Source organism: Stenotrophomonas sp. P2112, assembly GCF_041897515.1.
GTDB lineage: Bacteria > Pseudomonadota > Gammaproteobacteria > Xanthomonadales > Xanthomonadaceae > Stenotrophomonas > Stenotrophomonas sepilia.
This window is the reverse complement of sequence record NZ_CP169216.1, coordinates 1,776,979-1,834,649: the sequence shown is the minus strand read 5'-3', so window position 1 is coordinate 1,834,649 and position 57,671 is coordinate 1,776,979. Positions and strand designations below refer to the sequence as shown.

Sequence of the window (57,671 nt, the reverse complement as noted above, 5' to 3'; positions counted from 1 at the left end):
ACATGCTCGCGCGTAAACGCAGGGACCAATTCTTCAGCGCGCCCAATCAATTCTGTAATCGGGGCGGTTCGAGGAACGAATTTAGCCTTCTTTGGAGCATGCCCAAGTGCATAAAGAATATTATTCCAGTCGGAGCCGTCTGCCACAAGCGCAGGCGACACATGCGAAATTGACGCTCTTATCAACATTTCCATGAGAAAAGTTGACCAAAGCCCATACTGCCAATCGGTAGAATTAGCCTGCATAGCCTCCGAATACAAGTCAGACTTGGCTAAGTAGGAGCTCTTTGACCACTCGTGATCGACCCTAACTGCCATCTGTCCTCCCTCACTCCAAGTAGACCCTCTTCAGAACTCTTCCACGAGAACTCGACGACACTTCCGACCTGCCGTGCAGGGTTCGCCAATTGTCCACCACCAGTACTTGGCCAGGCTCATCTAGGGCAACGCTACTAATCCTCACATCCCGAATCCGATCGTTAATCATTCGCACAGCACGGACTGCTATCGAATTTACGGGCTGAAGGAATAGTGTATCCCAACGGAATATATCACCATCCACCATTCTTAGCGGAATCTGACGACCATCAAGCGGCCTCCGAGATCGCAAAATTGCCTTCCTAAAGAAGTCCCGTTCCTGGGGGCTAATCAGACTATCTCTGTGCACTATATTTGTCTTCACGTCGTGGGATCCCACGATACAAATAAGCGCAAAGTAGCGCGGAGGGATGCTCCAGTGAGCCATATCGGTATGAAATGGAAATACCCCTAATCCGAAATTATGGCTATAGCTGGGACCCATACCCACACCAACCCTTGGCACGAGCTCTTGAATTGGCTCAACGCCATAAATTTTGTCAATATTTCCTAAAGTCTGCTCGACTTCAGTAAATTCGAAGTTCCTAGAAATTTGGGTCTTCGCAAATCCGACATCTTGAAGCTGTCGTTGCCATGAACTCATTCCAAGACTCCAGAATTTTGAGAGCTCAACGGCTCATCCATAGAATATGAATTGGCCCAATGCGAACAGCTACAGTGGCTGCTTCACCTGAATCTCGGATGTCAACGAGCGCTCACCCTTTTTCTTCTGCCCTAATATTCCAATCACGCCGCTCTTTGGATTCTCCACAGGTTGTGCATACGAACTCACCCGTATTTGACCCCAAGTGATACTCCTGCTCTACTCGAGGGTGATTGCAGGGCTTATTCCCCCAACTTTTCCGAAGTTTTTCCGCCTCTCGCATTTGCATAGCAATCCCTTGTGTATGCCTGAGAAATTAGGTGTTGACCGTTTTGATCTTACGACCACAGAAGATCTTGGACAAGCTACCTCGAATTGACCCCAAAGTGCCGGAAAGCCGCTTTGGATGTAAATCGCCATGAATGGCGCAAAGCACCTCATCAGCGCTCGCGGCGAACAAAAAAGGGCGCCTCTCGGCGCCCTTGTTCTTTCAACTCATTCCCACTCAATGGTCGCCGGCGGCTTCCCCGAGATGTCATAAACCACCCTCGACACCCCCCGCAACTCATTGATAATCCGGTTGCTCACCGTCCCCAGGAACTCATACGGCAGATGCGCCCAATGCGCGGTCATGAAATCAATCGTCTCCACCGCACGCAGCGCAATCACCCACTCATATGCCCGCGCGTCGCCCACCACGCCCACCGACTTCACCGGCAGGAACACGGCAAACGCCTGGCTGGTCTTGTCGTACAGATCCGCCTTGCGCAATTCATCAATGAAGATGGCATCGGCCTTGGCCAGCAGCTCGGCGTATTCGCGCTTCACTTCACCCAGAATGCGCACGCCCAGGCCCGGGCCCGGGAACGGATGGCGGTAGACCATGGTGCGCGGCAGGCCCAGCTCGACGCCCAGGCGGCGCACTTCGTCCTTGAACAGCTCGCGCAGCGGCTCCACCAGGCCCAGCTTCATGTGCTCCGGCAGGCCACCCACGTTGTGGTGGCTCTTGATCACATGCGCCTTGCCGGTCTTGCTGCCGGCCGACTCGATCACGTCCGGGTAGATGGTGCCCTGCGCCAGCCACTTGGCGTTCTTCAGCTTGTTGGACTCTTCGTCGAAGATCTCAACGAACAGGTTGCCGATGATCTTGCGCTTGGCCTCCGGGTCGCTCACGCCTTCCAGCGCGGCGAAGTAACGGTCGGCGGCATTCACGCGCACCACCTTCACGCCCATGTGCTCGGCGAACATCGCCATCACCTGGTCGCCTTCCTGCCAGCGCAGCAGGCCGGTATCCACGAACACACAGGTCAGCTTCTCGCCGATCGCCTTGTGCAGCAGTGCGGCCACCACGGACGAATCGACGCCGCCGGACAGGCCCAGGATCACTTCGTCATCGCCCACCTGTTCGCGCACGCGGGCGATCTGGTCTTCGATGATGTTGGCGGCGGTCCACAGGGTCTGGCAGCCGCACACATCCACCACGAAGCGGCGCAGCAGCGCCTGGCCCTGCAGGGTGTGGGTCACTTCCGGGTGGAACTGCACGCCGTACCAGCGCTTTTCTTCGTTGGCCATGGCAGCCACCGGAATGCGGTCGGTGGTGGCGGTGATGGTGAAGCCCGGCGGTGCGACGGAGACGTGGTCGCCGTGGCTCATCCAGACATTCAGCTTCGGCTCGCCGCCGTGGTCGCTCAGGCCCTTGAACAGCGCATCGGGGTTGATCACGTTCACTTCGGCGTGGCCGAACTCGCGCTGGTCCGCCGCTTCGGTGGCACCGCCCAGCTGCGCGGCCAGGGTCTGCATGCCGTAGCAGATGCCGAAGATCGGCAGGCCGCTGTCGAACACTTCCTGCGGCGCGGCCGGGGCGCCCGGCAGCGTGGTCGACTCCGGCCCACCGGACAGGATGATGCCCTTGGCGCCGAACGCGGCGATCTCGGCCGGGTTGTGGTCCCACGCCCAGATTTCGCAGTAGACGCCCAGCTCGCGGATGCGGCGGGCGATCAGCTGCGTGTACTGCGCGCCGAAATCGAGGATGAGGATCTTGTCGTTATGGATGTTGGTCATGGTGCCGTTCCAGTGGTGTTTTTCGCAGCGCCCGGCGCTTCAAGGCTCTGCGTCAGCGTGGCGATGAACGCCTCGCGTTGTTGAATATGTGAGGAGTCTTCCTCGTCCCAGCGCAGCATCAGCAGGCCCTGTGGCGCCTGCCGGTTGTTGGGGTCAGCGCGCGGCAGATCCGCGACTTCCTGCACTTCGGTGCCGGGCACGAAACGCCGTTGCAGGGCGCGCATGGGGTAGCCGGATTGTTCGGGGCCGCCCCATGCGACGAAGCGCACGTTCATCCGGCTCGGCTCCAGCGGCCCCAGCTCTGCGATCACCCTGGGATCTTCAAAGAGGTGGCCCAGTCCGGTAACGCACTGCAGGATCACCTGCAGCGGGCGCACACCCGTGCCCTTCAGCAGCCAGCGCTGCTCGCCGGCAGCCTCCATGTGCCAGCCTTCCGGCAGGGAGAATGAATTCTGGCACTTCTGCACGTCCTGCAATTGCGAAACCGCCGCGCCCGGAGACCCGGAGCGCGGCGGCGGTTCGGACACCGAACAGCCTGCCATCAGCAGGCTGCCCGTAATCGCAAGAGCAGTTCGCAAGCGCATCAGGCGCGGTAGTTCGGCGGCTCTTTGGTGATGGTCACGTCGTGGACGTGGCTCTCACGCTGGCCGGCGCCGCTGATCTTCACGAACTTGGGCTTGCTGCGCATGTCTTCGATGGTGGCGCAGCCCACGTAGCCCATGGTGGCGCGCAGGCCGCCCATCAGCTGGTGGATGATGCCGCCCACCGGGCCGCGGTACGGCACGCGGCCTTCGATGCCTTCCGGCACCAGCTTGTCGGCGGTGGCGGCGTCCTGGAAGTAGCGGTCCTTCGACCCCTTCTCCATGGCGGCCAGCGAACCCATGCCGCGGTAGCTCTTGTACGAACGGCCCTGGTACAGCTCGGTCTCGCCCGGCGATTCCTCGGTACCGGCCAGCAGGCCGCCGACCATGATGGTCGAGGCACCGGCGGCCAGCGCCTTGCCGATGTCGCCCGAGTAGCGGATGCCACCGTCGGCGATCAGTGGGATACGGTCCTGCAGGGCTTCGGCCACCAGATCGATCGCGGTGACCTGCGGCACGCCAACGCCGGCGACGACGCGGGTGGTGCAGATCGAGCCCGGGCCGATGCCGACCTTCACTGCGTCCGCACCGCTGTCCAGCAGCGCCAGTGCGGCTTCGCCGGTGCAGATGTTGCCACCGATGACCTGCACGTTCGGGAAGTTCTTCTTGACCCAGCTGACGCGGTCCAGCACGCCCTGCGAGTGGCCGTGCGCGGTATCGACCACGATCACGTCCACGCCGGCTGCGACCAGCGCTTCCACGCGGCGATCGGTATCGCCACCCACGCCGACGGCAGCGCCGACCAGCAGGCGGGTCGACAGATCCTTGGCAGCGTTCGGGAAGTCGGTGTTCTTCTGGATGTCCTTGACGGTGATCAGGCCGCGCAGTTCGAACGAATCATTGACCACCAGCACCTTTTCGATGCGGTTGCGGTGCAGCAGCTGCAGCACTTCGTCAGAGGCGGCGCCTTCCTTGACCGTGATCAGGCGATCCTTCTTGGTCATGATGTGGCGGACCGGGTCGTCCAGCTCGGTCTCGAAGCGCATGTCGCGGTGGGTCACGATGCCGGCCAGCTGGCCGTCGCTGCCCACCACCGGCACGCCGGAGATGTTGTGCGCCTGGGTCAGGGCCAGCACGTCGCGGATGGTGGTTTCCGGGCCGACGGTGATCGGGTCGCGGATGACACCGGCCTCGAACTTCTTGACCTTGGCCACTTCCGCGGCCTGCTGTTCCAGGCTGAGATTCTTGTGGATGATGCCCATGCCGCCGAGCTGGGCCATGGCGATGGCCAGGCGGGCTTCGGTGACGGTATCCATGGCGGCGGACAGGATCGGAAGCTTCAGCTTCAGGTCTCGGGTCAACCGCGTTTCGAGGTTGACGTCCTTGGGCAGGATGGTCGAGTGGGCGGGGACGAGCGAGACGTCGTCGTAAGTGAGTGCTTCAGCCTGGATGCGCAGCATCGGCATACCCGAGATGTGGGGAAGCGCGACATTTTACCCTGTTTTCGCGCCGCGCGGCAGGGGGTAGATGCGACGCAGTGTCGCGCGGGCGGTGATCGGTTCAGGAGGGTTTAGAACCTGCCTCAGTGGGTGCGGACCGTTGGTCCGCACTGCCTTCATACACCTGTGCACCGGCATTGTGCCGACCAACGGTCGGCACCCACCTTGAGAGGATCACCCGAGCCAGCCCTGAAGCGCCTTTGGTGGGTGCGGACCGTTGGTCCGCACTGCCTTCATACACCTGTGCACCGGCATTGTGCCGACCAACGGTCGGCACCCACCTTAAGAGGATCACCCGGGCCAGCCCTGAAGCGCCTTTGGTGGGTGCGGACCGTTGGTCCGCACTGCCTTCATATACCTGTGCACCGGCATTGTGCCGACCAACGGTCGGCACCCACCTTGAGAGGATCACCCGAGCCAGCCCTGAAGCGCCTTTGGTGGGTGCGGACCGTTGGTCCGCACTGCCTTCATATACCTGTGCACCGGCATTGTGCCGACCAACGGTCGGCACCCACCTTGAGAGGATCACCCGAGCCAGCCCTGAAGCGCCTTTGGTGGGTGCGGACCGTTGGTCCGCACTATCCCTCAGGCACCTGAGAACAGCCCCAGGTGAGGTCAGCTCAGCGCTTCCGCCGCTTCCAGAGTGTTCTGCATCAGCGTAGCCACGGTCATCGGTCCCACGCCACCCGGCACCGGGGTGATCCAGCTGGCTCGCTGGGCCGCCGCCTCAAACCCGACATCGCCCACCAGGCGGCCGTCATCCAACCGGTTGATACCGACGTCGATCACCACCGCGCCCGGCTTCACCCACTCGCCCGGCACGATGCCCGGGCGACCGACCGCCACCACCAGGATGTCGGCGTTGCGCACGGCCTGTTCCAGCACGTCCTTGGGGGTGAACTTGTGGCAGCTGGTCACGGTGCAGCCGGCGATCAGCAGCTCCAGGCCCATCGGGCGGCCGACGTGGTTGCTGACGCCCACGATGGTGGCGTTGCGGCCGCGCACCGGCTGGTCGGTGTGGCCCAGCAGCGTGGTGATGCCACGCGGGGTGCACGGGCGCAGGCCGAACTCGCGCAGGGCCAGGTGGCCGACGTTTTCCGGGTGGAAGCCGTCCACGTCCTTGCGCGGGTCGATGCGCTGGATCAGCCGGCGCGCGTCGGGGATCCCCGGCAGCGGCAGCTGGATCAGGATGCCGTTGATCTTCGGATCGGCGTTGAGCTGGTCGATCAGGTCGAGCAGCTCGGCCTCGGTGGTACCGGCCGGCAGATCGTAGTCATGTGCTTCGATGCCGACCTTCTCGGCGGCACGGCGCTTGTTGCGCACGTACACCGTCGAGGCCGGGTCGCCACCCACCAGCACCACGGCCAGGCCCGGGCGGCTGCCACCGGCGGCCACGCGGGCGTCGACGCGCACCTTCAGGCTGTCGAGCAGGTCCTCGGCGATACGGCGGCCATCAAGGATGCGGGCAGGATGCTGGGGGGCGGAATCGTTCATTGGGGGCAGGCGTGGGGCGGCGGGGACGCTATTGTCCCCGATTCAGGCCCCCTCGCCCACCGCCGTGCGCCGACTCCGCGCACCGGTAGTGCCGGCCGCTGGCCGGCAACCTCATGACGTCGGAACGTTCGCGCATCTGTCGGCCAGCGGCCGGCATTACCAACCGCCGGCTTCGGCAATTCCCCACACGGTGGTGCCGGCCGCTGGCCGGCACCCTCATGTCGTCGGAACGTTTGCACATTTGCCGGCCAGCGGCCGGCACTACCGGGCTTTATTCTTCCTCCTCCGGCACGTCCTGCGGGTTCAACGTCTTGCTTGCCCGCTTCGGCGCGGTGAACGGCGTCGGCGTCGGCACGCCCTGGCCGGCGTTGCCGAACACCATCTTGGCGCCGGCATTCAGACCACCACCGGCAATCTCCAGCTCGAAGCGCTCGGCGTCGCGGCGACGGATCTGCTCGGCAATTTCGATCGCATCGTCCTCGTCCGCACCCAGTTCCACCAGCGCGGCCTGGCCGAACAGCACCGCCGACTCGAACGTCTCGCGGATCTGGAAATCAACACCAGCATGGATCAACCGCAGCGAATGCTCGCGGTCGAACGAGCGCACCATCAGCTTGGCCTGCGGGAACTCGTGCGACACCAGCTCAACAATGCGGTCAGCCGCCTCGGCCTTGTCCACGCACACCGCAATCGCACGTGCGGTGGCCGCGCCCGAAGCATGCAGCACGTCCAGTCGCGTACCGTCGCCGTAGTAGATCTTGAAACCGAAGCGCGCCGCGCTCTGGATCATCTCCACATCGTTGTCGATGATGGTCACGTCCACGTCGCGCGCCAGCAGCGACTGGCTGGCGACCTGGCCGAAGCGGCCGAAGCCGATCAGCAGCACACTGCCGGACAGGCCATCGGCCTCGTCCACGCCGTCCATGTTCACCGTCGGCTTCGGCGCGATGCGCTTGTAGAGCAGCACCACCAGCGGGGTCAGCGCCATCGACAGCACCACCACGGCGGTGAAGTTGGCATTGATCTCCAGGTTGATCACCCCGGCCGATGCGGCAGCGGAGAACAGCACGAAGGCGAACTCGCCGCCCTGCGCCATCAGCACGCCCCGGTCCAGCGCCTGCGCGTGGTCGCTGCCCATGATGCGCGCGACCACGTAGATGCACAGCGCCTTGGCCGCCATCAGCGCCAGCACCAGGCCGAGGATCAGCTGCCAGTTGCCGGCCACCACACCCAGGTCCAGCGCCATGCCGACGCTGAGGAAGAACAGGCCCAGCAGGATGCCGCGGAACGGCTCGATGTCCGCTTCGATCTGGTGACGGAACGTCGATTCGCTCAGCAGCACGCCGGCCAGGAACGCGCCCATCGCCATCGACAGGCCCGACAGCTGCATCAGCAGCGCCGCGCCCAGCACCACCAGCAGCGCGGCGGCGGTCATCACCTCGCGCGCCTTCGATTCGGCCAGCACGCGGAACAGCGGGTTGAGCAGGAAGCGGCCGACCAGCACCAGCCCGACGATGGCACCCACACCGATCGCCACCGACAGCCAGCGCGAGCCCTCGCCATCGGCACTGCCCGCGCCCGGCGCCATCCACGCCACCAGCGCCAGCAACGGCACGATCAGCAGGTCTTCGAACAGCAGGATGGAGACGATCTTCTGCCCCGACGGCAGCGCGATGTCACCGCGCTCGGCCAGCAGCTGCATCACCACCGCGGTGGAGGTGAGCACGAAGCCGGTGGCGCCGATGAAGGCCACTTGCCACGGCAGGCCGAACAGCTTGGCGATGCTGGTCAGCACCAGCGCACAGGTGACGATCTGCAGCGTGCCCAGCCCGAAGATCTCCTTGCGCAGGCTCCACAGGTGCGAGGGCCGCATTTCCAGGCCGATCACGAACAGGAACATCACCACGCCGAGTTCGGCGGTATGCAGGATCGCCTGCGGGTCGGAGAACCAGCCCAGCCCGAACGGTCCGATCGCCAGGCCAGCGGCGAAGTAGCCCAGCACCGAGCCCAGGCCGGCCCGGCGGAACAAAGGCACCATCACCACCGCCGCGCCCAACAGGGCCACGACCTTGACCAGCTCGCTGGTCGCTGCTTCTACCGCCATGCGGTCTGTTCCCCAAGATCCAGAATCGGGTTCAACAATAGAGCAATGCCGATGACGGCAATAGCACGCATGTTGCGCCGGATTGTCTTGGCGATGGAACGATGCAGGGAGTGACCCCCAACATCATCCCGAAACCATGCACGTGACTGTACAGCCGAGCACGGGCTCGGCTCTACAGTAGATCCACGCCATGCGTGGATGACGCTCCGATTCACCCACCCCGGCAGAACGCGGCGTAATCGATATATCCCGGGAACGGCACACCCGGCGCGCAGACCGGACACTGCGGGTCCGGCCGGATGCCGGTCTCGCGGAAGCGCATGCCCAGCGCATCGAAGCGCAGCAGCCGACCCACCAGCGGCTCGCCAATGCCCAGCAGCAGCTTCAGCACCTCGGTGGCCTGCAGCACGCCGGCCAGGCCAGGCAGCACGCCCAGTACACCAGCCTCGGAACAATTCGGCGCAAACTCTGGAGGCGGCGGCTCGGGGAACAGGCAGCGATAGCAAGGTGCCACGCCGCGCTGGCGGCCGGCGTCAAACACGCTTACCTGGCCGTCAAAGCGCTCGATGGCGGCATACACCAGCGGTTTGGCGTGCTTGATGCAGGCGTCGTTGAGCAGGTAGCGCAGCGGGAAGTTGTCCGAGCCATCCAGCACCACGTCCACGCCCTCGAGCAGCGCATCCACGTTCTCAGAGGTCACCCGCTCCGGCACCGCCTCGACCTCGATCGACGGATTCAACGCCAGCAGCCGCTCGCGCGCGGAATCGACCTTGAGCTGGCCGACGCTGGCTTCGGTATGCACGATCTGCCGATGCAAGTTGCTGCGCTCCACGCGGTCGTGGTCGGCGAAGCGCAGGTGCCCTACCCCGGCGGCGGCCAGATAGAAGCCGGCCGGCGCACCCAGGCCGCCCGCGCCCAGCACCAGCACGCGTGATTGCTGCAGCCGACGCTGGCCGGCCTCGCCCACCTGTGGCAGCAGCAGGTGGCGCGAATAACGATCAAAGAAATCGCGGTCGGCGGCACTGGCCAGCGGCTGCACCAGTGGCAGCGACTGCTCGCGCCAGGCCACGGTGCCGCCCGTCACGGAAGCGACCTGGGCGTACCCGGCCTCCAGCAGGAACTGCGCGGCATCGGCCGAGCGCTTGCCGCTCTGGCAGATCAGCAGGATCTCCTGGTCGCGCTGCGGCAGATGCGCCGCCGGGTCGGCCTGCAGCTCGCCCTTGGCCACGCCGCGCGCGCCCTCGGCCATGCCGCCGGCCCGCTCGTGCGCCTCGCGCACATCGATCAGCACGGCGCCATGGGCCAGGCGCTCGCGTGCCTGCGCGGGGGAAAGCTCTTGGATGCTCATGGCCGCATTATCGCGCACGTGGCGGCAGGCCGCCTTGACCGATACCTGCAAACATGGGGTAGTGCCAGCCGCTGGCCGGCATGGCCATGAACGCACCGGACGACGCGAGGTTGCCGGCCAGCGGCCGGCACTACCGGTGGGAGCGCGAACGAAGAAGGCGGCCCTGCGGCCGCCTTCCCGTGAATCACTTGCCCTTGACGTGCTTCATCAAGCGCCGCTTTGCCTTGACCTGCCGCTCGGTGAGGACGTTCTTCTTGCCCTCGTACGGGTTGGTCCCCTCGCGGAAGATGAAGCTCACCGGCGTACCGATCAGCTTGAAGCGCTTGCGGAAGAAGTTCTCCAGGTAGCGCTTGTACGACTCCTGCAGTTCCTTCAGGCGGGTGCCGTGCACGATGAAGGTCGGCGGGTTGGAACCGGCCGGATGCACGTAACGCAGCTTGGAGACATGGCCGCGGATGGTCGGCGGCGGATTGGTCTCGTAAGCCACTTCCAGCGCCTTGTTCACTTCGCTGGTGGTGAAGGTCTTGTTCGCCGATTCGTGCGCACGATGCACCGCACGGAACAGCTCACGCAGGCCCGAGCCGTGCTTGGCCGAGATGCGCACCGATTCGGCCCACGGCACGAAGCCCAGCTTCAGCGACAGCATGGTTTCCGCCTGCTCGCGCTGGTACTCGGTCAGGCCATCCCACTTGTTGATGGCGATCACCAGCGCGCGGCCGGCATCGAGCACGGCACCGAGCACGGTGGCGTCCTGGTCGGTCACGCCTTCGGTGGCGTCGAGCATCAGCACGGCCACCTGGCACTGCTCGATCGACTGCATGGTCTTGACCACCGAGAACTTCTCGACAACCTCATCCACGCGCGAACGACGGCGCAGGCCGGCGGTGTCGATCAGGCGGTACTCACGGCCGTCGCGCTCCAGGTCCACCGCGATCGAGTCGCGGGTGGTACCCGGCACGTCGGAGGCGATCATGCGCTCCTCGCCCAGGATGCGATTGACCAGGGTCGACTTGCCCACGTTCGGGCGGCCGACGAAGGCGATGCGGATGCGGTTCGGGTCGTTGTCCAGCTCTTCGCCGCTGCCTTCTTCCGGCAGGCGCTGGATCACTTCGTCCAGCAGGTCGTCCAGGCCCTGGCGATGCGCGGCCGAGACGGTCAGCATCTCGCCGAAGCCATAACGGGCGAACTCGGAACGCACGCTGTCCTCGTCGGTGCCGTCGATCTTGTTGATCAGCAGCAGCGTCGGGCGCGACAGCTTGCGCAGCCAGGCCAGGATCTCGTCGTCCAGCGCCGAGGTGCCCTCGCGGGCATCGACGACGAACAGGATCAGGTCGGCTTCGGCCGCGGCCGCACGGGCCTGGCGCGTGGTGGCGCCGGCCAGGCCTTCGTCTTCCCCGGCGATACCACCGGTATCCACGACGAGGAAATGGTTGTCCTCGTCGAGGCGGCAGACACCGTAGTTGCGGTCGCGGGTGACGCCGGGCTGGTCATGGACCAGCGCGTCACGGGTGCGCGTAAGCGCATTGAAAATAGTCGACTTGCCGACATTCGGCCGTCCAACCAGGGCGACCAGAGGCAGCATCGCGATTACTCCAATTTTTTAGTTTGCCAACCGGAAGGCGGTCAGCTTGCCATCCACGTTCTGCACCAGCAGCACCCCGTCGACGACGACCGGCTGGGCCAGCAGGGCGTCACCGCCACTCTTTGCCCGTGCCGCCATCGCACCATCGGAGGCCTGCAACCAGTGCACATATCCCTTGTAGTCACCGACCACCACGTAGTCGCCGTGCAGTGCCGGGCCGGTCAGGGAGCGACGGGCCAGTGCCGTCTGCGACCACATGGCTGCGCCGCTGGCCTTGTCCAGGCCGAACACGCCGCCCTTGTTGTCGGTCACGAACACATTGCCCGACGATACCGCCACCCCACCGGCGCCGCCATGGTCGCGCGCCCACAGCGGGCGACCGGTCGGGCCTTCGATGGCCATGGTCTGGTTCTTGAAGCTGCTCACGTACAGGGTGTTGCCGTCGAGCACCGGTGCGCCGTCGACGTCCGCCATGCGCTCCAGCTCGGTGCGGCCTTCGCCGTTGCCGAGGTTCTGTTCCCACAGCGTGCGGCCATCCTGCTGGGCCAGGGCCGCAACCGCGCCCTCGTCCTTGCCGATGAACAGCACACCCGGGCCGGTCACCACCGGCGCGTTGCCGCGCACGGTCAGCGCCGGCAGCTCGCTCGGGTTGAACCACTTCTGGGTGCCGTTGCCGACATCGAAGGCGGTCACACGACCGTCGTTGCTGCGCACGTAGACCATGCCCTGGGCAACGGCCGGCGCGGCGATCACTTCACCCGGAACACGGGCGCGCCACTTCTCGCTGCCGTCGTTGATGTCCAGCGCGATGACCTGACCGTCCAGCGTGCCGATCACGACCAGGTTCTCACCGACACCCGGGCCGCCGGACAAGCGCAGCTTGGCCTTCTTCTTTTCCTTCTTCGGCTCCCAGGTCCAGACCTTCTTGCCGGTCTGCAGGTCGATGGCGTGCACGCCACCGGTGATCGCCGCAGCGAACACGTGGCCGTTGGCCACCGCCGGGCCCTGGCGCACACCGATGCGACGCTCGCCCTTGCCGAGGTTGACCGACCAGATCTTGCTGACCTTCACGGTCGGCTCGAACTTGACCAGCTCAGCCGGTTCCTGTGCCTTCTTCGCCGCCGCGTCCTTGCCAGCGAACCAGCCCTTCATGGTGCCGCAGCCGGTCAGGGCCATGCCCATCAGGAGCACGGTGGCGACGCGGGTGATCATGACCTTCTGACTCATCAAACCGACTCCGCAGGGGCGGCAACGGTGCCGCCGGCGTCCATAACCTTGGTTTCCAGCAGGCGCCGCTGCGGCGCTGCCACGTCCAGCGTCTTCAGCGCCTTCTCGTACTGTGCACGGGCCTCATCGCGCTTGCCCTGCGCCATCAGCGCATCGCCATGGATTTCCAGGCTGCTGCTGTCGGTGGCGCTGCCCAGCAGCTTGATGGCCTCGTCGCTCTTGCCGGTGGCCACCAGCAGGCGGGCCACACGCTGGTCGACCACGCGCTGCAGGTCGCCTTCGACCTTCACGTTGCGCAGGGTGGCCAGTGCCTCTTCGTTCTTGCCGGCGTCGACCTGGGCCTTGGCCAGCTGCAGCGCCGCGAGGTCGCCGTAGATGCTGGACGGGCCGGCTTCGAGCGCCTTGACCGCCTTGGCGGCGTCGTCAAGCTTGTTCTGCTGCAGGCCCTGCAGGGCCTTCTGGTACTCGACATTGGCCGAGGCCAGCTTGCTGCCCTGCTCCTTCTGGTACCACTGCCAGCCGGCAATGGCACCGATGGCGATGACTACGCCACCGAGGATGCTGGCGCCATTCTTCCGCAGCCAGCTGCGGACGCGTTCACTTTGTTCGTGCTCGTCGAGCAGATCGTCGATCGCCATGCGTACTCTCGCCCCGCCCGTCGGGAGGGACCATTGGGTTTAATCGAAGGTGGTGAAACCGCGCCTCAGTGCGAAACCGGGACTACGGAGCCTTCAGAGGATACCTGAAAGCGTGCCACGTTGGCTCGCTGGTAGGGGGTCAGATCGACGATAGCGCCGTTCTGCTGAACCTGGACCGCCGAGGCGTTGCCCAGGGTCACCCGGGTCACCTGGCCCGGCGTGAAGCTGCGGGTCTCGCCGGACTTGATCAGTGCCTTCTCGACGGTGCTGCCGTCCGGGCCGCCGATGTCGACCCAGCTGTCGCCGCTGAACTGCATTTCCAGCGCATTGCCGGCAGCCGGGGCCGGCGCCGGGCGCGGCACCGGGGCCAGCGAGGCGACGTAAGGGGTGGCCGCCGGCTTGCTGGCCGGGGCCGTGGTCGCTTCGGCCGGGGCGGCCATCTCGCTACCGGCTGCGGACGGCGTGACCGGCACGGCGGCCGGGATCACGTCCAGCGAGGCGGTGCTCGGCGACGGGGTCGCGCTGCCGTCGAAGTGGCCACGGGTGGCGAACCACACCGGCACCGCCAGCACGGCGGTGATGCCGACATACAGCACGCGCCGACCGAGATTCTCGGCAATGCGGCGCGCACGGGGGGTATGGGTATGGCTGACCAGGGTGGGCGGAACCACCGGGCCGACCTGGGCCTGTTCCAGCAGCTCGCCCACGTCCACGTCGAGCAGGCGTGCATAGCTGCGCAGCTGGCCGCGCACGAACACCGGCGCCCCCAGCTTCTGCCATTGTTCCTCTTCCAGCGACTTGACCACCTGGACCGGCATGCGCAGGCGCGAGCCGACATCTTCGAGGGTCAGTCCGGCCGCTTCACGGGCCTGGCGCAGGCGGGTGCCGCAGCCGGCCGCAGTCTCGAGAGCGCTCACAGTCTGGTCATCAATCACAATGCATCAACCCTGGAGTTAGGAGCCCGCTTCCTGCGGAAATTCCTGTCGAATCCGCTGCAGATAACGATCAGATGCCGCCCGATCGCCCAGCTTCACTTCGATTTGAGACGCAAGTTGTAACACGGAACGCGTTGCGGGTGCAGCCGCAATCCTACGTTCGGCGAACGCCCGGGCCTCCATGTAGCGGCCCTGGCGGAAGCTCAGCTGGGCCATCGACTCCAGCGCAACCGGGTTGGCCGGCGCCGCGACGAGTGCCGCGCGCAGGTCGCGCTCGGCACGTTCGAGCTGCCCAGCGTCCAGTGCGCAGCTGCCGGCATTGGCCTGCGCTTCGCCCGGGGTGGCATAGCCCGGCGCCTGCAGCGCCCGGTCGAACCAGACCAGCGATTCGGCCGACTGGCCCTGCTGGCACAACCAGGCACCGTAGTTGTTGAGCACGTCCCCGCGCTGCGGCGCCAGCTCGGCGGCCTTGCGGAAATTCTCGCCCGCCTGGCGGGTGCGGCCACGACGGTCATCGATGCCGGCCTGCAGCACCAGCGCATCGGGCGCCTCGGGCGCCAGCTTCAGCGCTTCGCGCACCTTGCGCTCGGCGGCGTCGAGATTGCCGACCTGCATGTCGCGGGTCGCCAGGGTCAACAGGTCGCGCCAGCGCACTTCGCGCCGCACGCTTTCCGGGTCAGCCACCGAATAGACCGGCGCCTGGCTAGGCCCGAGCTTGGCCTTGGGATGGGATTTGCAGCCGCCGACCGCAACGGCCAGCATGCCTGCGAACAGAACCAGCCAGAGGCGGTCAGGCCGCGGCATCGCTCCCCTTCCCCGCCTGCAGCGTCTTGTTGAACTCCGCCTGGCGGCGGGTGCGGTCCATCACCTGGCCCTTGAGCTGGCCACAGGCGGCGTCGATGTCGTCGCCACGGGTGCGGCGGACCATGGTCAGCACGTTGCTGTCGAGCAGGATCTTCTGGAAGGCACGGATGTGCGCTTCTTCCGAACGCTCGTAGCGGGTGCCCGGGAACGGGTTGAACGGGATCAGGTTGACCTTGCCCGAATCCTTGGCCTGCACCGCGTTGTCGAACTGGCGCATCAGGCGGGCCAGCTCCCGGGCATGCTCGGGCTTGTCGTTGATGCCCTTCATCAGGGTGTATTCAAAGGTGACCGACTCGCGGCGCTTGTTGGCGCGCAGGTAGCGTGCACACGAGGCCATCAGCTCGGCGATCGGGTACTTCTTGTTGAGCGGCACCAGCGTCTCGCGCAGCGCGTCGTTCGGCGCATGCAGCGACACCGCCAGCGACACGTCGCTTTCGGCAGACAGGCGGTCGATCTGCGGCACCAGGCCAGAGGTCGACAGGGTCACGCGCTTGTTGGCCAGGCCGTAGCCCAGGTCGTCGCGCATCACACTCATGGCGCGCACGACGTTGTCGAAATTCATCAGCGGCTCACCCATGCCCATCATCACCACGTTGGTGAGGCGGCGCATCTGGTGCGGCACGTTGCCCAGGTGGCGTGCGGCAACCCACACCTGGCCGATGATCTCGGCGGTGGTCAGGTTGCGGTTGAAGCCCTGGGTAGCGGTGGAGCAGAACGTGCAGTTCAGGCCGCAACCGACCTGCGAGGACACGCACAGCGTGCCGCGGGTCTTGTCCGGGATGTACACGGTCTCGATGGCGTTCTTGCCATCCACGCCCATTGCCAGCAGCCACTTGTGGGTACCGTCGGCGGAGGGCTTGTCGAACACGATGTTGGGAACCAGCACCTCGGCATGGGCCTGCAGCTTGGCGCGCAGGACCTTGCCGAGGTCGGTCATTTCATCGAAATCGGTGACGTAGCGATGGTGGATCCACTTCATCACCTGATGGGCACGGAACTTCTTTTCGCCGAGAACCTCGACGAAAAACTTCTCCAGGCCCGCGCGATCAAGGTCGAGCAGGTTCTGCTTGCCAGCCGTGGGTGCCGACTTCGGCAGCGGCTGGATGGCGGGGGACTGTACGACCTCGTTCACGGCATTACTCTCAGCGCGAAACGACTTCGGTGGCGGCGAAGAAGTAGGCGATCTCAATCGCGGCATTCTCGACCGAGTCCGAGCCGTGGGCGGCATTGGCATCGATGGATTCGGCGAAGTCGGCGCGGATGGTGCCCGGCGCGGCTTCCTTCGGGTTGGTGGCGCCCAGCAGGTCGCGGTGGGCCAGGACGGCGTTCTCGCCTTCCAGGGCCTGGATCATCACCGGGCCGGAGATCATGAACTCGACCAGCGCGTTGAAGAACGGACGCTCGCGGTGCACGGCGTAGAAGCCTTCGGCTTCACGACGGGACAGCTGCTTGTACTTGGCGGCCACGACCTTCAGGCCGGCCTTCTCGAAGCGGGCGTAGATTTCGCCGATGACGTTCTTGGCAACGGCGTCCGGCTTGATGATCGAAAGGGTGCGCTCCAGCGCCATGGGATGTCTCCAATGGAATCGGGCCGCTGATGGCCCGAAGGGTAACATGAAAAAAACCCGCGTCGGGACGCGGGCTTAGCCTGATAAACGTAGGCGAATTGTAAAAGATAAAGCCGCGGCATGGTAGTGCCGGCCGCCGGCCGGCAACCCCGTCGCGGCCAAGGGTCGGATTCCCGCAGGGGCTCTGACCCATTCCGGGGCCCACCGTTGGTGGTCGGAGCCCCATTCGGGGATCCGACCCCACCCCATCGCATTCACCCACCTGAGTGAAATCTGACCGGCCCGGGCAGTTTTGCTGCACTGCAAAATGCCATACGCTACCGTCTGGTCCTAGTATCAAACAATCGTTTGATTAAGGTCCGCCCGCCGATGGCCAAACCCGCCCACTTCTCGACCAAGGACCGGATCCTCGGCGCGGCCGAGGAGCTGTTCGCCCAGCACGGCTTCGCCGGCACCTCGCTGCGCCAGGTGACCAGCCAGGCCGATGTCAACATCGCTGCGGTCAACTACCACTTCGGCTCCAAGGAAAACCTGGTCAACGAGGTGTTCCGCCGCCGCATGGACGAGATGACCGGCGCCCGCCTGTCACAGCTCGAACGTGCCCGCGCCGAGCACCCGGGCGAACTGCGCCCGGTGCTGGCCGCCTTCGTCGAGCCGGCGCTGGCGCTGGCCCAGGACCGCCAGAACGGCGGCGCCTTCGTGCGCGTGATCGCCCGCGCCTACGCCGAGAAGAACGACAACCTGCGCAAGTTCCTGTCCGACCACTACGGCCACGTGCTGCGTGCGTTCGGCAAGGCCATCGGCGAGTGCGTGCCGGACCTGAGCAAGGAAGAGCTGTACTGGCGCCTGGACTTCCTTGCCGGCTCGCTCACCTATGCCATGGCCGATTTCGGGCTGATCAAGCGTCCCGCCGGTGTCACCGAAGCGGCGCATCGTGCCCATGCCGCCCACGAACTGATCCATTTCGCCGAAGCCGGGTTCCGCGCCGCCGCACGCGCCAGCGCCCTGCCTGCTTCCGTTTGATTCCACCCAGTAACTGCTGACCAACAAAGGCCCTACACCATGTCCAATTCCCTGCTAGTCCGCCGCGCCGCCGTGCTGGGTGCCGGCGTCATGGGTGCCCAGATCGCCGCCCACCTCACCAACGCTGGCGTCGACACCGTGCTGTTCGACCTGCCTGCGAAGGAAGGTCCGGCCGACGGCATCGTGCTGAAGGCGATCGCCAACCTGGGCAAGCTGAGTCCCGCGCCGCTGGCCAGCAAGTCGCTTGCCGAAGCCATCACCCCGGCCAACTACGAGTCCGGCCTGGAGCAGCTGAAGGACTGCGACCTGATCATCGAGGCCATCGCCGAGCGCATGGACTGGAAGCAGGACCTGTACAAGAAGATCGCCCCGTTCGTGGCCGACCACGCGGTGCTGGCCTCCAACACCTCCGGCCTGGGCATCAACAAGCTGGCCGACGTGCTGCCCGAACAGCTGCGGCACCGCTTCTGCGGCGTGCACTTCTTCAACCCGCCGCGCTACATGCACCTGGCCGAGCTGATCCCGGCCACCACCACCGACGACGCCGTGCTGGAAGGCCTGGAAGCTTTCCTGGTCACCACCCTGGGCAAGGGCGTGGTGTACGCCAAGGACACCCCGAACTTCATCGGCAACCGCATCGGCGTGTTCTCGATTCTGTCCACCATCCACCACACCCAGCAGTTCGGCCTGGGCTTCGACGAAGTGGACGGCCTGACCGGCCCGCTGGTCGGCCGCCCGAAGTCGGCCACCTACCGCACCTCCGACGTGGTCGGCCTGGACACCATGGCGCACGTCATCAAGACGATGGGCGACACCCTGCCGAATGATCCGTGGCATGAGTTCTTCAAGTCGCCGAAGTGGCTGGATGCGCTGATTTCCAAGGGCGCGCTGGGCCAGAAGACCGGCGCCGGCATCTTCCGCAAGGTCGGCAAGGACATCGTCGTACTGGACCTGGAGAAGCAGGACTACCGCCCGGCTGATCGCGCTGCCGCGCCGGAAGTGGTCGAGATCCTGAAGATCAAAAATCCGGCCGAGAAGTTCGCCAAGCTGCGCGAGAGCCAGCACCCGCAGGCGCAGTTCCTGTGGGCGACCTTCCGCGATCTGTTCCACTACAGCGCCTACCATCTGGCCGACATCGCCGAGACCGCGCGCGACGTCGACCTGGCCATCCGCTGGGGCTACGGCTGGTCGCTGGGCCCGTTCGAGACCTGGCAGGCCGCCGGCTGGAAGCAGGTGGCACAGTGGATCGCCGATGACATCGTGGCCGGCAAGAGCATGAGCAACGCCCCGCTGCCGGACTGGGTGTTCGATGGCCGCGACGGCGTGCATGCCGCCGAAGGCAGCTACAGCCCGTCGCGCAACGCCAAGCTGCCGCGTTCGTCGCTGCCGGTGTACCAGCGCCAGCGCTTCCCGGATCCGCTGTTGGGCGAGAAGTTCGCGCCGGGCGAGACCGTGTTCGAGAACGACGGCCTGCGCATGTGGCACGACGGTGATGGCATTGCCGTGGTCAGCTTCAAGACCAAGATGAACACCGTGTCCGACCAGGTGCTGGACGGCCTGCAGGAATGCGTCAGCCGCGCCGAGAAGGACTTCCAGGGCCTGGTGATCTGGCAGCAGAAGGAGCCCTTCTCTGCCGGTGCCGATCTGGCCGGTGCACTGGGCCTGCTGCAGGCCGGCAAGGTCGACCAGTTCGAAGAAATGGTTGCCAACTTCCAGCGCACCAGCCAGCGCATCAAGTACTCGCTGGTGCCGGTGGTTGCCGCCGTGCGTGGCCTGGCGCTGGGTGGTGGCTGCGAGTTCCAGATGCACAGCGCCAAGACCGTGGCCTTCCTGGAAAGCTACATCGGCCTGGTCGAGGCCGGCGTCGGCCTGCTGCCGGCCGGCGGTGGCCTGAAGGAACTGGCCGTGCGCGCCTCGCAGGCCGCAGGCCCGGGCGGTGATGTATTCGCCGAACTGAAGAAGACCTTCGAGACCGTAGCGATGGCCAAGGTGTCCAACTCGGCGGTCAACGCCAAGGAACTGGGCCTGCTGCGCAGCACCGACAAGGTGGTGTTCAACAGCTACGAAGCGCTGCACATCGCCAAGGCCGAAGCTCGCGCCCTGGCCGAAGCGGGCTACCGTCCGCCGCTGCCGGCACGCCGCATCCAGGTGGCCGGTGACGTGGGTATCGCCACCTTCAAGATGATGCTGGTCAACATGCTGGAAGGCCGCTTCATCAGCCCGTACGACTACGAGATCGCCGAGCGCATCGCCACCGTGCTGTGCGGCGGCAAGGTCGACCGCGGCACCCTGGTTGACGAAGAGTGGCTGCTGACCCTGGAGCGCAAGCACTTCGTCGAACTGGCCCAGCAGGAAAAGACCCAGGCCCGCATCGCGCACATGCTGAAGACCGGCAAGCCGCTGCGGAACTGACGGAAGACATCGGTAGTGCCGGCCGCTGGCCGGCAACCTCTTCCAACCCCTATTCAAGAGATCATTGCAATGACCAAGCAAATCCAGGACGCCTACATCGTCGCCGCCACCCGTACCCCGGTTGGCAAGGCGCCCAAGGGCATGTTCCGCAACACCCGCCCCGACGACATGCTTGCGCACGTGCTGCGCAGCGTCGTCGCCCAGGCCCCGGGCGTGGACGTCAACCGCATCGATGACGCCATCATCGGCTGCGCCATGCCGGAAGCCGAGCAGGGCATGAACGTGGCGCGCATCGGCGTGCTGCTGGCCGGCCTGCCGAACACCATCGCCGCGCAGACCGTGAACCGCTTCTGCTCCTCTGGCCTGCAGGCCGTGGCGCAGGCCGCCGACGCGATCCGCCTGGGCAACGCCGACCTGATGCTGGCCGGCGGCACCGAGTCGATGTCGATGGTGCCAATGATGGGCAACAAGATCGCCATGGCACCGAGCGTGTTCGACAACGACCACGTCGCCATCGCCTACGGCATGGGCATCACCGCCGAGAAGGTGGCCGAAGAGTGGAAGGTCTCGCGCGAAGACCAGGACGCGTTCGCCCTGGCCTCGCACCAGAAGGCCATGGCCGCGATCCAGAACGGCGAGTTCAAGGACGAAATCAGCCCGTACGAGATCGTCTCGCACCTGCCGGACCTGGCCGACGGCCAGCGCATCATCACCCGCAACAAGGTGGCCGACACCGACGAAGGCCCGCGCCCGGACTCCTCCGCTGAAGGCCTGGCCAAGCTGCGCCCGGTATTCCGCAACGGCCAGTTCGGCGGCACCGTCACCGCCGGCAACTCGTCGCAGATGAGCGATGGCGCCGGTGCCGTGCTGCTGGCCTCGGAGCAGGCGATCAAGGATTACGGCCTGACCCCGCTGGCGCGTTTCGTCAGCTTCTCGGTGGCCGGCGTGCGCCCGGAAGTGATGGGCATCGGCCCGATCGCCGCGATCCCGAAGGCCCTGAAGCAGGCCGGCCTGACCCAGGACCAGCTGGACTGGATTGAACTGAACGAAGCCTTCGCCGCGCAATCGCTGGCAGTGATCCGCGATTGCGGCCTGGACCCGAGCAAGGTCAACCCGCTGGGCGGCGCGATCGCCCTGGGCCATCCGCTGGGCGCGACCGGCGCGATCCGTACCGCCACCCTGCTGCACGGCCTGCGTCGTCGCCAGCAGAAGTACGGCATGGTGACGATGTGCATCGGCACCGGCATGGGCGCGGCGGGTATTTTCGAGGCGCTGTAAGGTTCAAAGCGTTGCCTCGTTGGGCTTCATGGCGTGGGTCGGGTTGGCAGGGCTGCCCGGGACACGCCGTGAACCCTTCCATGGGGGCTCGATGGCGCCATCCATGGCGCCAACGGTCCCGGGCAGCCCTGCCAACCCGGCCCTTCCAGCCTCCCCGCGGCGGAGGGATGAGCAAAGGCAGGGTCAAAGGCCGGGGTCAGATCCCTTTGCTGCGCAAAGGGATCTGACCCCAACAAGCAAAAAAGGCAGCCATTGGCTGCCTTTTTGCTTTGCTTCTGCCTTTGATTCCGCCCTTCCCGTCCGCGCCCGCAGGAAACTGTCGAGAGGGGGCGGATGGCCCTCTCCAAAACCGTTGGCGCCATGGATGGCGCCATCGAGCACCATGGAAGGGCTTTGGCGTGTTTTGGAGAGGGCCATCCGCCCCCTCCCCCATGTATCAATCAAAGCGCTGACGGAGCGCTTGATAAATCCCTTATTCCGCCAGCATCGCCGCCAGCTTCTCCCGCGCCGGGCCGGCCAGCTTCGGGTTGTCCAGCGCGAAGCGGATCGTCGCCTCCACCAGACCCAGGTGCGTACCGCAGTCGAAGCGGGTGCCCTCGAAACGATAGGCATCGACTTCTTCGGTCTTCAGCAGCTCGGCAATCGCATCGGTCAGCTGGATCTCGCCGCCGGCACCGGTCTGGGTCTGTTCCAGCAGTTCGAAGATCTTCGGGCTCAGCACGTAGCGGCCGACCACCGCCAGGTCACTCGGCGCGTCCTCCGGCTTCGGCTTCTCGACGATCTGCGAAATGCGGCCCTTGCGGCCATCGAACGCCTCAGTGGCGACGATGCCGTAGCTGGCGGTCTTTTCGTGCGGCACGTCTTCGACCGCGATCACGCTGGCACCGCTGGCCTCATTGAGGTCGGCCATCTGCTTCAGCGCACCGGCACCGCGATTCCAGATCAGATCGTCGGGCAGCAGCACCGCGAACGGCTCGTCACCGATCACAGCCTTGGCACACAGCACTGCGTGCCCCAGGCCCAGCGCCTCGGCCTGGGTCACGAAGATCGCGCGCACGCCGTTGGGCAGCACATGCCGGATCAGCTCCAGCTGCTCCTGCTTGCCGGCGCGCTCGAGCTTCTGCTCCAGCTCGTAGGCCTTGTCGAAATAATCGGCAACCGCGTGCTTGTAGCGGTTGGTGATGAACACCAGCGTGTCGCAGCCGGCTTCGATGGCTTCATCAACGGCGTACTGGATCAGCGGCCGATCAATGATCGGCAGCATCTCCTTCGGCACAGTCTTGGTTGCTGGCAAAAAACGCGTTCCCAGTCCTGCCACCGGGAAAACTGCCTTGCGAATTCGCTTGCTCATTGGTGCCTGTTCGCCTCACGTGCCGGAAAGGGCACGACTTTAGCGGATGAAATGTAAGCATCCTGTTCGATTGGCGAGAATTCCGGCATCGTCGCAAACAGGATTTCCTGGATGCTGGCAGTGTCGTAGCTGGCAATCGCCTCACGCAGGCGCGGAACGTTGCCCAGCACCAGGTCGCGCGAGAACGTACGCACGCCGGCCTCGAGAATCTTCGGGTGCGCGGTCGAACGGTAGTCTTCGTCCGAATAGAACAGCGTCTCGTGCAGCTTCTCGCCCGGGCGCAGGCCGGTATAGATGATCTGGATGTCCTTGTACGGCTGCTTGCCGGTCAAACGGATCATCTGTTCGGCCAGCACGCGGATCGGCACCGGCTCGCCCATGTCCAGAGTGTAGATCGCACCATGCGACGCCGACGCGGCCGCCTGCAGGATCAGCTGGCAGGCCTCGGGGATGGTCATGAAGTAACGGCTGACTTCCGGGTCGGTGACCGTGACCGGACCACCGCGCAGGATCTGCTCGCGGAACAGCGGCACCACGCTGCCGGCCGACGCCAGCACGTTGCCGAAACGCACCGTGACGAAACGGGTGTGCGTGGACTTCTGGTCCAGGCTCTGGCAGATCATCTCGGCGTAGCGCTTGCTCGCACCCAGCGCATTGACCGGGTCGACCGCCTTGTCCGTGGAAATGAACACGAAATGCTCCACGCGGGCTTCCAGGCACGCGCGGGCGACGTTTTCGGTCGCCAGGATGTTGTTGCGCACCGCTTCGCGCAGCTGGCGCTCCAGCACCGGCACGTGCTTGTAGGCGGCCGCATGGAAAGCGGTATCGACCGGGTGCAGCGACAACGCATGGCGAATCACCGCCGGGTCACCGCAGTCGCCCAGCACCGCCTCGATCTCGACATCGGGGAAGCTGCGCCGCAGCTCGCCCTCGATGGTCAGCAGCAGCAGCTCGCTGATCTCCAGCAGGATGATGCGACCTGCACCGTGCCGCGCGCACTGGCGACAAAGCTCCGAGCCGATCGAACCACCGGCGCCGGTGACCATCACAGTGCGCCCACCCAACCAGCCGCGGATCAGGTTCCAGTCCGGCATGATCGGCTTGCGGCCCAGCAGATCCTCGATCGCCACTTCCTTCAGCTGGCCCGGCAGCGACTGGCCCTGCAGGATGTCGCTGAGCTTGGGCACGGTACGGAACGGAACGCCGGTGCTTTCGCAGATCGCGACAACACGCTGCATGCCTGCGGCGTCCAGTGACGGCATGGCAATGACCAGCAGCTTGGCAGCGGTCTCGCGGACCACTGTCGGGGCGTCATCCAGGGTGCCGAGGATCGGCAGGCCCTGCAGCTTGGCACCCCGCAGGTGCGGTGCATCGTCGAGCAGGCCGACCGGCTCGAAGTTGCCGGAACGACGCAGGTCGCGCACCAGTGTTTCCGCCGCCTGGCCGGCGCCGAGGATCAGCACGCGGCGGGCGCTGGAATCGGACTGCAGGGCCTGATAGTCCTTCCAGGCCCGGTACAGCAGGCGCGGTGCGCCCAGCAGGGCCGACAGCGCGAACGGGTAGATCACCAGCACCGACATCGGCACGCCGTCGAAGCGCTTCCACATCAGCACCAGGACGATGGCGACCATGCCGATGAAGCTGGCCTTGAAGATGTTCAGCAGGTCGCTGACGCTGGCGAACCGCCACAGCCCGCGATACAGGCCCACGCGCCAGAACACCAGGCCCTGCAGCAGCAGGACCAGGGTGGTATCGACGTTCCACAGGGGCAGCGCCGGAGCGTTGGGCAGGATCGAGTAACGCCCTGCATGGAGCAACTGCCAGCATGCCCAGACCATGAAAAGGTCGTGGCAGACGATGGCCGAACGCGGCATCAGGCCGAGGATTCTGTCCCGCCAGGGTGAAGCCATAAGTCAGGTATTTCCTTGTCGGTAGCGCATTCCATTGCGCAGGAGGAGCCAGAGGACGCTCAGCGCGGTGAACCACGCGATCGCCACGGCAGCCTCCCACCTCGGCTGCAAATTGGAGCAGACATTGAACACTGTAATACTGAACAGGCCCAAAGCAAAGTACATCCCTGTCACCTGGGGGTGACTGGCTCCTGCCTGCACCGCGCGCTGGTAGACGTGCTGGGTGTGGGGTTCCATCCAGCGTTGTCCTGAAATGATGCGCGCCAGCAGTGTGAAGCCCGCGTCCACGAGGAACGGCGAAACCGGGACCAGCAGCAGGATCCAGTTGATATCGGTACGCACGCTGGCGAGTGCCAGCACCGCTGCGACCGCATACCCCAGCGCTCCACTACCGACATCGCCCATGAAGATCCGGGCCCGAGGGAAGTTGAACGGCAGGAATCCAAGGCAGGCCAGGCCCAGGGCCACGGCAGCCAGCGAGTACGGCCACGGCAGCACCGGCGCCAGCCCCAGCATCGCCACGACGGCCTGGCTGGCGGCAATGCCGTTGATGCCGTCCATGAAATTCCAGATGTTGATCAGTGAGGCGGTGAACAGCAGCACCAGCGCCGCCAACAGCCAGCTGCCGCCATTCACCTTCACCAGGCCGGCCAGCAGCGTCGCGGCGATGAAATGCACCAGCAGGCGACGCATCGCTGGCAGGGGCTTGTGGTCGTCCCACCAGCCGATACCGGCCACCAGCACCAGCCCAAGGCTGGCCACCAGTACTGTCGGCGTGCTCTCGGGCCAGGCCCAGATGGCCACGGCTGCAGTCACCAGCAGGCTGATGACGATGGCGATGCCGCCACCGCGCGGTGTAGCGACGCTATGGCTGCGGCGTTCGCCGGGCTGGTCCATCAACTGCTGGCGCAGCGCATAGCCGCGTGCCGCCCAGGTCAGCACCGCACTCAGCAGGGCGAGCGACAGCAGCGCGCCCATCACAAGCCAGGGCATGGATCAGAGCACCGCGTAGTTCAGCAGCGGCTTGACCGTCCCCCACTCCTTGCAGCTCGGACACTGCCAGTGGTGGGTACGCGCCCCGAAACCGCAGCGGGTGCAGCGATAGGCCGGGTTGCGCACCAGCAACTGGTCAGTGATGTGCTTGAGGTCATGCAGGGTGGCTGTGGAATCGGCGCCCTCGGCCAGGGTGAGGTCGATCAGCGCGGACTCGCCACGCACCGACGGGCGATCCTTCAGCTGGCGGCCGAGGTAGGCACGCGCCGGGGCCACGCCTTCCTGCTCTTCCATCAACCGGGTCAGCGCCAGCACCGGGGCAATGCCACGGTAATGCTCTGTCATCTCCGACAGGAACGCGCGCGCACCTGCCAGATCGCCCACCTTGCGATAGTTCTGCATCAACGCCGGCAGCAGTTCCGGCAGGTATTCGGGGTCGTTGCGCGCGGCGCGCTCGAAGGCGCGCACGGCGGCCTCAGGATTGCCCGCGTCGGTTTCCAACCGGCCCTCGATGATGCCGGCGCGCACCGACATCGCATCGGCCTGGTAGGCGCGGGCGATCGCTGCCCTCGCCTCTTCCAGCTTGCCGGCGCCACGGAATCGCTCGGCCAGTTCGCACTCGAACTGCCCGATCAGCTTGCCCATCGGCTCGCCGGTGACATCCTCGAACCGGGTGGCGTTGTCGATGGCCTTTTCCCAGTCGCGCTCGGCCTGGTAGATGCCGATCAGGTGCTTGAGCGCCTGCGGTGCGCGCTGATCCAGCTGGGCCAGCTCGGTGAACACGGTCTCGGCACGATCCAGCAGGCCGGACTTCATGTAGTCCTCGCCCAGGGCCAGCAGGGCCTGCACGCGCTGTGCGTCACTCAGGTCATGGCGATTGACCAGGCCCTGGTGCAGGCGGATGGCGCGGTCGACTTCGCCACGACGGCGGAACAGATGGCCCAGCGCGACCTGGGTCTCGAAGGTTTCCTTGTCCAGCTCGGCGATGTGCAGGAACAGCTCGATGGCCTTGTCCGGCTGCTCGTTGAGCAGGTAGTTCAGGCCACGGAAATAGGTGCTCGACAGGCGGCTGACCTGGCTGTCACCGTGGCGTTGGCCACCACGCCGCCCGATCACCCACCCGGCCAGTGCGGCCAGCGGTACGAACAGGAAGAACCAGAACCACTCGGTGACGAAATCCATCTTCGATCAACGTCCATCAAAAGATTGGGGGGAAGCAACCGGTGCCGGCGAAGCGGCAGCGGACTTGTTGGCGCGACGCAGCTGGCCGTAGAGCGGAATGACCACGCTCACCAGCACCAGCCCGGCACCGACCACGACACCGACCAGCAGCGCGGCAATCAGGGCCACGCCCACCGAAGTGTGCAGTTGGGTAAACAGCAGGTTGATCGACATTGCGGTCATGTTGACCGCACCGATGATCAATCCAAGGATCAGCACCGCCAGCAGGACCAGCAGACGAAAAACCTTCATGCGACAGCTCCAGTGGCAGGAGTCCGTAGCTTATCCGACTCGCGGCTGGATTCGCACGCGGTGGCGCGACGGCAGGCTCAGGCCGGATCGGCGTCCAGCGGCAGCACACTGCTGACCCGCTCGCGCAGTTCCTTGCCCGGCTTGAAATGGGGGACATGCTTGCCCGGCAGGGCAACCGATTCGCCGGTCTTCGGGTTGCGACCCAGGCGCGGCGGACGATAGTGCAGCGAGAAGCTGCCAAATCCACGGATTTCGATGCGATCCCCGGCGGACAGCGATCCGCCCATCATTTCCAGCAACGACTTCACCGCCAGATCGACATCATCGGCCTTCAGGTGCGCCTGGCGGCGCGCAAGGATTTCGATCAGTTCGGATTTGGTCATTACCGGCTCACATCAGGGGCATCTCAGCCTGAAACGGCCCGGGCAATGCCCGGGCCGTCCAGGAAACAACGAACAGCCTAAGGCCGATTACTCGGACTTGTTGCCGTTCAGCTGTGCACGCAGCAGCGCGCCCAGCTGGGTGGTGCCGCTGGAAGCCGAAGAGGACTGGTATTCCTCCAGCACTTCGCGCATTTCAGCGTCGTCCTTGGCCTTGATCGACAGCTGCAGGGTACGGCCCTTGCGGTCCATGCCCACGAACTTGGCTTCGACCTTGTCGCCGACCTTCAGGTGCTGGGTGGCGTCGTCAACGCGCTCGTTGGCGATGTCGCGGGCCGAGACGTAACCTTCGATGCCGTCAGCCAGCTCGATGATCGCGCCCTTGGCGTCGACTTCCTTCACCACGCCTTCGACCTTGGAACCCTTCGGATTGGCAGCCATGTACTGGCCGAACGGATCCTGCTCCAGCTGCTTCACGCCCAGGGAGATGCGCTCGCGCTCCGGATCGACGGCCAGGACGACGGCGTCCAGGGTATCGCCCTTCTTGAAGTTGCGAACGACGTCTTCGCCGGTGGTGTTCCAGCTGATGTCGGACAGGTGGACCAGGCCGTCGATGCCGCCGTCCAGGCCGATGAAGATGCCGAAGTCGGTGATCGACTTGATCTGGCCCGACACCTTGTCACCCTTCTTGTGGGTGGCAGCGAAGGTTTCCCACGGATTGGCGGCAACCTGCTTCATGCCCAGCGAGATGCGGCGACGCTCTTCATCGACGTCCAGCACCATCACTTCGACTTCATCACCCACCTGGACAACCTTGGACGGGTTGACGTTCTTGTTGGTCCAATCCATCTCGGAGACGTGCACCAGGCCTTCGACGCCCGGCTCGATCTCAACGAACGCACCGTAATCGGTGACGTTGGAGACCTTGCCGAAGACGCGGCTGTTGGCCGGGTAACGACGGCCGATGTTGTCCCACGGATCCTCGCCCAGCTGCTTCAGGCCCAGCGAAACGCGGTTGCGCTCGCGGTCGAACTTCAGCACGCGGACGTCCAGCTCGTCGCCGACGTTCACGACTTCCGACGGGTGACGCACGCGCTTCCACGCCATGTCGGTGATGTGCAGCAGACCGTCGATACCGCCCAGGTCCACGAACGCGCCGTAATCGGTCAGGTTCTTGACGACACCCTTCAGGATCGCGCCTTCCTGCAGCTTGTCCATCAGCTGCTCGCGCTCTTCCGAGTGCTCGCTTTCGACGACAGCGCGGCGCGAGACCACGACGTTGTTACGCTTGCGGTCCAGCTTGATGAGCTTGAACTCGAGTTCCTTGCCTTCCAGGTAGGCCGGATCGCGCACCGGGCGCACATCGACCAGGGAACCCGGCAGGAAGGCGCGGACATCCTTGATGTCCACGGTGAAACCACCCTTGACCTTGCCGCTGATGCGGCCGGTGATGGTTTCGTTCTTTTCCAACGCTTCTTCCAGCTCGTCCCACACCATCGCGCGCTTGGCCTTCTCGCGCGACAGGACGGTTTCGCCGAAGCCGTTCTCGATCGAGTCGAGGGCGACCTTGACGATATCGCCTTCGGCGACGTCGATTTCGCCAGCGTCGTTACGGAACTGTTCGATCGGCACGATGCCTTCGGACTTCAGGCCAGCGTTGATCACCACGACGTCGCCGCGGACTTCAACAACGGTACCGCTGACGATGGCGCCCGGCTTCAGCTTGGCCAGGTTGGCCTGGCTGGCTTCAAACAGTTCGGCAAATGATTCGGTCATTAGATTTACTCTGTTGGACACATGGGTCGGTGGCGTCCCCTTCAGGGGAATGGCGACCGCCCGCCTGTTGGTCGACCCCGGAAACGCAGGTCGTGTGTAGTAGGAAAACCGCCACGCATCATTGCGCGACGGAGCGGGTACAGCACTGCTATGCGCGACCACTGCCGATGCGACTGGCAGTGCTCCCGCGCGAACGGATCAGGCAGCCGGAACCGGAAGCAGATCCATCACTCGGGCAACGACATCATCGATGCCGATGCCTGTGGTGTCGATGAGGACAGCATCGTCTGCCGGCTTCAGGGGCGCCACGGTACGCTGAGCATCACGGGCGTCGCGGGCCATGATCTCGCGCAGGAGGTCATCAAAGTTAACAGAAACCCCCTTGTCTTTCAACTGCTTATGCCGGCGCTCGGCGCGCTCCTCGGCACTGGCGGTCAGGAAGACCTTGTAGGGGGCGTCCGGAAAGATCACCGTGCCCATGTCGCGGCCGTCGGCGACCAGGCCCGGCAGCTCCCTGAATGCGCGCTGGCGCTCCTTCAGGGCGGCCCGGACCTCCGGGATGGCGGCAATGGCCGAGGCCAGCGCCCCGGTGGTCTCCAGGCGCAGCTCTTCGGTGGCATCGGTGCCGTTGACCATGACCCGCATGGCATCGCCCTGCTCGACAAACTGAACGTGGGTGTCGAAGGTGCAGCGGACCAGCGCGGAGGCGTCGGAGGTGTCGATGTCGGCCCAGCTTGCGGCCACGCCCACCGCCCGGTACAGCGCGCCCGAATCCAGGTAATGCCAGCCCATCCTGCGCGCGATGATGCGGCTGATGGTACCCTTGCCGGCCCCGGATGGGCCGTCGATGGTCAGGACGGGAGCGAGTGGATTCATGGGGGTCCCAGAGCGTGTGAAGAGGCCATTCTAGCCCCTGCCAGACGCCCCCAGCGGGATCTTTTGTGCAACCACTTGAAACCATGAGGAAAAGCCCGGTAGAATGGCGGGCTTGAACGAGCGTCAACTGCCGATTGTCTTTCGCATATCGCGGCCACGCTCCACCCGAACAACTACTGTTTACGCCGAGGTATGCCATGAAAGTCCTGTCCTCCCTGAAGTCGGCGAAGGCCCGTCACCGTGACTGCAAGGTCGTGCGTCGTCGTGGCAAGATCTTCGTCATCTGCAAGTCGAACCCGCGTTTCAAGGCGCGTCAGCGCTAAGCCTCACAGCCTTCCGGCTGCGGCTGGCCCTACGCGGGGCCGACCCGATGCAAGAAACCGCCTTCGGGCGGTTTTTTGTTTATGCGGCTTTTTCCTGCCGTTTTTGCTGTAATCGCCTTTCTTGACCACTGGGGAGTAGATCGAGATGAAGCGTTACCTGTCCGCCCTGGCCGTGATGGCCACCCTGGCCGCCGCCACACCGGCACTGGCCGATACCCTGCTTGTCGACCGTGCCCGCGAGAAGCCGGCCGGTGCCCTGCCCGTGCGCGGCCAGAGCATGCAGCAGGTGCAGGCGCAGTTCGGCGCGCCCAGCGAACAACTGCAGCCGCGTGGCGGGCAGAAGCGGCAATGGCCGACCATCAACCGCTGGGTGTACCCGCAGTTCACCGTCTACTTCGAGAAGCAGAAGGTGATCGACGTGGTGGCCAACCAGGCGGACCCGAACGAAATCGGCCCGAAACCACCGATCCGTTGATCCCTTTACCCGCCCTGGGCGGGCCTGTGTAGCGAGACCATGAACCAGACCCTTCGTTTTCCTGCCGAGTGGGAAGCCCAGAGCGGCGTCCTGATTGCCTGGCCTACCGCCGACACCGACTGGGCCGACCGCCTGGGCCAGGTGGAAGAGACCTACATCGCCCTGGTCGCGGCCATCACCCGCTTCCAGCCGGTGCTGATCTGCGTGGCCGACGACGATGTGGAGACCTATGCCGAAATGCGGCTGCGCTCCAACCGCATCGACATGGACAAGGTCCACTTCACCACGGCCGCCTACGACGATACCTGGCTGCGCGACTCCGGCCCGATCACCCTGCGTCGCGCCGACGGCGGTTTCCAGCTGCTGGACTTCCGATTCACTGGCTGGGGCGGCAAGTTCGACGCCACCCTGGATGACCAGCTGGTGGGCGTGCTCGACCAGGCTGGCGTGTTCAACGACGCCCCGGTACGCAGCATTCCGTTCGCGTTGGAAGGCGGTGGCATCGAGACCGACGGCGAAGGCACCCTGCTGACCACCTGGAAGTGCCTGCACGAACGCCACCCGGACCGCGACCGCGCCAGCCTGAGCGCCGACCTGGCCGACTGGCTGCAGCAGGACCGCGTGCTGTGGCTGGACCACGGCTACCTGGAAGGCGACGACACCGACGCCCACATCGATACCCTCGCCCGCTTCGCCTCCGCTGACAGCATCGTCTATCAGGCCTGCGACGACGAGAGCGATTCGCACTACGCCGAGCTGCAGGCGATGGGCAACGAGCTGGCCGCGCTGCGCACCAAGGACGGCCAGCCGTATCGCCTGTTCCCGCTGCCGTGGGCGCGGCCGGTGATGGACGAAGGCCGCCGTCTTGCTGCGTCGTACGCCAACTACCTGATCGTCAACGGCGCGGTGCTGATGCCGGCCTATGGCGACCCGGCCGACGACCTGGCCCGTGATGTGCTGGCCCAGGCGCATCCGGGTCGCGAGATCGTGCAGGTGCCTTGCCGCTCGCTGATCTGGCAGAACGGCAGCCTGCACTGCATCACCATGCAGCTGCCGGCCGGGTTGTTGAAGGTCTGAGAAAAGGGAGTGCCGGCCGCTGGCCGGCAACCAGGCAATGCCTGACGGATTGATGGGGATGCCGGCCAGCGGCCGGCACTACCATCACCCATTCAGCGCGCAACACGCCGTCGCCGCCCATCCGCGCTAACATGCAGGTTTTCCCCCGCAGGAACGCCCGCATGAACTCGCGCAGCCCCCTTACCGTCGCCCTGATCCAGGAGCGCAACCACGGTGATGCCGCCGCCAACCTGGCGGTGATCGAAGCACGCGTGGCCGAGGCGGCTGCGCAGGGTGCCAAGCTGGTGCTGCTGCAGGAACTGCACAACGGCCCGTATTTCTGCCAGCACGAATCGGTGGACGAATTCGACCTGGCCGAATCCATTCCGGGCCCGAGCACCGAGCGCCTGGGCGCACTGGCGAAGAAGCATGGCGTGGTGCTGGTCGGCTCGCTGTTCGAGCGCCGCGCTGCCGGCCTGTACCACAACACCGCCGTGGTGTTCGAGAAGGACGGCAGCCTGCTCGGCAAGTACCGCAAGATGCACATCCCGGACGACCCGGGCTTCTACGAGAAGTTCTACTTCACCCCGGGCGACATCGGCTTCAAGCCGATCGATACGTCGGTGGGTCGCCTTGGCGTGCTGGTGTGCTGGGACCAGTGGTACCCGGAAGCGGCGCGCCTGATGGCGCTGGCCGGCGCCGAGCTGCTGCTGTACCCGACCGCGATCGGCTGGGACCCGGACGACGTGCAGGACGAGAAGACCCGCCAGCGCGACGCCTGGGTGCTGAGCCACCGTGGCCACGCCGTGGCCAACGGCCTGCCGGTGCTGAGCTGCAACCGCGTCGGCCACGAGGCGTCGCCGCTGGGCGCGTCGGGCATCCAGTTCTGGGGCAACAGCCACGTGCTCGGCCCGCAGGGCGAGTTCCTGGCCGAGGCCGGCACCGAGGCCACCGTGCTGCTGTGCGACGTCGACCTGCAGCGCAGCGAGCATGTGCGCCGCATCTGGCCGTTCCTGCGTGATCGCCGCATCGATGCATACGGCGACCTGCTCAAGCGCTACATCGACTGAGCCGGAGCCCGCGCATGGCCGTCCTCATCCGTGATGCCGGCCCGGCCGACATCGACGCGATCACCGCCATCTACGCGGTGGAAGTGACCGATTTCGTCAACACCTACGAGTACGACATCCCGGACGCGACCGAGATGCTGCGCCGCATGCGCGACATCATTGATCGTGGCTTCCCCTACCTGGTCGCCGAGATCGACGGCCAGGTGGCTGGCTATGCCTATGCCAACACCTATCGCACCCGCATTGCCTACCAGTGGACCGTGGAGAACTCGGTCTACGTCGATGCCGCGTTCCAGGGCAAGGGTGTCGGCACCGGCCTGCTGCAGGCCTTGATCGACGCCTGCGTGGCACGTGGCTACCGGCAGATGGTGGCGGTGATCGGCGAACCGACCAACACCGCCTCGATCAAGCTGCACGAACGCTTCGGCTTCGAGCTGGTGGGCGTGTTCCGTGGCCTCGGCCGCAAGCATGGCCGCTGGCTGGACACCGTACAGATGCAGCGCGCGCTCGGCGATGGCGCCGACACCGCACCCTCCAATGAATGAACCCATGACCGAAACCCTTCCCGAGACCGGCGACGACCTGTTCGCCGGCCAGCCGGTGCGCGTCGTCGAACGCGACGGCGTGCGCTACACCCTGCTGGGCACCGCCCACGTCTCCCGCGCCAGCGTCGAGGCCGTTGAAAAAGCCATCGACAGCGGCCGCTTCGATGCCGTTGCCGTCGAGCTGGACCCGCAGCGCCTGCAGGCGCTGAGCGACCCTGACACGCTCGCCAAGCTCGACCTGGTCGAGGTGATCCGCAAGGGCCGCGTCGCCCTGTTCGCCGCCAACCTCGCTCTGTCCGCCTATCAGCGCCGCCTGGCCGAGCAACTCGACATCGAGCCCGGCGCCGAGCTGAAACGTGCGGTGGAACTCGCCCGCGAACGCAACCTGCCGGTGCACCTGATCGACCGCGAGGTCGGCCTGACCTTCCGCCGCGCGTCGCAACGGCTGGGCTTCTTCGGCAAGCTGAAGCTGGTTGCCGGCCTCGGCGCCGGCCTGTTCTCGTCCGAGGAAGTGGGCGAGAACGAGATCGAGAAGCTCAAGCAGGGCGACATGCTGGAATCGAGCTTCGGTGAGTTCGCCAGCGAGAGCCCGGCGCTGTACGAAACCATCATCGGCGAGCGCGACCGCTACATGGCCACCCGCCTGCGCGAAGAACACGACCCGCGCCAGCGCGAAGTGCTGGCAGTGGTCGGAGCCGGCCACCTGGCGGGTCTGGCACGCCACCTGGAAACCGACACCGAGGCACCGGCGCCGCTGCGCGCCGAGCTGGAGGCGGTGCCGAAGAAGCGCAACATCCCGTGGTTCACGCTGGGCATCCTGGCGATCGTGGCGACCGGCATCGGCGTAGGCTTCTACCGCGGCGGCCTGGGCGTAGGCACCGAGCTGCTGGCAACCTGGGCGATGTATACCGGCGGCCTGGCCGGCCTGGGCTGCCTGCTGGCCGGCGGTCACCCGCTGAGCATCCTCACCGCGATCGCGGTGGCCCCGTTCAAGCCGTTCCGCCTGAGCATCCCGACCGGCGCCTTCTCGGCACTGGTGGAAGCGCGTGTGCGCAAGCCAGCCTACGAGGACTTCCTGAAGCTGCGCGACGACGCGCAGAGCCTGAAGGGCTGGTACCGCAATCGCGTTACCCGCGTGGTGCTGACCTTCATGCTGACCAACATCGGCAGCATGCTTGGCCTGTGGCTGACCACCTTCAAGGTGTGGGGCAAGGTGGCGGGGTAAGCCTCAACCGGCCACAGAATCTGTAGCGCCCGAGCCCATGCCCGGGCGATGCCGCAACGCGGCGAACAGCAGCCGAGCATGGCTATGCCGGCCGTCCTGGCCGACACCCTCCGGGCCGTCGCAAGCGACGTTGGCAGCGGCTCCTGCCGCTGCCTTCGGCTCTACAGAGGCAAGCAGACTCGGCGAGCAAAAAAAGGGGGAGGCCGCCCCACTACGACCGGCCTCCCCCACACCACAACACGTTGACGTGCATTACAGCCGGGCAGCGCCCGGCTCTACCATCTCCACTCCACGCGCGCGACGGATCAGCCGCGTCACGGCATTGCGCAGGTCATCGAGCACCGCGTAGATCGTCGGCAGGAACAGCAGGCTGACCACGGTCGAGAACGCCAGGCCGCCGGCAATCGCGCGCGCCATCGGCGAGTACTCCGGGCCATTGCCGAACATCTGCGTGTCGGTCAGCGAGATCGGCACCATCGCCAGGATCGCCGTGCCCATGGTCATCATGATCGGGCGCAGGCGTTCGCGTGAGCCTTCCACCAGCGCCTGGGTACGGCCCATGCCGCTGCGCCGAAGGTTGTTGATGTGCTCGATCATCACGATTCCGTTGTTCACCACCACGCCCATCAGCACCAGGATGCCAATGAAGGACATGATCCCGAACGAGGTGCCGGTGATCCAGAACAGCCAGAACACGCCGAAGATCGAGAACAGCACGCCACTCATGATTGCCGCCGGGAACAGCAGCGACTCGAAAACCGCCGCCATCACCACGTAGATCATCACCAGCGCGATCAGCAGGTTGAACACCATCTGCTGCATGGCTTCATCATCGTTGCCGTAGTCGCCGCCATCGAAGGTGAAGCCGTAGCCGGCCGGGAAGTTCATCGGCTTGAGCACGGCCTCTATCGCCTTGCGCCCGTCCGGTGCGGTGACCTTCCCGGCCAGGTTGGCCTTGATGGTCAATGTCGTCTGACGATTGGTACGGCCGATCTGGGTGGCCGACGAACCAACGTCCACGGTGACCAGGCTCAGCAGCGGCACGCTGCGGCCATCGCCGGTACGCACGCTGAAACCGGCCAGGTCTTCCGGGCTGCTCTGCTCGGCGCCGGCAAAGCGCACCCACACCGGCACTTCATTGTCACCGCGACGGAACTCGCGCATCGGTGCGCCGCGCAGCGCCAGGCCGACGAAGCTGGCCACCTGTTCGGCGTTGAAACCGAACGCTGCGGCACGCTCACGGTCGACGCGTACCTTCAGCTCGCCGCCCTTCTCGCCGTTGTCGATGCGCACGTCCCGCAGTTCGGCACGCTGCGCCAGCAACGGCACCACTTCCTGGCCGATCTCCTGCAGCATCGAGCTGGAATCGCCCACCAGCTGCACCTGCACGCCCTGGTTGCCGCCACCCCCGCCATCGCCGCCCTGGTTGCCGACGAAATAGTCGGTGCGGGCGGACTTCGGCAGGCCCTTGCGCAACTCTTCCTGCAGCGCCTTGATGTCCTTGGCGTACTTCTCGTCCAGGGTGACCACCGTGGAGCTGCCTTCCTGCTCGCTGTACCAGGAGTACACCTGCTTCACGTGCAGGCGCTCGCGGTTCTGGTCGATCCAGCTCTCCACGCGCGCCACTTCCTCGGACATCTGCCGGTAGGTGTAGGCGCCCTTCCACATGTAGCCGATGAAGATGTCCTTGCCGCCCTCGCCACCGAACATGTCGACCTTGGTCAGCTTCATCGGCACCAGGCTGACCAGCACCACCAGCAGGATGCCGAGCAGGCTCCAACCGCGGTGATGCAGTGACCAGTCCAGCAGCTGTGCATAGCGCCGTTGCAGGCGCGCGATCAGGCCGGTCTGCGAGTGCACCAGCTTGGGTGTGGCCATGCGTGCGGACAGCATCGGAATCAGGCTGACCGCGACCAGCCACGAGGCCAGCAGCGAGACCGAGATGGTGATCGCGATCTGCGCCATGAAGATGCTGATGTTGTTGGTCTCGCCGAACAGGTTCGGCACGAACACGATGCAGTGGCACAGCGTACCGGCGCTGAGCGCGATGGCCACGTTGCGGGTGCCGATGATCGAGGCCAGCCGTGGCTGCCCCGGCATGCGCTCGCGCTCCTGGTAGATGCTCTCCACCACCACCACGGCGTTGTCGACCAGCATGCCCACGGCCAGCAGCAGGCCCATCATGGTCAGGATGTTCAGCGTCACCCCGACGAAGTACATGAAGCCCAGGGTGATGGTGAAGCAGATCGGAATGGCCAGGGTCACCATCAGCGTCGACGGCCAATGGCGCAGGAAGAAGAACAGCACCGTCACCGACAGGATCAGGCCGACCGCACCGGCTTCGGCCAGCTCCAGCAGTGACGAGGTCACTGCCTTGCCCTGGTTGTCGATCACCTTGATCTGCACGTCGCGCATCGACGGCTGCGCGCGGATCGCCTCGACTTCGGCCAGCGCCGCACGCGAGACGTCCACCAGGTTGGCACTGCGCTCCTTGAAGATATCCAGGCCCACCGCCGGGTTGCCGTCCAGACGGCGCCCGTAGTTCATCCGCGCCGGCTTCAGGCGCACGTCGGCGATATCGCCCAGGCGCAGGCCCTTGGCGTTGATCACCAGGTCGCGCATTTCCTGCAGGTCGGTGATCTCGCCCACCGGCTGCACGCGCACGCGCTGGCCGTTGTCGTCGATCTGACCGGCCGAGATCGAGAAGTTCAGCGTGCGCAGGCGCTCGCTCAGCTCGTTGATGCTCAACCCATGCGCGTTGAGCCGGTTCGGATCGATGGCGATCTCCACCTCGTTCGGCGGTGCACCGGTGATATCGACGCGGGCCACACCCGGGATGCGCTCGATGCGCCGCTTGAACTCACGGTCGAGCATGTCATAGGCAGTGGTCAGGTCGGTGGTGCTGGCCAGGCGCACCTTCAGTACCGGCTGGTCACTGCTGGACCACTTGAACACGTTGTAGCGCTGCAGGTCGTCGGGCAGGTCGCTGCGGATCGCATCGATACGCTCGCGCGCGTCGGACGCGGCAATGGCGATGTCGCGGTCCCAGTCGCTGAACTCGATGTAGATCAGCGCCGCCTCGGAGGTGGCCGATGAGCGCATGCGTTTGATGCCGGTCATCGTCGCCAGCGACTCCTCGACCGGGCGGATGATGGTCCGCTCCACTTCCTCGGGCGTCGAACCGGTGTACGGGATCTGCACGAACAGGAACGGCGCGGAGATGTCCGGCAGCGCCTCCAACGGCAGGCGGAACGAAGCGATCAGGCCGATCACCACCAGCGACACGAAGCACATGATGGTAGTGACCGGGCGGCGGATGGAGAACTCGGCAACGCTCATGCCGGCTCCTCCACACCCGCCGTGCCGCCCTCGTCGCCATGCAGGCCTTCACCGGCATGCTTGCGGCCGCGCTCACGGTAATAGGCGTCGCCGCGACGATCCATCAGGTCGTACACCACCGGGATCACCAGCAGCGTCAGCAGCGTCGACACCAGCAGGCCACCGATCACGGTGATCGCCATCGGTGCACGCACTTCGGCGCCCTCGCCCATGGCCACCGCCAGCGGCAGGAAGCCGAACAGCGTGCACAGCGTGGTCATGATGATCGGGCGCAGGCGCGAGCGCGCACCTTCCACCAGCGCCTCATGCTTGGCCACGCCGGCTTCGCGCAGCTGGTTGACCTTGTCGATCAGGATGATCGCGTTCTTGGTGACCAGGCCGACCAGCAGGATCAAGCCGATGAACACCACCACCGAGATGGGCTTGCCGGTCAGCATCAGCGCCAGGATCGCGCCGACCAGCGCCAGCGGGATGGTGAACAGGATCACGAACGGGTGCAGCAGCGACTCGAACTGCGAGGCCATCACCAGGTAGACCAGGAAGATCGCCAAACCAAAGGCGAAGATCAGCGACTTCGCCGCCTGCGCCAGCTCCTCGCCCTGGCCACCGATGTGCAGGCCAACGCCCGCACCCAGCGGCTGCTCGGCCACCATCTGCTGCACTTCGCGCATGGCTGCGCCGAGGTCGATGTCGCGCAGGTTGGCCGATACCACCGCCACCCGGGTCTGGTCGGCACGATGGATCTCGCTGGGGCCGGTGGTGGCGACCACGTCGGCCACCGCGTCCAGGGTGACCGGGCGGGTGCTGCCCGGATTGACGATCAGCCGGCGGATGCTCTCGACGCTGGCGCGGTCACCTTCCTGGGCACGCACCAGCACGTCGATCTTGCGATCACGGAAGCTGTAGCGGGTGGCGACGTCGCCGCGCACCTTCTTCACCACCACGTCGGCGATCTGGCGGGTGGTCAGGCCCAGCGCACCCGCGCGCTCCTGGTCGAAGCGGATCTGGATTTCCGGGAAGCCCTCTTCCACCGTCGACTTCACGTCGGCGTAGTGCGCATTGCCGCGCAGCATCGCCGCCAAGCGCTGGCCGGCCACTTCCAGGGTCGCCATGTCCTGCCCGCGCAGTTCGATTTCCAACGGCGTGGAGAAGCTGAACAACGCCGGCCTCGCGAAGTCGACCTGGGCGCCCGGGTGCTGGCTCATGGTGCCGCGCAGGCGTTCGGTGATTGCCGCTTCAGTGCGCGCGTTGCCACCGCCTTCCATCACCACAGTCAGCTTGCCGATGTTCTCGCCGCTTTCGGTCGGACTGGCATCCAGCCGGGTGCCGCTGCCACTGACGCCATACAGCGAGGCCACGCCCTCCCCCTTGCCGTGCGCCAGCTGCAGCTCGCGCACCAGCGCATCGGTCTGCTTCAGCGGCGTGCCGGCCGGCAGCTTCACCGTCATTTCGAACCGGTCCTGCGCCAGCTGCGGAATCAGGTCCGCGCCAAGCATCGGTACCAGCGCCATGGTCGCCACGAAGATGATGGCTGCCACGCCCAGCACCTTGCCGGGATGCGCCAGCGCACTCGGCAGCAGGCGCAGGTAGCCTCGCTCGGCGCCTGCATAGGGCTTCATCGCCAGGTCGCTGGCCTTGCGCATCACCGGGCCGACCACTGCCACCACGCCACGCCACACGCGCACGACAAGCCACGCCAGCGCATAGAAGCTCCAGCGCACGCTGGCAACCACGCCACGGCGGCCCAGCGCGACCGGCTTCTGCCAGCGCTTCTGCGGCTGCCACGCTTCGTTCGGCGCCTCTTCCGGGAACGCCAGCGGTGGCCGCCCCTTCAGCGAGCTCAGCATCGGGATCAGGGTCATCGACACCAGCAGCGAGATCGCGATGGCGATCGCCACGGTCAGCGCCTGGTCGCGGAACAGCTGTCCGGCAATCCCGTCGACGAACACCAGCGGCAGGAACACGGCGATGGTGGTCAGGGTTGAGGCAACCACCGCCATGCTCACTTCGCGGGTACCGGCAATGGCCGCCTGCAGGATGCCCAGGCCACGCTCGCGGGCCTTGGCGATGCTCTCCAGCACCACGATCGAGTCATCCACCACCAGGCCGGTGGCCAAGGCCAGGCCGCCCAGCGACATCACGTTCAGGCTCAGGCCGAGCTGGCCCATGAAGAAGAACGTGGCGATGATCGATACAGGCAACGACAGGCTGATCACGAACGTGCTCCAGCCATCGCGCAGGAACAGGAAGATGATCAGGATTGCCAGCAGGCCACCGATCACCGCGTCCTTCTTGACGTCGGCGATGGCGTGCTCGATGAAGCGCGACTGGTCCTCGATGGTGGTCAACTCGACATCGGACGGGAACGTGCCCTTGATCTGCTCCAGGCGCTTGCGCAGCGCTTCGGCGGTGGACACGGTGTTGGCGTCGCCTTCCTTGTAGATGGCCAGCTCGACCGATTCCTTGCCGCCCAGGCGGATGATCGCTTCACGCTCCTTGTAGCCCTGCCGCACCGTGGCCACGTCCTTCAGGCGTACCGGCACGCCATTGGCAACCACGCTGGAGCCGCCGCCGGATGATGCGCTCTGTGCCGCCGACGCCGCCGCGATGGCTGCAGCCGAACCGGTCGACGCGGCGATGTTGAACATCTGCTGCAGCGCCGAATCCGCTGCGCTGCCGTTGGCGGCCTGGGTGGTGACCAGCAGGTTGCGGATTTCCTCGAGGTCAGCGAACTGGTTGACGGTACGCACCAGGAAGCGCTGGGAGCCCTCTTCCAGGCGGCCGCCGGAGATGTTGATGTTCTCGTCCTTGAGACGCTTGATGACGGTGTCGATCGGCAGGTTCAGCTGCGCCAGCTTCTGCTGGTCGATGTCGACCTGGATCTCGTCTTCCAGGCCACCGCCCACCTTCACTGCTGCCACGCCGGTGACCGGCTCCAGCTTCTTCTTCAGGTCTTCATCGGCATAGCGGCGCAGGCCGGTCAGCTCGCGGACCGCATCGGCATCGCTGGTCGGCGCGACCTTGTTGGACAGCACCAGGCGCATGATCGGCTCGGTGGACGGATTGAAGCGCAGCAGCACCGGGGCCTTGGCCTCCAGTGGCAGGTTCAGCGCTTCCATCTTGTCGCGCACCTCCAGGCTGGCCTGGTCCATGTTGGTGCCCCAGGCGAACTCCAGCACCACATCGCTCTGGCCGGTGCGCGAGACCGACTTCAGCTTGCGCAGGTTCTTGACCACGCCCACCGCTTCTTCAACCGGCTGGGTGATCAGGGTTTCGATTTCGGTCGGCGCCGCACCGGTGTATTCGGTGCGCACGGTCAGCGTCGGGTAGCTCAGGTCGGGCAGCAGGTTGACCTTGAGGTTGCCGAGCGCGATCAGGCCGAACAGCAGCAGGGTGACCGTGCACATGGCGATGGTCACGCGGCGGCGCGTGGCGAATTCCACCAGGCCGCCGCGCATGCCGGCGGCGGCGCCGTCGCTCGCCGGCGAGGCACCGTGGTCGTGGCCCGGGGCAGTCATTGCTTGCTCCCGGCCTTGTCTGCGGGCTTGGCGGCCGCCGCGACCGCCTTCGCCTTCGGATCGGCAATCACCTGCACCGTGGTGCCGTCGCGCAGGGCGACCTTGCCGGCGGTGACCACCTGATCACCGGCCGCCAGGCCATCACGGATCTCCACCCACGGGCCCTCGGCGTAACCCAGCTTGACCGGAACGCGTGCGACCTTGCCTTCGCGCACGCGGAACACCGCAGGTTCACCGTCATCGAGCAACGCCAGGCGCGGCACCACCAGCGCATCGGCACGCTGGTCGTAATCGATGCGGATGCGGCCGAACATGCCGGGCTGCAGCGCGTGGGCGGCGCCATCGAAGGCACTGACCACGCGAAACGTGCCGCTGCCCGAGTCCACCACCGGCGCGATGCGGTCAACGGTGCCGGTGAAGCTCTGGCCCGGAAGTGCGTCGGCCGCCAGCGTCACCGGCTGGCCGGCACGCAGGGTGGCCAGCTCACGTTCGGGTACGTTGAGGGTGGCCTCCAGCCGCGAGTTGTCGACGATGCGGAAGATCGGTGTATTGATCTGCACGAAGTTGCCGGTCTTGATCGAGCGTGAGGCGATCACACCCGAGATCGGTGCCACGACCGTGGTGTAGGACAGCTCCAGCGTGGCCAGGCGGTACTGCGCACGGACGTTCTCCAGGTCGTAGCGCAGCTGGTCGACATCGGCGGCGCTGACCATCTGCTGGCCGACCAGCTTCTGTGCGCGCTGGTAGTTGTTTTCCAGCTTGCGCATCTGCGCTTCGCTCTGCGCCACGGCCAGGCGTGCACGATCCGGGTCCAGCCGCACCAGCGGCTGGCCGGCGGTGACCCGCTGCCCTTCCTCGACCAGCACCGCCAGGGCTACGCCGGAGGTCTTGGCGACCACCTGCGACTCGGCGCGTGGCTCCAGTGCAGCGGTACCGGTGTAGCTGGCCGCGACGGCACGATGGCTGGCCACCGCCACTTCGACCGGGACGGCGTCGACCTTCTTCTCCTCCTTGGTCTCGGCAGCCTTGGCTTCGGAATTGGGCCCTGCGGCGCAACCGCCCAGCAGCAGGGAGGTGGAGATCAGCAGTGCGGCAGCGCAGATTCCGCTGCGACGGCCGGACAGGAAAGTTGGGTGCGACATCGTCAGGTCCCTGGAGGATGCGTGGACAGGTGTGGTAGCAAAGTAATGCACCACTTCACGGCAACACCATATCCCAAAGGTCATGGTGTCTTCACGCCGCTGGTCGGCCCGCCCCCATTTCAGCTAGATGAAACCTGAGGCTATACTCGGGTCGTTCCGTACCCCACGCCGGAACGACCAGACCCGAATCCCCGGAAACGACACCATGCGCCCGCAGCCGCTCGCCGCTTGTCTCGCTCTGGCCGTCCTCCTGCCCCTTGGGGCCGCCGCACAGCCCGCTCCCGCTCCTGCCACACCCGCCCCGGCGCCTGCCGCCGCGCCGGCGCCTGCCACGCCCACCGGCAACTTCGACAATGGCCGTGTCCTGGCCTACACCTGCCAGGGGTGCCACGGCATCACCGGCTACAAGAACGCCTACCCCAGCTACCGGGTGCCGAAGATCGGCGGCCAGACCCAGCAGTACCTGGCCCAGGCCCTGACCGAGTACCGCCAGGGCAAGCGCCGGCATCCGACGATGCAGGCGCAGTCGATGAGTTTCAGCGAACAGGAGATCGCCGATCTCTCTGTTTACCTGTCCACCGTCAAGTAAGGCCCGCCCATGTCGAAAGCCGCGCATCCGATGCGTCACGCCATCGCCCTGTCCGTTGCCCTGCTGCTGGCGGCCTGTTCGCAGTCGCAGGTGGAAAACAGCGAGAAATCCGCCGCCGACCCGGGCCATGCCAGCGGCGAACACGGCTCTTCGTCCTCCGCCGGCCTGCCGGCAGGCCGCGAGGCCGCCGGTGAAGCCCGCGCCAAGGTGAAGGGCAAGGCCACCAACCAGAGTTGCATCGACTGCCATGGGGCCGATGGCAATGCGCCGATCGATCCGACCTATCCGAAGCTGGGTGGGCAGTACGGCGACTATCTGGCGCATGCGCTGCAGGCCTACCGCGCCGGCGACCGCCAGCATGCGCTGATGACGCCGCAGGCGAAGGACCTGAGCGATCAGGACATCGCCGATCTGGCCGCGTATTTCGGCAGCCGGCCGAGCCAGTTGCGGGATCTGCACGGGGTCAAATGACCGACGCCCCCCGGTGGGGGCGGACCCTGGTCCGCACGGACCGTTGATTGGTGGGTGCGGACCGTTGGTCCGCACAGATCCGCATATCCACGCATGGCGTGGATCTACCAGGCATCGGCGTCGGTAGGTGCGGACCGCTGGTCCGCACGAACCCGGCGAACTCAGCCTTCCAGCTCTTCCCAGCGCGCGTACGCGGCATCCAGCTCGGCCTGCACCTTGGCCAGCTGCTGGGTGTGCGCGGTCACTTCCGCACTGCTGCGGGTATAGAACGCCGGGTCGTTCATCGCCGAGGTCAACCCTTCGACGTCGCCTTCCAGCTTCTCGATGGTCTTCGGCAGCTGCTCCAGCTCGCGTGCTTCCTTGTAGGCCAGCTTGCGCTTGGGGGCAGCCGGGGGTGCAGCGGCCGGCGCGGCAGGTGCTGCGGCTGCCGGCTTGGCTGCGGGGACCGAGGCAGGCGCCGCGATGCTGGCCGCATAACGCTGCCAGTCGCTGTAGCCACCGACGTACTCGCCGATCACGCCGTCGCCTTCCATCACCAGCGTGGAGGTCACCACGTTGTCGATGAAGTCACGGTCATGGCTGACCAGCAGCAGGGTGCCGGTGTACTCGCCCAGCAGCTCTTCCAGCAGCTCCAGGGTTTCCACGTCCAGGTCGTTGGTCGGTTCGTCCATCACCAGCAGGTTGGACGGCTGCGCGAACAGCTTGGCCAGCAGCAGGCGGTTGCGCTCGCCACCGGACAGGCGGGTGATCGGCGCACGTGCGCGTTCCGGGGTGAACATGAAGTCCTGCAGGTAGGCATGCACGTGCTTGCGCTTGCCGTTGAACTCGAGGAAATCGCGGCCTTCGGCCACGTTCTCGATCGCGCTCCAGTCTTCGCGCAGCACCGCGCGGTACTGGTCGAAATAGGCGATCTGCAGGTTGGTGCCGGCGTTGACTTCGCCCTTGGCCGGCTGCAGCTCGCCCAGCAGCAACTTCAGCAGCGTCGTCTTGCCGCTGCCGTTGGGGCCGATCAGGCCGATGCGGTCGCCGCGCATGATGGTGGTGGTGAAGTCGCGGACCATGGTGCGCTCACCGAAGGCGAACGAAATATCCTTGACGTCGATGACCTTCTTGCCAGAGCTGATGCCCTGTGCGGCTTCCATCTTGACGTTGCCGCTGAGATCACGGCGCTGCGAACGCTCCACGCGCATCGCCTTCAGGCGGCGCACGCGGCCCTCATCGCGGGTGCGGCGCGCCTTGATGCCTTGGCGGATCCAGACTTCTTCCTGCGCCAGCAGCTTGTCGAAGCGCGCGTTTTCCTGCGCCTGCGCGTTGAGGCGTTCCTCCCGGCGACGCTCGTAGTTGGCCCAGTCGCCCGGCCAGCTGGTGACCTGGCCACGGTCGATCTCGACGATGCGGGTGGCCAGTGCACGCAGGAAGCGGCGGTCATGGGTAACGAACACCACGCTGCCGCTCCAACCCTTCAGGAACGCTTCGAGCCAGTCGATGGCTTCGATATCGAGGTGGTTGGTCGGTTCGTCCAGCAGCAGCACGTCGGGGCTGGACACCAGCGCGCGGGCGAGCAGCACGCGGCGCTTCATGCCGCCGGACAGGCGGCCGAACTCGGCCTCGCCGTCCAGGTCGAGCTTGGTCAGGGTTTCGCTGACGCGCTGATCGAGGCCCCAGCCGTTGGCGGCGTCGATCTTGGCCTGCACGTTGCCCAGTGCTTCGCCATCAAATACTTCGGCGTGGCTCAGGTGATGGAATTCGGCCAGCCACTGGCCCAGTTCACCGAGGCCATCGGCGACGACGTCGAACACCGAGCCGGCGGCGCCATGTGGCACTTCCTGCTCCAGGCGGGTGACGCGCACGCCCTGCTGTACGCGGACTTCCCCGTCATCGGGCTTGTGATCGCCGGACAGCAGCTTGAGCAGGGTGGATTTGCCGGCGCCGTTGCGGCCGATCAGGGCGATGCGTTCGCCCGGCTCGATCGACAGTTCGGCCTTCTCCAGCAACAACGGGCCGCCGACGCTGAAGTCGACGTTCTGCAGAGTAATCAGAGGCATCCGGATATTGTACGGGTTGGGGGCGTCGGCCGGGTTGCACCCGGCACCCGCGGTAGTGCCGGCCGCTGGCCGGCAACCTCAACGGCAACGTCAAAAGCTGGTTTCCTGTGGGATGCCGGGGCGGTGCGGGTCTGCAGGACACGCCGTAAACCCCTCCTTGGGGGCTCGATGGCGCCATCCATGGCGCCAACGGTCCTGCAGACCCACACCGCCCCGCCTCTGACAGTTTCCCGCGATCTGTCGGAACGGCATTCTGCGCGGGTGGGTGTCGACCTTGGTCGACACGGCAGATCCAGGCCACGCGTGGATGAGCGCTGCAAGGCCTGTCGATCTGTCGGGGTCGGATCCCGTTGCTGCGCAACGGGCTCTGACTCCTTCGTGGAATTCGTGCAGTGCAAGACCGATCCCTGCTACTCCACCTCCCCCAGCAACGCCTGCAACCCCGGCAGCCATTGCTTGCCCGGGTGGCGCACCAGCCACAGGGTGCGCTGAAGGGCGGGCAGCGGCGTCTCGAGCACGCGCAGGCGGCCCAGCGCCAGCGGCTCTTCCAGCGCGTGACGCGAAAGGCAGGCCAATCCGAGGCCGGCGATCGCAGCCTGCTTGATCGCTTCGGTATTGCCCAGCTGCAGGGTCTGGGCGAAGCCGCGCAGGTGCGGCAACAGCGCCTGTTCCACTGCCTCGCGGGTGCCGGAGCCGGGTTCGCGCAGCAGCCAGCGGGCGCGGCGCAGTTCGTCCAACGACCAGCGCGGGGGGGCGTCGGCGGCGCCGACGATCACCAGCGGATCCTGCTGCCATGCCGTGACCTGCAAACCGCGCTCATGGCACGGGCCTTCGATCAGGCCGGCGTCGACGTCCAGGCGCTGCACAGCGGCGACTACGCCAGCACTGTTGTCGATGCGCAGGTCGACTTCGGCCTGCGGCGCCTGCCGCAGCAGCTCAGCGATGCGCTGCGGCAGCAGGTAGTTGCCGATGGTGGTACTGGCGGCCAGTACCAACCGCAGCGGTGCCCCTTGCGACGGGTCTCCGCCGGCGGCCAGCTGCCGCTCCAGATCAGCGGCATTGACCAGCAGGGTGCGCGCCGGCTCCAGCAGTGCGCGGCCGTGCCCGTTCAGCGCCAGGCGACGGCCGATGCGGTCGAACAGCGGCGTACCGAAGTGCGCCTCCAGTTCCTGCAGGGCGGCGCTGCTGGCCGACTGCGAGAGCGCGATGGCCTGGCCGGCGGCGGTGGTGCTGCCGTGGTCGGCGATGGCGACGAAGACTTGCAGCTGGCGCAAGGTCAGGCGCATGGCATTTACCCGCTTGATAGGTAGGTTTCACCCATATTATTCGTTTTACAGGTCAGGGACGAAGGCACACGCTTGCCCCGTCACTACAGCCCTACCCCTGCCATGAACGCCCCCGCTCTCTCCTCCTGGTCCCTGCCCGCCCTGCGCCAACGCTGGCAGCAGCGCCTGCCCGGCCTTCTGCTGGTGGGCCTGATCGCGGCGGCATCGCTGTACCTGGCCGAGCTTCCCTGGTTGCAGGCGCATGGCCTGAGTGCACTGACCGTCGCCATCGTGGCCGGCATCGTGGTCGGCAACACCCTGTACCCGCGGCTGGCACCGAGCAGCGCGGCCGGTGTCGGCTTCTCCAAGCACTGGCTGCTGCGCGCCGGCATCGTGCTGTACGGCCTGCGCCTGACCTTCCAGGACATCGGCCATGTCGGCGTCAGCGGCGTGCTGATGGACGTGCTGGTGGTCGCCAGCACCTTCGGCCTGGCCTGCTGGCTGGGCGTACGTGTGTTCAAGATGGAACGCGAGGCGGCAATGCTGATCGGCGCCGGGAGCGCGATCTGCGGTGCGGCAGCGGTGATGGCCGCCGAACCGGTGGTGCGTGGCCGCGCTGCGCAGGTCACTGTCGCGGTTTCTACCGTCGTGGTGTTCGGCACGCTGGCGATGTTCCTGTACCCGGCGCTGTATGCGCTGGTGCAGTCGCACGGCTGGCTGGCGATGGACGCGCGGCAGTACGGCCTGTTCACTGGTGCGACGGTGCACGAAGTGGCGCAGGTGGTGGCCGCCGGCCGCACGGTCAGCGAAGCCGCCGCCGATACTGCGGTGATCACCAAGATGGTGCGGGTGATGCTGCTGGCGCCGTTCCTGGTCGTGTTGTCGTTGTGGCTGGCGCGTGGCGGCAAGGCCGGCGCCGACGGCAGCAAGGCGCGCATCGTAGTGCCGTGGTTCGCGTTCGGTTTCGTGGCAGTGGCCGGTTTCAATTCGCTGCACCTGCTGCCGGCCAGCCTGCAGGCCGGGCTGGTGCAGTTGGATACCGTGCTGCTGGCGATGGCGATGGCCGCGCTGGGCCTGACCACCCATGTCTCGGCGCTGCGCCAGGCCGGCCTGAAGCCACTGCTGCTGGCGCTGATCCTGTTCGCCTGGCTGCTGTTCGGTGGCCTGGCGATCCACCAGGGTGTGTTGGCGGTGCTGGGCTGAGCAGGGCGTGCCGACCAACGGTCGGCACCCACCCGTAGATCCACGCCATGCGTGGATGGCGGCCCAGGACGGGCGCTGCCGCGCAGGCAGGTACAATGCGCCATGACTGACTTCTCGACCCTGCCGCTGAGCCCGGCCCTGCAGCCCGGCCTGGACGCCCTCGGCTACACCACCCTCACCCCCGTGCAGGCGCAGAGCCTGCCGGCCATCCTCGATGGCCACGATGTGATCGCACAGGCGCCGACCGGCAGCGGCAAGACCGCCGCCTTCGGGCTGGGCCTGCTGCAGGCCGTCGACCCCAGCCTGATCCGCGTGCAGGCGCTGGTCCTGTGCCCGACCCGCGAACTCGCCGACCAGGTCGGCAAGCAGATCCGCAAGCTGGCCACCGGCATTCCCAACCTGAAGCTGTTGCTGCTGGTAGGCGGCGTGCCGCTGGGCCCGCAGCTGGCCTCGCTGGAAGGCCACGACCCGCACGTGGTGGTGGGTACGCCCGGCCGCGTGCAGGAGCTGGCACGCAAGCGCGCGCTGAACCTGGGCGCGGTGCGCACGCTGGTGCTGGACGAGGCCGACCGCATGCTCGACATGGGCTTCGAGGAGCCGATCCGCGAGATCGCCGGCCGCACCCACAGGGATCGCCAGAGCCTGCTGTTCTCCGCCACCTTCCCCGACAGCATCCGCGCCATGGCGCGTGACCTGCTGCGCGACGCGGTGGAGGTGACCGTGGAAGGTGCCGACCAGGCACCGGCCATCCGCCACCTGTTCTGCGAGGTGGAACCGGTGCATCGCCAGAAGGCGCTGGCCGGCCTGCTGCTGAAGTACGCGCCGGAATCGGCGGTGGTGTTCTGCAACACCCGCAAGGACGTGGACGAAGTGGCCAACTCGCTGCAGCAGTTCGGCTTCTCCGCACTCGCCCTGCACGGCGACATGGAGCAGCGCGACCGTGAGGAAGTGCTGTTGCGGCTGGCCAACCGCAGCTGCAACGTGCTGGTCGCCAGCGACGTCGCCGCGCGCGGACTGGACGTGGAAGAGCTGGCGGCGGTGATCAACTACGAACTGCCGACCGACGTGGAGAGCTACCAGCATCGCGTGGGCCGTACCGGTCGTGCCGGTGCCAGCGGCCTGGCGATCAGCCTGGTGGCTGGCCGCGAAAAGACCCGCGCCGAAGCCATCGAAGCGCAGCTGGGGCAACCGCTGGACTGGCAGAAGACGCCACTGGCGACCTCGCGCCCGGCCGAGTTGCCGCAGGCGGCGATGCGCACCCTGCGGATTGACGGCGGCAAGACCGACAAGCTGCGCCCGGGCGACATCCTCGGCGCACTGACCGGCGATGCCGGCCTGTCGAGCAAGTTCATCGGCAAGATCGCGATCTTCCCGACCCGCTCCTACGTGGCGATCGCGCGTGAACAGGCCAACAAGGCCGTCGCCAGGCTGGAAGCCGGCAAGATCAAGGGCCGTCGCTTCCGCGTGCGGATGATGTGATTGAAGCCGGGTTGCCAACCACGGTTGGCAACGACCGGCTCCCGGCTCTTCGCTCTGGTAGATGCCAACCTTGGTTGGCATTCACCCTTCGATCAGAACACCAGTTCGGTGTGCAGTGGCAAGCCCGCCTCCCAGCGGGCCCGGCCGCCCAGGCCATCGAGCTCGACCAGCACACCGGCGCCGACCACTTCAACACCCAGGCGGCGCACCAGCGACAACGCAGCGACCAGCGTGCCGCCGGTGGCCAGCACGTCATCGATGATCGCGACGCGGGCACCGGACGGCAACGCGTCGGCGTGCACTTCGATGCAGTCGCTGCGGTACTCCAGCGTGTATTCCTCGCGCAGCACCTGGCCCGGCAGCTTGCCCGGCTTGCGCACCGGCACGAAGCCGACGCCAAGCTCCAGCGCCATCGCGGCGCCGAGGATGAAACCACGCGATTCGATGCCGACCACCGCGTCCAGCTTCTGGTCGCGCCAACGGTCGGCCATCGCGGTGATCGCGCCGCGGAAGTCCTCGCCGTGGGCGAGCAGCGGCATGATGTCCTTGAACAGGATGCCGGGCTTGGGGAAGTCGGCGATGTCGCGCAGGCGGGAGGCCCACTGCGGAGCGACGATGGCGTCGGTCATGTCACATTGGCTATCTGATGGCGGCATAGGGTACCCGTTCCGGGCGCCGGCTGCCTGTTGGGGGTGTTCGGCCGGGCTGCGCCCGGCACCTGCGGTAGTGCCGGCCGCTGGCCGGCAACCTCAACGGCAACAGCAACAGCGTGCATTCTGTGGGATGGCGGGGTGGGTCCGGTTGCAGGGGACGCTGCAAGTACCCCTCCGGGGCCCGGCCCAGCCGCTGGCGGCTGTGCGTTCGGGCGCTTGCGAAGCAGTGCGTCGCAAGCAAAGCGCCCTCACCCATGTAAGCTCGGTCGCCGCTTGCTCGTGTACGCTGTCCTGCGCACACGGCAAGACCGGGGTTGGGCGTCCAGCCCAACCCGCCCGAGGCATGCCTCGGGCCCATGCGGCTCACGCCCCCGCAACCGGACCCACCCCGCCTTCGACAGAGTCCTGCGATCTGTCGTGGATCCACGCCATGCGCGGATGAATCTCCATCGAAATCGAATATTTCGAGAATTGAACAAAAAGCATCCACGCATGGCGTGGATCGACCGTGTCGACCAAGGTCGACACATACCCACAGCAGCGGGAATCTGTCGGAGGTGGGGCGGTGTGGGGCTGCAGGACCGTTGGCGCCATGGATGGCGCCATCGAGCCCCCAGGGGTGAGGGCGCTTTGCTTGCGAAGCACTGCTTCGCAAGCGCCCGAACGCACAGCCGCCAGCGGCTGGGCCGGTTTGGGGGTTTACGGCGTGTCCTGCAGCCCCACACCGCCCCGCCAGACCATCAACAATCCAGAGCCGCTTTGGCTTTGGCTTTGGCTTTGGCTTTGGCTTTGGATTCGGCCCTTGCCTCTGCGGGTGCAGGGCGCAGCCCTGCCGAAACCCACCCTCAGGAACTGCAGGACAGCATCGAGCAACCGGCGCGGTTGTCGGCCCACGCCGGGCGCTTGCCAGCGAAGTGCTCGAGCCCTGCGCGCTCGGTGTATGGGTCTCGCAGCACGTCCTGCAGCGCATGCACACCGCCGAGGTCACCCTGCTCTGCGCGGTCGATCGCTTCCTGCGCCAACCAGTTGCGCAGCACGTACAGCGGGTTGGCCGCCGTCATCTTCGCCACGCGTTCGCTGGCCGGCAGCGGATCGCTGCGCAGGCGCTCCGCGTAGTCCTGCAGCCAGTGCTGCAACGGTGCCTGCACTGCCTGTCGCCGCGCCTCGTCGTAGTACACCGCGTCCAGAACCGTAGCGTCCGCTGCCGACGGGTCGATGCGCATCAGTGCGCGCCAGGCCAGGGTCATGTCCATGGCACCCTCCTGCATCAGCTGCTGCCAGCGCTGGTAGAGCTGCAGGTCGTCATCGTCGGCCGCGGCCAGCCCCAGCTTTGCCGCGGCATCGCGACGCGTGCAGGCCACGAAGGTGGACTGGAAGGCCGCCAGGCCCGCCTGCAGCGGTGCGACATCGGCGAACAGCGGCGACAGCGCCTGGGCCAATCGGCTCAGGTTCCAGTACGCCACCTGCGGCTGGGTGCCGAAGCGGTAGCGGCGCCCCTGGGCGTCGGTGGTGTTCGGCGTCCAGTCCGGATCGAAATCCTCGACCCAGCCATAGGGGCCGTAATCCAGTGTGAGACCGAGCACGGACAGGTTGTCGGTGTTCATCACGCCATGTACGAAGCCGACACGCATCCAGTGCGCGATCATCTCGGCGGTGCGCACCGCGATCTGCGCGAACCAGTCGCCGTACCGTGCCTCGCCCTGCCCCTCCAGCCCGGGGAAATCACGGGCGATGCAGGTGTCCACCAGCTGTTGCAGCAAGGCAGTCTCGCCACGCGAGGCCGGCAGCTCGAACGAACCGAAACGCAGGAACGACGGCGAGACCCGGCACACGATGGCACCAGGCTCGGCACGCGGGTGGCCGTCATAGAACATGTCGCGCACCACCTCCTCGCCGGTACCGACCAGCGACAACGCGCGCGTGGTCGGCACGCCCAGGTGGTGCATCCCTTCGCTGCACAGGAACTCGCGGATCGACGAGCGCAGCACTGCCCGTCCATCGGCACCGCGCGAGTAAGGCGTCGGCCCGGCCCCCTTCAGCTGCAGCTCCCAGTGGCGGCCATCGGGTGCCACCAGCTCGCCCAGTGAGATCGCACGCCCATCGCCGAGCTGGCCGGCCCAGTGACCGAACTGATGGCCACCGTAGTTGGCTGCCCACGGCTGCATGCCGGCGTACAGCGTATTGCCGCCGAACACCTGCGCGAAACCTTCGCTTTCGACTTCAGCGGTACTGAAGCCAAGCATTTCGGCGACGTCCGGCGCCCAGGCCAACAGCGTGGGCGCCGTCACCGGGGTCGGCATCACGGGCGACCAGGCGGCACCCAGCACTTCGCGCCTGCGCGGGCCGGATTCGGGGTCACCCGGCAGGGCATGCAGCAGGCGGTTGTCGAAACGGGGGCTGTCGGTATCCATGACTCTGGAGGTGGGGGCGACCGCCGCCGGCCTCAATTGCCGCTGAGCGCCTGCAGATGGCCACCGTGGGCCTCGGCGCGCTGGTAAGCAGGCCGCTCGCTGATGCGCTTGAGGAAGCCACGCAGTGCCGGCTTGCCGTCGAGACCGCCACCGCGCGCGGCAGCAGCCTGGATCGGGAAGCTCATCTGGATGTCGGCCGCACTGAAGCGCTCGCCGGCAAACCATGGGCTTTCGGCCAGGCGGCGCTCCATCCAGTCCAGGTGCAGGCGCCGCTGCGGCCCAACGAAGCCCCGCTCGGCCTTGTCGGCAATGCTGCGTGCAATCGGGCGTGCGAAGAATGGCATGGGCGCATTACGGATGCGGCCCATCACCAGGGTCAGCAGCAGCGGCGGCATCGCCGAGCCTTCGGCATAGTGCAGCCAGTAGCGGTACGCGATGCGTTCGGTGCCGTCGGCCGGCATCGGTGACGGCGACAGCTGGCGCTGCGTGTCGTAACGGTCAGCGAGATAGTCGAGGATCGCCCCGGACTCGGCCAGTACCAGCTCGCCATCCTGCAGCACCGGCGACTTGCCGAGCGGATGCACGTTGCGCAGTTCCGGCGGCGCCAGCAGCGTCTTCGGATCGCGCGGATAGCGGCGCAGTTCGTAGTCCAGCCCCAACTCCTCCAGCATCCACAGCACGCGCAGGGAACGGGAGTTTTCCAGGTGATGAACGATGCGCATGGGGACGATCCTTGGGAAGGCCGCCATCCTACCGCGCCGGCTGCATGCCCTTTGTAGAGTCGAGCCCTGCTCCACTGTCCTTGAGAACAGTCGAGCGTGGCTCGATTTCTACAAAAAACAGCGGGCAATAAAAAACGCCGGAAGCTCTCGCCTCCGGCGTTCTGGCTACCCAACGGTAGCAGACGGATTAGACCGCCTGCACCTGGTCAGCCTGCATACCCTTCTGACCCTGGACGGCGATGAAGGTAACCTTCTGGCCTTCCTGCAGGGTCTTGAAGCCGGTGCCCTGGATCGCGCGGAAGTGCACGAACAGGTCCGGGCCGCTTTCCGGGGTGATGAAGCCGAAGCCCTTGGCGTCGTTGAACCACTTGACGGTGCCGGTCTGACGTTCAGACATTTTACTAACTCCTGAAACACATGTTGAAAAAAATCGCAGCCACCGGGTATCGGGGCCGAGACTGAGTTGCAGGCGTTGGTAAAGCGGATCGATGAGCGGATCGTGAGATCAACTGCACCAGGCCACGATTCACGGTGACCCTAGCAAACACAGTGGGTCGCACGATACGCGTGTTTTCTGCAAAAAGCGATAGTCCCGACGTTCATGGGAACACGTCACCCGCTAGGCGTGACAAGGGTTGGCAGCCAATCGCGGCTAACCCCGAGCCCCCATTCAGGTTTTTCCTACCCTACACTGGGTAAATGACTGAAGCTGAAATCCCCGCTGAACACGCGTCTCCCCGCATCTGGGTGGACGCGGACGCCTGCCCCACCGTCATTCGCGACATCCTGTTCCGGGCCGCCGAACGGGTCGGGATCGAGCTGACCCTGGTCGCCAACCAGTGGATCCGCACCCCGCCGTCGCGCTGGCTGCGCTCGATCCAGGTACCGCAGGGCCTGGACGTGGCCGACAGCGCCATCGTCGAGCGGGTCGCCGCCGGAGACCTGGTGGTCACCCAGGACATCCCGCTGGCTGCGCTGGTGCTGGAGAAGAGGGCCGTGGCGCTGAACCCGCGCGGCCAGCTGTACACCCCGAACAACATGGCCGAGCGGCTGTCGATGCGCAATTTCATGGAGGAACTGCGCGGCGCCGGGGTCCAGACCGGCGGACCGCCGCCCCTGGGGCCCCGCGACCGGCAGCTGTTCGCCGCCGAGCTGGACCGCTGGCTGGCGCGACGCCCGGCCCGCTGAGCGCCTGGCCGCGCTAAGCCGGAAGGCTCAGGCTGCGGCCGCTGCTGAACGCCCGTCGTTCGCCGCTCAATGGGTCGTCGAAGGCCAGGGCCCGCGCCAGCAGCTGCAGCGGCGCCTCGGCGACGTTCGGCGGACGTTGCCGAAGCTGCGGGTACAGGTCGTCACCCATGATCGGCGCCCCCAGCATGGCCATGTGCACGCGCAGTTGATGCTTGCGGCCGGTCTCCGGCAGCAGCCGGTAGCGCCAGATCGGCCCTTCGGCCTCGATCAGCTCGATCCGGCTGCGCGCATTGGGCTCACCGGGCACTTCGGACATGCGGAAGAACGGCTCGCCCGGCACCAACCGGCTGTCCCGCTGCAACGGAAACGCCAGCCCCGGCAGCGCCGGTGCCAGGGCCTCATAGGTCTTCTCGATGAGCCGATCACGGAACAGGCGCTGGTAAGCATCGCGCGACGCTCGCTGGGTCGAGAACATCACCAGCCCGGTCGTCAGCCGATCCAGCCGGTGCAGCGGTACCAGATCGGCATTGCCGGTGCGGGCGACCAGCCGCGCCAGCAGCGTCTCGCGCACATGCCCACCCGCAGGTGTCACCGGCAGGAAATGCGGCTTGTCGGCCACCAGCAGGTGCGCATCCAGATGGACGATGGTCTCGACAAAGGGAATCACCGGTTCGTCGGCCACCTCGCGGAAGTACTGGATCTCCCGCCCGACCTGCCAGGGCGTGTCCGCAGTGAGCGCCCTGCCCTGCGCATCCAGCACACGGCCACGCGCGAAGCGATCCTGCCATTGCGCGGGCGCGATGCGCGGGAAACGTGCACACAGGCCATCCAGCAGGGTGGCCCAGGGCCCGGGCGGCAACTGCAGTCGGCTGGGCAAGGTCATGGCGTCCACTCCGGCCACGGGAAAGAACGCAAGCGTGCCACCGTTGACGCTGCGCAGACAGCCCGGCCACGGACACCCCCGGAGCAAACCTCTATCATTGTTGTCTTTAGTCCACGGACCCCCCATGGCTCTTACCGCCACCATCCGCAAGGCCGAACTGCAGATCAGCGACATGGATCGCGGCTACTACGCGACCCACAACCTGACCCTGGCCCAGCATCCGTCCGAGACCGACGAGCGCCTGATGGTGCGCCTGCTCGCCTTCGCGCTGAACGCCGGCGACCGCCTGGAGTTCGGCCGCGGCCTGAGCACCGATGACGAACCCGATCTGTGGGAACACGACTACACCGGCGACATCCTGCAGTGGATCGACCTGGGCCATCCGGACGAATCGCGCATCCGCAAGGCCAGCAACCGCAGCCGCCAGGTGCAGGTGGTCAACTATGGCGGCAACGCCTCGGAGATCTGGTGGGGCAAGCAGAGCAAGGGCCTGGCGCGCTTCGACAACCTCTCGGTGGTCGACCTCGACGGTGCCTTCGTAGAACTGTGGGGCCAGCAGATCCAGCGCGCGATGCGCTGGAGCGTGCTGATCCAGGACGGTGAAGTGCAGCTGCTCAACGATCAGATGCAGCTCGACGTGATCCCGACCTGGCGCAAGCGCGCCAAGGCATGAGCACGATCCGTTGTGACGTGGTGGTCATCGGCGCCGGCGCAGCCGGGCTCATGACCGCGATCACGGCTGGCCAGCGCGGCCGCCAGGTGCAGGTGATCGACCATGCCAACAAGGTCGGCAAGAAGATCCTGATGTCCGGCGGTGGCCGCTGCAACTTCACCAACACCGGCACCACCCCGGCCAACTTCCTGTCGGCCAACCCGCACTTCTGCAAGTCGGCGCTGGCCCGCTACACGCCCTGGCACTTCATCGAGTTGGTGCACAAGCACGGCATCGCGTATCACGAAAAGGAACTGGGGCAGCTGTTCTGCGATGTCTCCTCCAAGCAGATCGTGAAAATGCTGGTGGACGAATGCCAGGCGGCCGGCGTGCAGATCCGTACCGACTGCAGCGTGCAGCGCATCGAGCATGGCAGCGATGGTTTCCGCGTGCACACCACGCACGGGCTGTTCCATTGCGCCTCGCTGGTGGTTGCCACCGGCGGCCTGTCGATTCCCAGCATGGGTGCCAGCGGCTTTGGCTATGAAGTGGCCCGCCAGTTCGGCCACCAGGTGCTGCCGACCCGCGCCGGGCTGGTGCCGCTGACCCTCAGCGGCAAGCACCAGGAACGGTTGGCCGACCTCAGCGGCGTGGCGCTACCGATCGAGGCGCGCTGCAACGGCAAGAGCTTCCAGAACTTCATGCTGCTGACCCACCGTGGCGTGAGCGGTCCGGCCATCCTGCAGATCTCTTCGTTCTGGCGGCCCGGCGATGCGCTGGAGCTGGACCTGTTGCCGGGCCAGGATGCCGGCGAGTGGCTGCGCCAGATGAAGCGCGACCGCCCCGCCGCCGAGCTGCGCACGGTGCTGGGCGAGGTACTGCCGAAGCGGCTGGCACAGCGGCTGTGCGAGCACTGGCTGCCCAACCGCCCCGTGCGCCAGCTGGACGAGCCGGTGCTGCGCCAGGCTGCGCAGCTGCTGGGCGCATTCCCGCTGGTGGCCAGCGGCACCGAAGGCTACCGCACCGCCGAGGTCACCCTGGGCGGCGTGGACACCGCCGAAGTGTCATCCTCAACGATGGAATC

At 66.1% G+C, this 57,671-nt stretch carries 48 protein-coding genes (2 of these 48 only partly in view); 16 read left to right on the top strand and 32 right to left on the bottom strand.

All coding sequences use genetic code 11. The features are described from left to right. The 14 genes from ACEPA4_RS08580 to ndk form a co-directional block, all read right to left on the bottom strand. Window positions 1–317: the start of a hypothetical protein gene (locus tag ACEPA4_RS08580; protein ID WP_164227461.1), read on the bottom strand. 625 nt of this gene lie to the left of the window's left edge; only the first 317 of its 942 coding nucleotides appear in the window; it begins with the start codon at window positions 315–317; the stop codon falls past the left edge of the window. A gap of 1,138 nt (window positions 318–1,455) precedes the next feature. After that, window positions 1,456–3,021, bottom strand: a complete 1,566-nt coding sequence (gene guaA / locus ACEPA4_RS08575; RefSeq protein WP_188238470.1) for a glutamine-hydrolyzing GMP synthase — start codon at window positions 3,019–3,021, stop codon at window positions 1,456–1,458. After that, window positions 3,018–3,497 carry a hypothetical protein gene (locus ACEPA4_RS08570; protein WP_315974257.1) on the bottom strand — a complete coding sequence of 160 codons (480 nt, stop codon included), beginning with the start codon at window positions 3,495–3,497 and terminating at the stop codon, window positions 3,018–3,020. The genes guaA and ACEPA4_RS08570 overlap by 4 nt, the downstream gene beginning before the upstream one ends. A gap of 107 nt (window positions 3,498–3,604) precedes the next feature. Beyond that, window positions 3,605–5,062: an IMP dehydrogenase gene (gene guaB / locus ACEPA4_RS08565; RefSeq protein ID WP_005416248.1), complete on the bottom strand. Its 1,458-nt coding sequence runs from the start codon at window positions 5,060–5,062 to the stop codon at window positions 3,605–3,607. A gap of 654 nt (window positions 5,063–5,716) precedes the next feature. Beyond that, a complete protein-coding gene (gene folD / locus ACEPA4_RS08560) occupies window positions 5,717–6,595 on the bottom strand; it encodes a bifunctional methylenetetrahydrofolate dehydrogenase/methenyltetrahydrofolate cyclohydrolase FolD (RefSeq protein ID WP_164133639.1) in 879 nt (292 codons plus the stop codon). 271 nt (window positions 6,596–6,866) lie between these two features. Further along, window positions 6,867–8,699 carry a monovalent cation:proton antiporter-2 (CPA2) family protein gene (locus ACEPA4_RS08555; protein WP_095377727.1) on the bottom strand — a complete coding sequence of 611 codons (1,833 nt, stop codon included), beginning with the start codon at window positions 8,697–8,699 and terminating at the stop codon, window positions 6,867–6,869. 211 nt (window positions 8,700–8,910) lie between these two features. Then, complete coding sequence (moeB, locus tag ACEPA4_RS08550; protein WP_164093660.1) at window positions 8,911–10,047, bottom strand: molybdopterin-synthase adenylyltransferase MoeB; 1,137 nt, start codon at window positions 10,045–10,047, stop codon at window positions 8,911–8,913. A 184-nt stretch (window positions 10,048–10,231) separates the two neighbouring features. Continuing rightward, a complete protein-coding gene (der, locus tag ACEPA4_RS08545) occupies window positions 10,232–11,629 on the bottom strand; it encodes a ribosome biogenesis GTPase Der (protein ID WP_005413118.1) in 1,398 nt (465 codons plus the stop codon). A gap of 18 nt (window positions 11,630–11,647) precedes the next feature. Further along, window positions 11,648–12,856, bottom strand: a complete 1,209-nt coding sequence (gene bamB / locus ACEPA4_RS08540; RefSeq protein WP_005416243.1) for an outer membrane protein assembly factor BamB — start codon at window positions 12,854–12,856, stop codon at window positions 11,648–11,650. Next, window positions 12,856–13,494, bottom strand: coding sequence for a tetratricopeptide repeat protein (locus ACEPA4_RS08535; RefSeq protein WP_005416242.1), 639 nt, complete (start codon window positions 13,492–13,494; stop codon window positions 12,856–12,858). Before ACEPA4_RS08535 ends, bamB begins: the two co-directional genes overlap by 1 nt. Window positions 13,495–13,559: 65 nt before the next feature. After that, the gene (locus ACEPA4_RS08530; RefSeq protein ID WP_069139967.1) at window positions 13,560–14,429 is read right to left on the bottom strand and encodes a RodZ domain-containing protein; all 870 of its coding nucleotides are present in this window, start codon (window positions 14,427–14,429) and stop codon (window positions 13,560–13,562) included. A gap of 18 nt (window positions 14,430–14,447) precedes the next feature. Further along, window positions 14,448–15,233: a type IV pilus biogenesis/stability protein PilW gene (pilW, locus tag ACEPA4_RS08525; protein WP_262089714.1), complete on the bottom strand. Its 786-nt coding sequence runs from the start codon at window positions 15,231–15,233 to the stop codon at window positions 14,448–14,450. Then, on the bottom strand, window positions 15,220–16,425 hold the full coding sequence (gene rlmN, locus ACEPA4_RS08520; RefSeq protein WP_005409296.1) for a 23S rRNA (adenine(2503)-C(2))-methyltransferase RlmN: 1,206 nt from the start codon (window positions 16,423–16,425) through the stop codon (window positions 15,220–15,222). The genes pilW and rlmN overlap by 14 nt, the downstream gene beginning before the upstream one ends. Window positions 16,426–16,435: 10 nt before the next feature. Continuing rightward, entirely contained in the window at window positions 16,436–16,861 is a 426-nt protein-coding gene (gene ndk, locus ACEPA4_RS08515; RefSeq protein ID WP_005409295.1) for a nucleoside-diphosphate kinase, read from the bottom strand. Between the two features lie 369 nt (window positions 16,862–17,230). Between ndk and ACEPA4_RS08510 the strand changes: the two genes are divergently transcribed. The 3 genes from ACEPA4_RS08510 to ACEPA4_RS08500 all read left to right on the top strand — a co-directional run bounded on the left by ACEPA4_RS08510 (window position 17,231) and on the right by ACEPA4_RS08500 (window position 21,574). After that, the gene (locus ACEPA4_RS08510) at window positions 17,231–17,884 is read left to right on the top strand and encodes a TetR/AcrR family transcriptional regulator (RefSeq protein WP_005416238.1); all 654 of its coding nucleotides are present in this window, start codon (window positions 17,231–17,233) and stop codon (window positions 17,882–17,884) included. Between the two features lie 39 nt (window positions 17,885–17,923). Then, window positions 17,924–20,296, top strand: coding sequence for a 3-hydroxyacyl-CoA dehydrogenase/enoyl-CoA hydratase family protein (locus ACEPA4_RS08505; protein ID WP_111201353.1), 2,373 nt, complete (start codon window positions 17,924–17,926; stop codon window positions 20,294–20,296). Window positions 20,297–20,365: 69 nt separating this feature from the next. After that, window positions 20,366–21,574: an acetyl-CoA C-acyltransferase gene (locus tag ACEPA4_RS08500; RefSeq protein ID WP_005416236.1), complete on the top strand. Its 1,209-nt coding sequence runs from the start codon at window positions 20,366–20,368 to the stop codon at window positions 21,572–21,574. Window positions 21,575–22,046: 472 nt separating this feature from the next. Here ACEPA4_RS08500 and galU read toward each other — a convergent pair whose 3' ends face one another. From galU to cmk, 8 genes are all read right to left on the bottom strand, one after another. Then, a complete protein-coding gene (gene galU, locus ACEPA4_RS08495; RefSeq protein WP_032954121.1) occupies window positions 22,047–22,925 on the bottom strand; it encodes a UTP--glucose-1-phosphate uridylyltransferase GalU in 879 nt (292 codons plus the stop codon). Next, on the bottom strand, window positions 22,922–24,835 hold the full coding sequence (locus ACEPA4_RS08490; protein ID WP_032954120.1) for a nucleoside-diphosphate sugar epimerase/dehydratase: 1,914 nt from the start codon (window positions 24,833–24,835) through the stop codon (window positions 22,922–22,924). Before ACEPA4_RS08490 ends, galU begins: the two co-directional genes overlap by 4 nt. 3 nt (window positions 24,836–24,838) lie before the next feature. Further along, window positions 24,839–25,828 carry a glycosyltransferase family 4 protein gene (locus tag ACEPA4_RS08485; RefSeq protein ID WP_164093589.1) on the bottom strand — a complete coding sequence of 330 codons (990 nt, stop codon included), beginning with the start codon at window positions 25,826–25,828 and terminating at the stop codon, window positions 24,839–24,841. 3 nt (window positions 25,829–25,831) lie between these two features. After that, on the bottom strand, window positions 25,832–27,010 hold the full coding sequence (gene lapB, locus ACEPA4_RS08480; protein ID WP_005416232.1) for a lipopolysaccharide assembly protein LapB: 1,179 nt from the start codon (window positions 27,008–27,010) through the stop codon (window positions 25,832–25,834). Between the two features lie 6 nt (window positions 27,011–27,016). Then, window positions 27,017–27,301, bottom strand: coding sequence for a lipopolysaccharide assembly protein LapA domain-containing protein (locus tag ACEPA4_RS08475; RefSeq protein ID WP_005416231.1), 285 nt, complete (start codon window positions 27,299–27,301; stop codon window positions 27,017–27,019). A gap of 77 nt (window positions 27,302–27,378) precedes the next feature. Beyond that, on the bottom strand, window positions 27,379–27,684 hold the full coding sequence (locus ACEPA4_RS08470) for an integration host factor subunit beta (protein ID WP_005409286.1): 306 nt from the start codon (window positions 27,682–27,684) through the stop codon (window positions 27,379–27,381). 87 nt (window positions 27,685–27,771) lie between these two features. Further along, window positions 27,772–29,457 (bottom strand): 30S ribosomal protein S1, encoded by a 1,686-nt coding sequence (gene rpsA / locus ACEPA4_RS08465; protein WP_005416230.1) that lies wholly within the window; start codon window positions 29,455–29,457, stop codon window positions 27,772–27,774. A 198-nt stretch (window positions 29,458–29,655) separates the two neighbouring features. Continuing rightward, window positions 29,656–30,333: a (d)CMP kinase gene (gene cmk / locus ACEPA4_RS08460; RefSeq protein ID WP_262089715.1), complete on the bottom strand. Its 678-nt coding sequence runs from the start codon at window positions 30,331–30,333 to the stop codon at window positions 29,656–29,658. A 197-nt stretch (window positions 30,334–30,530) separates the two neighbouring features. Between cmk and ykgO the strand changes: the two genes are divergently transcribed. The 6 genes from ykgO to ACEPA4_RS08430 all read left to right on the top strand — a co-directional run bounded on the left by ykgO (window position 30,531) and on the right by ACEPA4_RS08430 (window position 35,027). Beyond that, window positions 30,531–30,656: a type B 50S ribosomal protein L36 gene (gene ykgO, locus ACEPA4_RS08455; protein ID WP_005409283.1), complete on the top strand. Its 126-nt coding sequence runs from the start codon at window positions 30,531–30,533 to the stop codon at window positions 30,654–30,656. Between the two features lie 175 nt (window positions 30,657–30,831). After that, window positions 30,832–31,131, top strand: coding sequence for a hypothetical protein (locus ACEPA4_RS08450; RefSeq protein WP_227837998.1), 300 nt, complete (start codon window positions 30,832–30,834; stop codon window positions 31,129–31,131). A 39-nt stretch (window positions 31,132–31,170) separates the two neighbouring features. After that, a complete protein-coding gene (locus ACEPA4_RS08445) occupies window positions 31,171–32,208 on the top strand; it encodes an agmatine/peptidylarginine deiminase (RefSeq protein WP_262089716.1) in 1,038 nt (345 codons plus the stop codon). 161 nt (window positions 32,209–32,369) lie between these two features. Further along, complete coding sequence (locus ACEPA4_RS08440) at window positions 32,370–33,257, top strand: carbon-nitrogen hydrolase (protein ID WP_005416226.1); 888 nt, start codon at window positions 32,370–32,372, stop codon at window positions 33,255–33,257. Between the two features lie 14 nt (window positions 33,258–33,271). Then, the gene (locus ACEPA4_RS08435) at window positions 33,272–33,802 is read left to right on the top strand and encodes a GNAT family N-acetyltransferase (protein WP_005416225.1); all 531 of its coding nucleotides are present in this window, start codon (window positions 33,272–33,274) and stop codon (window positions 33,800–33,802) included. 4 nt (window positions 33,803–33,806) lie between these two features. After that, window positions 33,807–35,027, top strand: coding sequence for a TraB/GumN family protein (locus ACEPA4_RS08430; protein WP_088123866.1), 1,221 nt, complete (start codon window positions 33,807–33,809; stop codon window positions 35,025–35,027). Window positions 35,028–35,279: 252 nt separating this feature from the next. Here the strand turns inward: ACEPA4_RS08430 and ACEPA4_RS08425 are convergent, their stop codons facing one another. Genes ACEPA4_RS08425 through ACEPA4_RS08415 form a run of 3 tightly spaced genes read right to left on the bottom strand, consistent with a single transcriptional unit; the run spans window position 35,280 to window position 43,026 of the window. Beyond that, the gene (locus ACEPA4_RS08425) at window positions 35,280–38,366 is read right to left on the bottom strand and encodes an efflux RND transporter permease subunit (RefSeq protein WP_065185171.1); all 3,087 of its coding nucleotides are present in this window, start codon (window positions 38,364–38,366) and stop codon (window positions 35,280–35,282) included. Further along, complete coding sequence (locus tag ACEPA4_RS08420; protein ID WP_065185172.1) at window positions 38,363–41,884, bottom strand: efflux RND transporter permease subunit; 3,522 nt, start codon at window positions 41,882–41,884, stop codon at window positions 38,363–38,365. Before ACEPA4_RS08420 ends, ACEPA4_RS08425 begins: the two co-directional genes overlap by 4 nt. After that, window positions 41,881–43,026: an efflux RND transporter periplasmic adaptor subunit gene (locus ACEPA4_RS08415; RefSeq protein WP_049411461.1), complete on the bottom strand. Its 1,146-nt coding sequence runs from the start codon at window positions 43,024–43,026 to the stop codon at window positions 41,881–41,883. Before ACEPA4_RS08415 ends, ACEPA4_RS08420 begins: the two co-directional genes overlap by 4 nt. 205 nt (window positions 43,027–43,231) lie before the next feature. Between ACEPA4_RS08415 and ACEPA4_RS08410 the strand changes: the two genes are divergently transcribed. Both ACEPA4_RS08410 and ACEPA4_RS08405 read left to right on the top strand, forming a co-directional pair. Further along, the gene (locus ACEPA4_RS08410) at window positions 43,232–43,615 is read left to right on the top strand and encodes a c-type cytochrome (RefSeq protein ID WP_061477913.1); all 384 of its coding nucleotides are present in this window, start codon (window positions 43,232–43,234) and stop codon (window positions 43,613–43,615) included. A 9-nt stretch (window positions 43,616–43,624) separates the two neighbouring features. Then, a complete protein-coding gene (locus ACEPA4_RS08405) occupies window positions 43,625–44,086 on the top strand; it encodes a cytochrome c (RefSeq protein WP_005416218.1) in 462 nt (153 codons plus the stop codon). 161 nt (window positions 44,087–44,247) lie between these two features. Here ACEPA4_RS08405 and ACEPA4_RS08400 read toward each other — a convergent pair whose 3' ends face one another. Together ACEPA4_RS08400 and ACEPA4_RS08395 are read right to left on the bottom strand one after the other, a co-directional pair. Then, complete coding sequence (locus ACEPA4_RS08400; protein WP_065185173.1) at window positions 44,248–46,131, bottom strand: ATP-binding cassette domain-containing protein; 1,884 nt, start codon at window positions 46,129–46,131, stop codon at window positions 44,248–44,250. 410 nt (window positions 46,132–46,541) lie between these two features. Further along, on the bottom strand, window positions 46,542–47,417 hold the full coding sequence (locus ACEPA4_RS08395) for a LysR substrate-binding domain-containing protein (RefSeq protein WP_164093415.1): 876 nt from the start codon (window positions 47,415–47,417) through the stop codon (window positions 46,542–46,544). Window positions 47,418–47,519: 102 nt separating this feature from the next. Between ACEPA4_RS08395 and ACEPA4_RS08390 the strand changes: the two genes are divergently transcribed. Next, window positions 47,520–48,599, top strand: a complete 1,080-nt coding sequence (locus ACEPA4_RS08390) for a YeiH family protein (protein ID WP_262089717.1) — start codon at window positions 47,520–47,522, stop codon at window positions 48,597–48,599. 102 nt (window positions 48,600–48,701) lie between these two features. Then, window positions 48,702–50,078: an ATP-dependent RNA helicase DbpA gene (dbpA, locus tag ACEPA4_RS08385; protein WP_065185176.1), complete on the top strand. Its 1,377-nt coding sequence runs from the start codon at window positions 48,702–48,704 to the stop codon at window positions 50,076–50,078. A 92-nt stretch (window positions 50,079–50,170) separates the two neighbouring features. Here dbpA and ACEPA4_RS08380 read toward each other — a convergent pair whose 3' ends face one another. From ACEPA4_RS08380 to ACEPA4_RS08365, 4 genes are all read right to left on the bottom strand, one after another. Continuing rightward, complete coding sequence (locus ACEPA4_RS08380; protein WP_065185177.1) at window positions 50,171–50,707, bottom strand: adenine phosphoribosyltransferase; 537 nt, start codon at window positions 50,705–50,707, stop codon at window positions 50,171–50,173. An 869-nt stretch (window positions 50,708–51,576) separates the two neighbouring features. Next, window positions 51,577–53,142, bottom strand: a complete 1,566-nt coding sequence (locus ACEPA4_RS08375; protein ID WP_262089718.1) for a YdiU family protein — start codon at window positions 53,140–53,142, stop codon at window positions 51,577–51,579. A 32-nt stretch (window positions 53,143–53,174) separates the two neighbouring features. After that, entirely contained in the window at window positions 53,175–53,864 is a 690-nt protein-coding gene (locus ACEPA4_RS08370) for a glutathione S-transferase family protein (RefSeq protein WP_053500891.1), read from the bottom strand. Window positions 53,865–54,051: 187 nt separating this feature from the next. Next, window positions 54,052–54,261: a cold-shock protein gene (locus tag ACEPA4_RS08365; RefSeq protein WP_005416210.1), complete on the bottom strand. Its 210-nt coding sequence runs from the start codon at window positions 54,259–54,261 to the stop codon at window positions 54,052–54,054. Between the two features lie 302 nt (window positions 54,262–54,563). Between ACEPA4_RS08365 and ACEPA4_RS08360 the strand changes: the two genes are divergently transcribed. After that, entirely contained in the window at window positions 54,564–55,052 is a 489-nt protein-coding gene (locus ACEPA4_RS08360) for a YaiI/YqxD family protein (protein ID WP_065185179.1), read from the top strand. A 13-nt stretch (window positions 55,053–55,065) separates the two neighbouring features. On the opposite strand, the gene ACEPA4_RS08355 is transcribed toward ACEPA4_RS08360, so the two are convergent. Then, window positions 55,066–55,935, bottom strand: coding sequence for a pseudouridine synthase (locus ACEPA4_RS08355; protein ID WP_065185180.1), 870 nt, complete (start codon window positions 55,933–55,935; stop codon window positions 55,066–55,068). 124 nt (window positions 55,936–56,059) lie between these two features. Here ACEPA4_RS08355 and ACEPA4_RS08350 point away from each other — a divergent pair, with 124 nt between their 5' ends. Together ACEPA4_RS08350 and ACEPA4_RS08345 are read left to right on the top strand one after the other, a co-directional pair. Then, the gene (locus ACEPA4_RS08350) at window positions 56,060–56,608 is read left to right on the top strand and encodes a YaeQ family protein (RefSeq protein WP_072168291.1); all 549 of its coding nucleotides are present in this window, start codon (window positions 56,060–56,062) and stop codon (window positions 56,606–56,608) included. After that, window positions 56,605–57,671, top strand: partial view of an NAD(P)/FAD-dependent oxidoreductase gene (locus ACEPA4_RS08345; RefSeq protein ID WP_262089719.1) — the 5' portion only. It continues 118 nt past the right edge of the window; 1,067 of the gene's 1,185 nt are visible here — the first part of the coding sequence; it begins with the start codon at window positions 56,605–56,607; its stop codon lies beyond the right edge, outside the window. Before ACEPA4_RS08350 ends, ACEPA4_RS08345 begins: the two co-directional genes overlap by 4 nt.

Coding starts and splice junctions, on each gene's coding strand:
- dbpA (WP_065185176.1), top strand. CDS start 48,702: ATGACTGACTTCTCGACCCTGCCGCTGAGCCCGGCCCTGCAGCCCGGC.
- ACEPA4_RS08435 (WP_005416225.1), top strand. CDS start 33,272: ATGGCCGTCCTCATCCGTGATGCCGGCCCGGCCGACATCGACGCGATC.
- ACEPA4_RS08470 (WP_005409286.1), bottom strand. CDS start 27,684: ATGACCAAATCCGAACTGATCGAAATCCTTGCGCGCCGCCAGGCGCAC.
- ACEPA4_RS08355 (WP_065185180.1), bottom strand. CDS start 55,935: ATGACCTTGCCCAGCCGACTGCAGTTGCCGCCCGGGCCCTGGGCCACC.
- ACEPA4_RS08405 (WP_005416218.1), top strand. CDS start 43,625: ATGTCGAAAGCCGCGCATCCGATGCGTCACGCCATCGCCCTGTCCGTT.
- ACEPA4_RS08440 (WP_005416226.1), top strand. CDS start 32,370: ATGAACTCGCGCAGCCCCCTTACCGTCGCCCTGATCCAGGAGCGCAAC.
- ACEPA4_RS08420 (WP_065185172.1), bottom strand. CDS start 41,884: ATGACTGCCCCGGGCCACGACCACGGTGCCTCGCCGGCGAGCGACGGC.
- ACEPA4_RS08425 (WP_065185171.1), bottom strand. CDS start 38,366: ATGAGCGTTGCCGAGTTCTCCATCCGCCGCCCGGTCACTACCATCATG.
- ACEPA4_RS08350 (WP_072168291.1), top strand. CDS start 56,060: ATGGCTCTTACCGCCACCATCCGCAAGGCCGAACTGCAGATCAGCGAC.
- ACEPA4_RS08450 (WP_227837998.1), top strand. CDS start 30,832: ATGGCCACCCTGGCCGCCGCCACACCGGCACTGGCCGATACCCTGCTT.
- ACEPA4_RS08390 (WP_262089717.1), top strand. CDS start 47,520: ATGAACGCCCCCGCTCTCTCCTCCTGGTCCCTGCCCGCCCTGCGCCAA.
- folD (WP_164133639.1), bottom strand. CDS start 6,595: ATGAACGATTCCGCCCCCCAGCATCCTGCCCGCATCCTTGATGGCCGC.
- galU (WP_032954121.1), bottom strand. CDS start 22,925: ATGAGCAAGCGAATTCGCAAGGCAGTTTTCCCGGTGGCAGGACTGGGA.
- ACEPA4_RS08535 (WP_005416242.1), bottom strand. CDS start 13,494: ATGGCGATCGACGATCTGCTCGACGAGCACGAACAAAGTGAACGCGTC.
- guaA (WP_188238470.1), bottom strand. CDS start 3,021: ATGACCAACATCCATAACGACAAGATCCTCATCCTCGATTTCGGCGCG.
- cmk (WP_262089715.1), bottom strand. CDS start 30,333: ATGAATCCACTCGCTCCCGTCCTGACCATCGACGGCCCATCCGGGGCC.
- ACEPA4_RS08395 (WP_164093415.1), bottom strand. CDS start 47,417: ATGCGCCTGACCTTGCGCCAGCTGCAAGTCTTCGTCGCCATCGCCGAC.
- bamB (WP_005416243.1), bottom strand. CDS start 12,856: ATGAGTCAGAAGGTCATGATCACCCGCGTCGCCACCGTGCTCCTGATG.
- ACEPA4_RS08500 (WP_005416236.1), top strand. CDS start 20,366: ATGACCAAGCAAATCCAGGACGCCTACATCGTCGCCGCCACCCGTACC.
- rpsA (WP_005416230.1), bottom strand. CDS start 29,457: ATGACCGAATCATTTGCCGAACTGTTTGAAGCCAGCCAGGCCAACCTG.
- ndk (WP_005409295.1), bottom strand. CDS start 16,861: ATGGCGCTGGAGCGCACCCTTTCGATCATCAAGCCGGACGCCGTTGCC.
- der (WP_005413118.1), bottom strand. CDS start 11,629: ATGCTGCCTCTGGTCGCCCTGGTTGGACGGCCGAATGTCGGCAAGTCG.
- ACEPA4_RS08415 (WP_049411461.1), bottom strand. CDS start 43,026: ATGTCGCACCCAACTTTCCTGTCCGGCCGTCGCAGCGGAATCTGCGCT.
- ACEPA4_RS08380 (WP_065185177.1), bottom strand. CDS start 50,707: ATGACCGACGCCATCGTCGCTCCGCAGTGGGCCTCCCGCCTGCGCGAC.
- ACEPA4_RS08475 (WP_005416231.1), bottom strand. CDS start 27,301: ATGAAGGTTTTTCGTCTGCTGGTCCTGCTGGCGGTGCTGATCCTTGGA.
- ACEPA4_RS08430 (WP_088123866.1), top strand. CDS start 33,807: ATGACCGAAACCCTTCCCGAGACCGGCGACGACCTGTTCGCCGGCCAG.
- ykgO (WP_005409283.1), top strand. CDS start 30,531: ATGAAAGTCCTGTCCTCCCTGAAGTCGGCGAAGGCCCGTCACCGTGAC.
- ACEPA4_RS08365 (WP_005416210.1), bottom strand. CDS start 54,261: ATGTCTGAACGTCAGACCGGCACCGTCAAGTGGTTCAACGACGCCAAG.
- moeB (WP_164093660.1), bottom strand. CDS start 10,047: ATGAGCATCCAAGAGCTTTCCCCCGCGCAGGCACGCGAGCGCCTGGCC.
- ACEPA4_RS08360 (WP_065185179.1), top strand. CDS start 54,564: ATGACTGAAGCTGAAATCCCCGCTGAACACGCGTCTCCCCGCATCTGG.
- ACEPA4_RS08445 (WP_262089716.1), top strand. CDS start 31,171: ATGAACCAGACCCTTCGTTTTCCTGCCGAGTGGGAAGCCCAGAGCGGC.
- guaB (WP_005416248.1), bottom strand. CDS start 5,062: ATGCTGCGCATCCAGGCTGAAGCACTCACTTACGACGACGTCTCGCTC.
- ACEPA4_RS08490 (WP_032954120.1), bottom strand. CDS start 24,835: ATGGCTTCACCCTGGCGGGACAGAATCCTCGGCCTGATGCCGCGTTCG.
- ACEPA4_RS08400 (WP_065185173.1), bottom strand. CDS start 46,131: ATGCCTCTGATTACTCTGCAGAACGTCGACTTCAGCGTCGGCGGCCCG.
- ACEPA4_RS08485 (WP_164093589.1), bottom strand. CDS start 25,828: ATGCCCTGGCTTGTGATGGGCGCGCTGCTGTCGCTCGCCCTGCTGAGT.
- ACEPA4_RS08505 (WP_111201353.1), top strand. CDS start 17,924: ATGTCCAATTCCCTGCTAGTCCGCCGCGCCGCCGTGCTGGGTGCCGGC.
- pilW (WP_262089714.1), bottom strand. CDS start 15,233: ATGCCGCGGCCTGACCGCCTCTGGCTGGTTCTGTTCGCAGGCATGCTG.
- ACEPA4_RS08375 (WP_262089718.1), bottom strand. CDS start 53,142: ATGGATACCGACAGCCCCCGTTTCGACAACCGCCTGCTGCATGCCCTG.
- ACEPA4_RS08370 (WP_053500891.1), bottom strand. CDS start 53,864: ATGCGCATCGTTCATCACCTGGAAAACTCCCGTTCCCTGCGCGTGCTG.
- ACEPA4_RS08510 (WP_005416238.1), top strand. CDS start 17,231: ATGGCCAAACCCGCCCACTTCTCGACCAAGGACCGGATCCTCGGCGCG.
- ACEPA4_RS08410 (WP_061477913.1), top strand. CDS start 43,232: ATGCGCCCGCAGCCGCTCGCCGCTTGTCTCGCTCTGGCCGTCCTCCTG.
- ACEPA4_RS08555 (WP_095377727.1), bottom strand. CDS start 8,699: ATGGCGGTAGAAGCAGCGACCAGCGAGCTGGTCAAGGTCGTGGCCCTG.
- lapB (WP_005416232.1), bottom strand. CDS start 27,010: ATGGATTTCGTCACCGAGTGGTTCTGGTTCTTCCTGTTCGTACCGCTG.